Consider the following 57,671-nt stretch of genomic DNA (forward strand, 5'->3'; position numbering starts at 1 on the left):
TTTTAGTTACTTGATGTAAATTCGGTGTCTATCTTTTTGATGCAAGTCAGAAAACTCTACTTTATAGGCGCGGACCAGCTGACTTGATCGCATCCGTCGCACTCTCGAAACGAAGGAAATTGTTCTGGAATTTCTCAGCAAGCGAACGCGCTTGTGTGTCGTATTCGTCCGGATTCGACCAGACGCGTACCGGGTTGAGTAACTCACTTGGAACACCAGGAACTTCGAGCGGCATATGAAGTCCAAAGATCGGGTGTTCTTCTGTTGGAATCGTTGCAAGTGTGCCGTTAACGGCAGCGTTGACCATCGTCCGTGTATACGATAGCTTCATGCGGCTACCTGTTCCGTAAGCACCGCCTGTCCAGCCCGTGTTGACGAGATAAACGGTAACACCATGACGATCAATCAATTCGCCGAGCATCGTCGCATACTTTTCAGGCATCAGTGGAAGGAATGGTGAACCGAAGCACGTCGAGAAGGTCGCTTCTGGTTCCGTGACCCCACGTTCTGTTCCAGCGAGTTTTGATGTATATCCTGATAGGAAGTGATACATCGCTTGTTCTTTCGTCAATTTGCTGATCGGGGGCAAGACGCCGTACGCATCAGCTGTCAAGAAGACAATCGTCTTCGGATGACCAGCGCGTGACGGAACAGCGATGTTATCGATTGCCGTAATCGGATAAGCAGCACGCGTATTTTCCGTCAACGATGTATCATCGTAATCAGGATGACGGGCTTCGTCGAGTACGACGTTCTCAAGGACGGTTCCGAAACGGATCGCGTCAAAGATTTGCGGTTCTTTTTCACGCGATAGATTGACCGTCTTCGCGTAACATCCGCCTTCGATGTTGAAGACACCATCGTGCGACCAACCATGCTCATCGTCACCGATCAATTGACGGCTATCATCGGCTGAAAGGGTGGTCTTACCAGTACCAGATAGACCGAAGAACAAGGCGACGTCGCCTTCGTGTCCGACGTTTGCCGAGCAGTGCATCGAAAGGACGTTTTCTTGTGGCAAGAGGTAGTTCATGACGGAAAAGATCGACTTTTTGATTTCTCCAGCGTATTCCGTTCCACCGATCAAGACGATTCGGTGTTCGAACGACATCGCGATGAACGTCTCGGAGTTCGTTCCGTCAACGGCAGGATCTGCTTTGAAATGTGGCGCGTAGACGACCGTGAACGGTTCGAAGGCAGCCACTTCAGGATACTCGCGTAAAAAGAGTTGTTTGGCAAACAGGTTATGCCAAGCATATTGTGTGAGCACACGGACCGGAAGGGTGAAGTGCGTATCTGCTCCAGCAGCAGCTTCTGTGTAGTAGAGATGATCAGCTTCGTTCATGTAACGAAGAACCTTTTGCAACAATTGTTCAAATTTGTCTCCATCCATTGGTTGGTTGACATGACCCCAATCAATGTGAGACTCGCAGGAAGAATCACGGACGATGAACTTATCTTTTGGTGAACGACCTGTAAATTTCCCCGTTTCTACAGATAATGCGCCGTTCTCAGCAAGGACACCTTCTTCGTTTCGAATCGCATGTTCGACAAGTTCAGCAACAGATAGTTGTTTGAACACATGCTCTTTCTTGAGTAGTTCTTCGATATTCAGGACCGTCATCGGCATCCTGACCCCACCTTTCCCCTACGTTGGTTTTGGCTCACTGTATTTAGTATGACACATTTATTATATATGACATACTAAAGAGAGAGCAATCATTTTCTAGTGCTGATTTCTATTTATCTGGAAACGCTTTCAGCATTAACAGTTTAACATCTCTTTCAAAAAGTTTCGACTAGAATTTGAAACCTTGCTTGACAGAGTAGTTACAACTTTATATCATGTAATTCGTAACGGATACTCTTATTCTGAGCAGGTGGAGGGAACAAGGCCCGAAGAAACCCGGCAACCGTCCTACATTAATTCACATATTAATGAGGGAAAAGGTGCTCTCCTGAAGCGAAGTAAACACTTCGAACGATAAGAGGGTAAAGGAAGAACGCACAACCTTTCCCTGACCATTTTTTGGACTTGGAAAGGTTTTTTTCATTTTACCGTCCCACTCAACTAGGGGAAATGAGTACACCGTCAAATTCTTTTTTGGGAGGGTCATACATGACAAACCTTAATCGCCGACTATTCACGTCGGAGTCAGTCACTGAAGGTCATCCAGATAAAATCTGTGACCAAATTTCGGATTCAATTCTTGATGCAATCCTCGCAGCGGATCCAAACGCGCGTGTTGCGGCAGAAACTTCTGTTACAACAGGTCTCGTTCTCGTTGCAGGTGAGATCACGACATCCACTTACGTCGACATTCCAAAAGTCGTTCGTGAAACGATTCGTGAGATCGGTTATACACGCGCGAAATACGGTTTCGACGCGGACACATGTGCTGTATTGACATCAATCGATGAGCAATCAGCAGACATCGCTCTTGGTGTAGACCAAGCGCTTGAAGCACGTGAAGGTAGCATGTCTGATGCAGAAATCGATGCAATCGGTGCAGGAGACCAAGGTCTCATGTTCGGTTACGCAACGAAAGAAACACCAGAACTCATGCCACTTCCAATCTCGCTTTCACACCGTCTCGCACGCCGTTTGGCAGAAGTGCGTAAAAACGGTCAACTCGACTACCTTCGTCCGGACGGAAAAACACAAGTCACGGTCGAATACAACGAGAACAACGAGCCGGTTCGTGTCGATACGATCGTCATCTCGACACAACACGCGGAAGAAGTTACGCTTGAGCAAATTCAAGCTGACTTGAAAGAACACGTCATCACACCGGTCATCCCGGCTGAATACATCGACGCAGCAACGAAATTCTTCATCAATCCAACTGGTCGTTTCGTCATCGGCGGACCACAAGGAGATGCTGGATTGACGGGTCGTAAGATCATCGTTGATACGTATGGTGGATACGCACGCCACGGCGGTGGAGCATTCTCTGGTAAAGATCCAACAAAAGTCGACCGTTCAGCTGCATACGCAGCACGTTACGTCGCGAAGAACCTCGTTGCTGCAGGTCTTGCAGACAAAGCAGAAGTTCAACTCGCGTACGCAATCGGTGTCGCGCACCCGGTATCAATCGCGGTTGATACATTCGGTACAGGAAAACTTCCTGAAGCACAACTCGTCGAATTGGTTGCTGAAAACTTTGATCTTCGTCCGGCTGGAATCATCAACATGCTTGATCTCCGTCGTCCGATCTATCGTCAAACAGCTGCATACGGTCACTTCGGTCGTACAGATGTTGAGCTTCCATGGGAGCAAACAGATAAAGCAGCAGTTCTTGAAGAACAAGCAAAACGTTTCGCATAATCAAAAAGTCCGAGAACCCTATGCGGGTTTTCGGACTTTTTTGTTTACGGGGAACTTTGCAGGAAACGAATGTTTTTTCTAGAAGAGGGTAAAAGTACATGAGTCGATTCGTATGAATACAAAGGGGGGTTCCGATTATGGAAATACGCGAAGCTATTCCAGCCGATGCAGGACGTATTCATGACATTGCCGTCACATCCTGGTTGGATACGTATGCAGAAATCTATTCCGAGCGCTCGAAAGCGCATTTCGTGCAGGAAGCGTATCCGCAAGAGGAGGTTGTTCGTGCGATCCGGACGGCAGAAGAAGCACGGGGAGAGTATTTTTATGTCGGAATCATCGATGAGGAAATCGTCGGTTTCATTCATGCTATTGATGTTGAGGGAACGTGGGAAATCATTCGTCTGTACGTCTTACCGAAATATCAGCAAAACGGAATCGGACGACGATTGATCCGTGAACTCGAACGACAAGGAGCCGTCCCACTCGAAGTATACGTGGAGGCACGTAACTATAAAGCGCGTCAGTTCTTGATCTCATTCGGTTTTGAAGAACTCAGTGAGATGACGGAAGAAGTCTTTGGGCAAGTAGAATCTGTCATTCGCCTTCGCCATGTCGCCTCGTGAAATCCGTCTTGGGACGGTTTTGTGTGCGTTTGAAATAAGGTATCGTAAATAGGAAGTATGAAGTGAAGAGGTGAGTTTGTGGTTGAACAACCAACAGGAATCATCGTATTAGTCTATCCGTTACAACTGCGTGCCCGTCCGAGTGAAGCTTTGATTCGGGTACTCGAACGAGAGTATGAAGTATTGCTCGTCGACGCCCCACGTCGTATCTCGTTTGAAGAACATGGTCAACTGTTAAAAGAAGCATTACGTGAAGCCGGGAAACGCAAGCTACCGATTCATATCGTCGCCTGTAGCATGGGCGCACTCGTCGTCAATCGTCTGTTGCAAGAATATGAATTACCGGTAGCAAGCCTTGCATTCATTTCACCGTTGTTTGATTGGCACCCTTCGAAACAACTCGGAGGCGTCAAACAAGTCTTCGCAAGTGCGTTCGATCGTTTCCGGCCCGATGCGCCACTCGGTACGTTGCCGTTTGGTCAAAGTACGGAAGATACCGTTCGCATCGGTGAACTGACCTATGCACAGTACCGGGAAATCGAAGAAGAGATCGTCGTACATGACGAGGAACGAAAAAAACTGCCGCGTGTGAACTTGGCTTGTTTTTATGCACCGGACGATCAGTTCGCAGACGTCAAGCTGACACTTGAAGTATGCCGGAAAATGGGTGGCGATCAGATTTACTTACAACGTCTACACGGTTTTCCGCATTTTAGTTTCGAACGGTTGAACACACGGTTTGCAGAAAAATTAATGTTGTTCTTTAAGCTTGTTGAAGAATGAAATCACAAAAGTGATGCCTCTAAAAAAGGGGCATCACTTTTTTGTGCCCATCATCCGCGTACTTTTTTCTCGATCGCGATGATGAACGGGGGATGATTTTGTTGGTTCAAGAAGCGATACTGGAGAACGGCATAATCTTGCTGATCAAGGGCTGTGACGTAATCGAGGACAGCGTCACGTTCTCGTTTTCCTTCCAAGTGACCGTGATAGACGACGAGGACGACAAGACCGCCGGGAGCGAGGACCGGGAGGAGGGCATCGAGTGCTTCAAGCGTCTCTTCTCCGGTCGTCGTGATTGATTTGTCGCTTCCAGGCAGGTATCCGAGATTGAAGACTCCAGCGCGGACAGGACGTTGTTCGTCCGAAAGACGGGCACCGACATGGATGTGGCTTTCATGGTAAAGGTCGACGCGTGCTAACATTCCGGCTTCGTCGAGACGTCGCGTCGATTCCTCAATGGCTTGTGCCTGGACGTCGAACGCAAGAACCCTTCCTTCTGGACCGACACGTTCTGCTAAAAACTGTGTATCATGTCCATTTCCGGCAGTCATATCGACGACGCAGTCTCCGGGCTCGATAACGGACTCGAGTAATTGTTTCGTATAAGGTAATACACGGGCAAGTGACATGGCATAGACTCCTGTTCCTATAGTCTGTTTTTCTAGTAATGGTTCAGTATGTGCAAGATTCTTTCTGCATTATATCATTTTTTGATTCGTTGACGAAAAGCGAAGTAGCTTGACAGTTAGGGGACGGATTGCGTAAAGTGGCAAGGTTGAGAATGAAATAGGAGGACCACAGGTATGCCAAAATTACCAAAAGCGGTCTGGATCCTCGTCCTTGCGATGGCCATCAATACGACGGGATCCTCTTTTTTATGGCCGTTTAATACATTATATATTCATGAATATTTAGGAGAGTCGATGACAAAAGCAGGGATGGCATTGTTCGTCAACTCTGCCTTAGCAATCGTCGGAAACTACTTAGGTGGAAAAGCGTTTGACCGTCTCGGTGGCAAGAAGACGCTTGTCATCAGTGTCATCGGACTTGTCCTGTCTTCCGTTGGCTTGTTGCTATTTCATCAGACGTACCTCGGATACGTCGCGATGCTTGGATTGATTGGATTCGTCGGTGGGATGGTTTTTCCGACGATCTACGCGATGACGGGTGTCATCTGGCCGGAAGGCGGGCGTCGTGCCTTTAATGCGATTTATGTCGCACAAAACGTCGGTGTAGCGCTCGGGACAGCAGTCAGTGGTCAAATCGCTGCCTTTTCGATTCAGTACATCTTCATCGCCAATCTCGTCCTCTACATCGCCTTTGCCATCATTTTGTTCGTCGGTTTATCCTGGATTCAGGCACCAGCGCGGATGCATGCGGCACATGACGAGATCGAAACGACACGCACACCCCTTGCGCGCGGTGCGGCACGGACGATGTTGCTCGTCTCGATCGGGTATGCCTTACTTTGGTTCGTTTATGTGCAATGGCAAGGAACCTTTGCCGTACACACGAAATCGCTCGGTGTCACGATTTCCGAGTACTCTATTCTTTGGACGATCAACGGAGCACTCATCGTGTTCGCACAACCTTTATTAACACCAATTCTCCGGTGGTTTGGAGATGACTTGAAGCGACAATTGATGACCGGTACAGGAATCTTCCTCTTGTCTTATCTGATCGTTCCGTTCGCAGGCGGCTTCAAGATGTTCCTCGTCGCGATGATCATTTTGACGATTGGTGAGATGTTCATCTGGCCAGCGGTTCCTGCTATGGCGGCGAGACTCGCGCCAATCGGAAAAGAAGGAGAGTTCCAGGGATACGTCAATATTGCCGCTTCAGCGGGACGGATGATCAGTCCGACCGTCGGAGGGTTGATCTACGATTTATCCGGTATGTCAGCGGTCTTCTTGACATTGATTGGATTGATTCTGTTAGCAGGCGTCGTATTCCTTCGTGCCATTCCTAAAATCACATCATGAGCATCATCTGTAAGACAGCGGACATTAGATTCGCTGTCTTTTTTTTACATCATTAATGCGCTAATTATAAAACAAATCATTATTAATATGGAATATTTCGGCAAAGAAACGGGTACTTTCTAATCAAGAACTTGAAAAGAAAGTTCATGTGAACGTTGCTTCTTTTTGACTGGAGGTGCACGAATGGAAAGGTGTCAATTCATCACAGATGCCGCAACTTGGACGACACACGTACAGCAACAGCCTCTTGATATCTTCTACAGTCACCAATACGTCACGCTTAACGCTAGACCGTCTGAGCAAGCGGTGTTATTTCGTTATGAAGGTCATGCGGGAACACTGTTCTATCCCTTTTTAAAGCGTCGGATTTTTGATACGCCTTATTCAGATCTCATCACGCCGTATGGCTACGGCGGACCGGAAATCGTCGGTCGCTTAACCGCAACTGAAATGCAGCATGCACGTCTATCGTTTGAAAGGTGGGCGGAGCAAGAATCGGTCGTTTCGGAAATGATTCGCTTTAATCCGTTGACCGGTAATGAACGGTTCATGCAGGACTGGACGAAAGTTTCCTTCATCCGTCATACGACGAGTATCGATTTACGCCCTTCAATAGAGGACATCATGCAGACATTTCATAAGAAGACGAGAAGTATGATTCGCAAATCGCTTGCCTCTCCTTTAACCGTTAGAATAGGAACGCGAGACGACCTACCTGTTTTTGTAGCGTTGTATCATGAAACGATGGACCGGAAGAATGCTTCGGCTCATTATTATTTTACCGCGACGTATTTTGAGCAGTTGATGGAAACGAACCCGCTTTGTGAACCCATATTGCTGATGGCGGAAATCGAAGGAGAAGCGGTTGGAGGGTACCTCGTATTGCTCGGAAAAGAATATGCCCACGGTCATTTGATTGGTTGTAAGCGGGACGAAGCGAAGATGTTCCCAAATCAACGACTTGAGTACGAAGCGATTCTTCAGGCGAAAGCACGCGGTCTCGTCGAACAACATCTCGGAGGTGGATATCAAGAACGGGATAGTCTCTTTGAGAGTAAATGCCGTTACACCGGGTACCGTTTATTTGAGTATCATCAAGGAAAATCGATTCTTCAACCAGCCGTATACGATCAGTTGTGTATACGATACGGGTCAGATGCTAATTCGGATTATTTTCCGGCTTACCGACAAACCAGTGTCCAAATGGCGACAAGTTAAACAGTAACTAAATGAAGAAGGTGAAACGACTACATCGTGTAGTCGTTTTTTTGATATGCTGAAATCATGATAGATCAATTGAGGGGGATGTGTCTTGAAAAAACGAGGTCTTATTTTTGATATGGATGGGGTCATCTTAGATAGTGAAATCCGCTACTTTGAGGTCCACCAGCAGATGTTCAAAACGTTATCGATTCCGCTCGATCCGGTTCAGTATGCGACATTCATGGGGAAAACAGGAGATGAGATGTGGGAAGAACTTGTCGCGCAACACGAGCTCCCAGAAACAGCGAGTGCTTTACTTGAGGAAGAACATCGCTTGTTTCAAATTCATGCAAAACCAGAGGCGTGTGGTTTAAAAGAGGGAGTCAAACAAGTCATCGAACAAGCGACATCTCTTGGTTACGATATCGGGATCGCTTCTTCGAGTTCGCTTCAAAAAATCGAACGCGTCATCCGTCATTACGAGCTTCCAATCACGCATTACGTCAGTGGGGAAGAAGTCGTGCGTTCGAAGCCGGATCCCGCGATTTTTCGACTTGCGGCATCACGAATCGGGCACGCACCTGAGAATTGTCTCGTCATTGAAGACGCTGCAAACGGGATGATCGGCGCAAAAGCAGCTGGTATGGAAGTGATTGCGCTTCTTGATGACCGGATGCCAGCGCAACGTTTAGAACAAGCAGATCATATTGCGCGATCGCATGCGGAAATTGAGGAAATTTTACGGAAGCGTTGACGCTTGAGGAAGAAACAGATTACACTAGGAAAAGATAGTCAAATGCAGGGAACTGAAGTAGTAGGGGAAAGGTGCCGTCAAGAGAGCTGGTGGAGGGTGCGAACCAGTCGGTAACAACCGTGAACTCGTCAGGGAGCACGATTCGTGAAGTCGTAGTAGCGAATCCGGTCCTTCACACCGTTATCTGTGAATCAAGCGGTCTGTCATAGACAGACAACGTGGGTGGTACCGCGGAAGCCAAACCGGTCTTTCGTCCCTATTCCTAGGGGCGGAGGACCGGTTTTTTTTAGATTAGAGGAGGAAAAGACATGCCGTACAATCATCGCGAAATTGAACCAAAATGGCAGGCGCGTTGGGATCAAGACAACGCCTTCGTCACGACAGAAGATCCAGAAAAAGAAGGGTTTTATGCCCTTGATATGTTCCCGTATCCGTCAGGTGCCGGACTCCACGTTGGACACCCGGAAGGCTACACGGCAACGGACATCCTCGCGCGGATGAAACGGATGCAAGGATACAACGTCTTGCACCCAATGGGTTGGGATGCGTTCGGGTTACCAGCAGAACAATACGCTCTCGATACAGGGAATGACCCACGTGAATTCACAGCGAAAAACATCGAGACGTTCAAGCGTCAGCTGAAAGAACTTGGATTCTCCTATGACTGGGATCGTGAAATCAACACGACGGATCCGAAGTACTACAAATGGACACAGTGGATCTTTACGAAGTTGTATGAAAAAGGACTTGCGTTCGTGGACGAAGTCGCGGTCAACTGGTGCCCGGCACTTGGAACCGTTCTTGCGAATGAAGAAGTCATCGACGGATTATCTGAACGCGGAAATCATCCGGTCGTGCGTGTTCCGATGCGTCAGTGGGTCTTGAAAATCACGGAATATGCGGATCGTCTTCTTGAAGATCTCGATGACCTCGATTGGCCGGATTCTGTTAAAGAGATGCAACGGAACTGGATCGGGAAATCAGAAGGTGCTGAGATCGATTTCACGATTGATGGACATAAAAAACAAGTCACGGTCTTTACGACACGTCCGGACACAATCTTTGGTGCGACGTACCTCGTGCTTGCGCCGGAGCATCCATTCGTAGCTGACATCACGACAGCGGATCACAAGGAAGCCGTCGATACGTACATTTCGCAAGTCCAAACGAAGTCAGACCTCGAACGGACGGATTTAGCGAAGGAAAAAACAGGCGTCTTCACGGGTGCTTTCGCCGTCAATCCAATCTCAGGTGATCGTCTTCCGATCTGGATCGCTGATTATGTCCTTGCTTCTTATGGAACGGGTGCAATTATGGCAGTTCCAGGACACGATGAGCGCGACCATGAATTCGCGAAACAATTCGACTTGCCAATCGTTGAGGTCGTCGCGGGTGGAAACGTCGATGAAGCAGCCTATACAGGAGAGGGCGAACACGTCAACTCGCATATGCTTGATGGTCTTGGAAAACAAGAAGCAATCGAGACGATGATTGCTGAACTCGAAACGAATCAAGTCGGACGCAAGAAAATCACGTATCGTCTCCGCGACTGGTTGTTCAGTCGTCAACGGTATTGGGGTGAGCCAATCCCAGTCGTTCATATGGAAGATGGTTCGATGAAGACGCTTAGCCAAGAGGAATTACCGCTCGAACTTCCAATCATTCCGGAGATCAAGCCGTCTGGTACAGGCGAATCACCACTTGCGCTTGCGGAAGACTGGTTGGATTATACGGATCCTGAAACAGGAATGAAAGGGCGTCGCGAGACGAATACGATGCCACAATGGGGCGGAAGCTGCTGGTATTATCTTCGTTTCATCGATCCGCACAATGAAGAGGCGATCGCGGATCCAGAAAAATTAAAATACTGGCTTCCAGTCGATATTTACATCGGTGGTGCGGAACACGCCGTTCTCCACTTATTGTATGCACGCTTCTGGCATAAAGTCTTGTATGATGCAGGCGTCGTGCCAACAAAAGAACCATTCCAGAAGTTATACAACCAAGGGATGATTCTTGGAGAGAACAACGAGAAAATGTCGAAATCACGCGGTAACGTCATCAATCCGGATGAAATCGTTAAATCGCATGGTGCGGATACGTTACGCTTGTATGAAATGTTCATGGGTCCACTCGATGCATCAGTTGCCTGGTCTGAGAACGGACTTGACGGTGCGCGTCGTTTCCTCGATCGTGTCTGGCGCTTGTTCGAACGGACAGCAGACATTCAAGATGTCGCAGAAGTCGATGCTGACTTCGAACGGACATACCACCAGACGGTCAAGAAGGTTACGGAAGACTTCGCGAACATCCAGTTCAACACCGGAATTTCGCAACTCATGGTCTTCGTCAACGAAGCAAACAAACAGCCGGTGCTTCCGCGTCACTTCCTTCGTGGGTTCATCCAATTGTTAACACCAGTTGCACCGCACCTTGGTGAGGAACTCTGGGAACAACTTGGATTTGAAGAGACATTGACGTATGCGGCATGGCCAACATTCGATGAATCGAAACTCGTCAGCGATACAATGGAATTCGTCATTCAAGTGAACGGAAAAGTTCGCTCGAAAATCGAAATCAACATCGACGCGACAAAAGAAGAAATCGAGGCACTTGCCTTTGCCGACGAAAAGACACAAGAATGGATCGGCGACAAGACGGTTCGAAAAGTCATCGTCGTACCGAAAAAATTAATCAACATCGTAGCAAATTAAGCCATAGCCCCTTTCATTCGTTTGACGCGAATGGAGGGGGTTTCTTCATTTCCGTCGCAAGTCCGCTTTTTTTTTGAACGTCCTTCTGCTACACTGAATCAGAAACCGAGAAAGAAAGGCGATTACCATCAATGAAACGATCTTATATAGTCTATACAACGATTTTTGCCGTCGTTTCGGGTTTGATTCTTTGTGTACTGCTCGTCTTCTCAAAACCAGAGACGATGTCGCGTATTCAGGAAACGTTCGCGAAAATCGAGACGCAATCGAAGCATCAGGCAGCTGTCAAACAGGTGCCGACGAAAACGCCTTCAGCTATTCCGAATCCGGAAGAACCATTAATTAAGAATGTCCAGCAGATGTTATATGATGATTCCATCGGGTCGTACCTCGTCGTCACAGACGATTATCGTTTCTTTGAAATTAGTGGAACAGGTGAGAGGATCAATGCCTCCTTCCAATTAGAAGAAGGGAAATTACTTCTTTCTGGCCTCGATGGCATGACACTCGTTGACGGAGAGACCGTCGCTTTATTGACATCGAATCAGATTCTCGTGACAATCACGCGAAAAGATGGTGTCTGGAGCGAAGAAAAACGTGAAAAAGTACAGGGGACGACGATTCGAGACAGTTTCCATGGGCTTGGATATGATGCGAAGAAAAAGGAATTCTATACGATCAATCATATCCGTGCAATCGGACGTGTGGAATTGACTCGTTTCGCCATGAAAGAGGATAAAATTAAGATTGATCCAGATGCGTCGGAAAAGAAAAAACGGGCTTTAAAGAAAAAGCAAAAGCCGCCGTATTTATCGATCGTAGAACGAAGTAAAATTGAACCGGCGAATGGGATGCGAAGTGATGCGAAGAAAGTATTCGAATCCGACTTCCGACCAATTGGTCTTGCGGAACGACAAGGACGCATCTACACACTTGATTCAGAAGCACTCTATCTCTATTCGATTGATCAGAAAGATCAGACGATCACGGGAGAGACGGCAAGTCCGAAGGTCTATGGTTCAAAAGGGATTTTCGTACAGGATAATGAATTGTTTGCCTTAGTCGAGACAGATAAGTTTTCGAGCCGATCGTTCACACCGATTGACTGATGCATAAAAAGAAAAGACCCGATTCTTCTGATTAACACAGACGAATCGGGTCTTGTTCATATTAAGAGACAGTGTCACGTGCCATTTCTGCGGCGTGGCTACCGGCGCAATGACCCGTCACGAACGCGGCTGTAATGTTGTATCCACCCGTATAGCCGTGAATATCAAGAATTTCACCAGCGAAGAATAATCGTTCGGCTTTTTTTGACATCATTGTTTTTGGATCAATCTCTTTGATCGAGACGCCGCCACCCGTGACGAAGGCTTTATCGAAATCGAGCGTTCCCGTTGCTCTGAGTGGGAATCGTTTCAATTGTTGGAGGAAGTCCGTCCAGTCTTGTTTCTTCACTTGTGTACAGACTTCATCGCCAAAGCCGATTTGAGCAAATAGGAGTTCAAGCAACCGTTCTGGTACGAAACCACGAAGAGCATTGCGGACTGTTTTCTTCGGATTTGCGGCAAGCGCAGCTTGGAAACGTTCCGTTAAGGCACCGAGGGATTCGTCCGGGAAGAGATCAATCGATAGATGAACAATCGTTTCTTTCGAACGTTTGCGTTCTTTGATCGTATATTGGCTACACCGTAAAGCAATCGGACCACTTAAACCGAAGTGTGTGAACAGTAGATCACCTGTATGTGTTTTGATCGCCTTATCTTTTTTACCGTGGACCGTTAGAGCGACGTCACGCAGCGACAGCCCTTGTAATGTTTTTTCGTGAATGAACGTATCACCTAACAGAATCGGAACTTCCGTTGGGAAGAGTTCCGTGATCGTGTGACCCGCTTTTTCAGCCCACGGATAGCCGTCACCCGTTGAACCGGTATGCGGAACAGATTGACCACCGACCGCGACGATACAACTTTTCGCTTCAAGACGCATGCCATTCTCTAATATGACAGCTGCAAAAGCACCGTCTGGATGGAAATCGAGCGTAGCGACTTGCGCATCCGTTTGAATCTCGGCACCATGCGCGCGGATTTGATCAATCAATACACGAACGACATCCGCTGCCTTATCTGAGACAGGGAACATCCGACCGTTGTCCTCTTCTTTAAGTGCGACGCCAAATCCTTCGAAGAGTTCGATGATCGATTCATTGTTGAATTGAGAGAAGGCGCTATATAAGAAACGTCCGTTTCCCGGAATCGACTGGACGAGCTCGTCGAGTGGTTTTCGATTCGTGACGTTACAGCGTCCGCCGCCAGAGATTGCGAGCTTCCGTCCTAATTTATTCCCTTTATCGAGCAGGAGTGTTCGAGCTCCAGCTTGTAAGGAGGCGAGCGTTGCCATCAAGCCGCTCGGTCCGCCCCCGATTACGATTACATCGTACATATGGTCACCTCATTCATAGAATTCTGCTTGTTTCACTTTAGCAGAAGTTGCGACTGTAAACAAACCGTCTCTTTCAATTCCAGAAAGACAGCGGTATAATGATTTGCAATTGTGTACGAGAGAACTTGTATAATGAGACAGTCATGATTAGAGTGTCGAGTTTAAAAATTAGAAAGCGTGAGGGATGTTACCATGTCCACAGTCAACAATAAACAGTCCACTTCTCCCGGTAATGCGGGATTCGTTCGTGGGACGATGCTCCTATCCGGTGCGTCACTGATTTCCCGCGCACTAGGTTTGATCTACCTCTTTCCATTCCAGTTCATGGTCGGTGCTACAGGTATTATGTTTTATACGTATGCCTATAACTATTATGCGATCATGATCGGACTCGCGACAGCAGGGATTCCTGTCGCCGTCTCGAAATTCGTCGCCAAATACAATGCATTAGGAGAGTATGATACGAGTGAAAGATTATATCGGTCTGGTCTGAAAATCATGTCCTTGACCGGGATTGTTTCCTTCCTTGCTTTATTCTTTCTCGCACCGTATTTAGCACACCGGGCCATTCCAGGTGGTGACGTTGATTCAGCAGCATACGTTGATGCTGTCACGATGACGATTCGTGGCGTGAGTTTCGCTTTACTCTTGATTCCACCGATGAGTATGACCCGAGGTTATTTCCAAGGGTATCAATCGATGGGACCGACCGCGATTTCGCAAATCTTGGAACAAATCGTCCGGATCATCTTCTTGCTTGCAGGAGTCAGCATCGCGATTTATTTGTTTGATTCAGGTGCAGCATTTGCCGCAACGATTGCAACATTCAGCGCTTTCATTGGCGCAATTGGTAGTGTTGCGGTTCTGATCTATTATTTCCGCAAACGTGCGAGTGGCTTACAGGAACTTCGTGCTACTCAAACCGTCCGTTCGCCGGATCGCCCGTTAACGGATTTGTATAAGGAATTATTGACGTATGCGATTCCAATCGTCATGGTCGGTCTTTCGACACCCCTTTATCAAGTCATCGACCAGAATACGATGAATGCCGCCTTACAAAGTATCGGTTACACGCTCGAAGCGGCCGGAAACGCGACTGCCTATCTGATTGCGGATAGTCATAAGATCGTCTTGATTCCGGTGTCGGTCGCAACAGGATTGTCGTTATCTGCAACTCCACTGTTAACAGCGTCCTTCACGCAAGGAGATATGCGGAAAGTACGGGCTCAAATCTCACAGATTTATCAACTTGTTTTCTTTGTGACGATTCCGGCAGTCGTCGGGATGATTCTCCTCAGTGAAGAAACGTTCCATGTGTTATTCCCAAAAGATCAAGCGGCGTGGGTCTATCTGTTAAGTTATGCGCCGAGTGCGTTGTTCCTTGCCTTGTATTCGGTCACAGCGGCAGTCCTTCAAGGGATTAACCGTCAGTACTTCACGATCATTGCAACTCTTGCAGGATTACTTGCGAAGTATCTCTTGAATGCACCGTTGATTCATTTGACAGGTGATGGAACAGGTGCTGGATATGCGACGATCATCGGCTATCTCGTTGCGACGGGATTAATGTTCCTCCGGATCACACAAACGGTGAAGTTCCCATTCAGTACCGTCTTGCGCCGGACATCATTGATTTTAATCATTAGTGCATTGATGGGAGCAGGTGTTGCACTCGTGAAGTGGGGAATGGTGTCCTTCTTACCAGAGACGACATGGGCATCTCTGTTGATCCTGATCATTGGTGCGGCAGTTGGAATCGTGATTTTCGCTGGACTTTCGATTTGGAGTGGATTAGCAGAAGTCGTATTAGGACGTAAAATTTCATTGAAACGAGGACGAGGTCATGCGTCTAGATAAACTATTATCCAACATGGGGGCAGGCTCCCGAAAAGAAGTAAAACTTTTGCTCAAGGCAGGGGCAATTCAAGTCGATGGTGAGATCGTTCGTGATCCGAAACAACATGTCGATGTCGAGTCACAACAGGTTCTGATGTACGGCGAACCGGTCACGTATCAAAAATACATCTACTTGATGATGAATAAACCACCGGGTGTCATTAGTGCGACGGAGGATAAACGAGATGAGACCGTCATCGATCTGTTGTTTGAAGACGTGACGTATTTCAAACCGTTTCCGGTCGGACGACTTGATAAGGATACAGAAGGCTTATTGTTACTGACAAACGATGGAGCGTTCAATCATGCCTTGATGTCTCCGAAAAAACACGTTGAAAAAACGTATTACGCGGAAGTGACAGGTGTATTGACGCAAGAAGACGTCGAGGCAATTGCGGCAGGCGTCACCTTAGAAGACGGTTATCAGGCAAAGCCAGGAAAACTCGTCATCTTATCAACGACAGAAACAGATTCAACGCTTGAATTGACGATCACGGAAGGGAAGTTCCATCAAGTCAAACGGATGATGCTTGCCCTTGGTAAAGAGGTCACATTCTTGAAACGGCGCTCGATTGGTCGTTTAGAGCTTGATTCGGCACTTGCACTCGGGGACTACCGTGAACTAACACAAGAGGAATTGTCGTTATTTGATTGGCAACCTGAATAAGCAAAGCAAAAAGGCGGTGGAATGAATGTACATTCCATCGCCTTTTATTGTGGGATTTAATTATTGATTACGTAGTGCTTCTGCGATCGGATAAGGACCGCTGAGTACTTCGAATACACGAGATTGTGTCGGATGATCAATCAAGTGAACGAACAGCGCTGCCACATCGTCACGAGACACCTTACGATCTTCGTATGAATCAAAATGCTCTTTCGTTTCAACAGTACCTGTTGGGTCATCGTAGCTGAGCGGACCAGGACGGACGATTGTATAGTCGAGTCCACTTTCTTTGAGGTGAGCGTCTGCTGCTGCTTTCGATTCAAGATACACTTTTAGTTCGCCTTTCGGTTCTTCCGTACCGACTGAACTGAGCATTAGGAAACGATCGATCCCGTTGGCTTTTGCTGCATCGATGACTTTGATCGCACCTTCCTGATCGACGGCGCGTGTCAATTCGTCCGATGCGCCACCAGCACCCGCTGCAAAGATGACGACGTCCGCGTTACTGATGACGCCACTGACATCCTTCGTCAAATCCCCAAGTCTGACTTCAGATGCGCCGAGTGCAATCAAATCGTTGATTTGATTTTCTTCCCGTACGACCGCGATCGCTTGGTGATCTCCTTGTTTAGCGATCAATTCGACCATCTTGCGTCCTGTCGTTCCGTTTGCTCCAATGATTAAAATATTCATTCTCATCATCTCCTTCTCCCAATAGCTATACCCCACGTTTTAAAAAAGATAACAAAAAAAGACGCGAAGAATCGCGTCATCGAAAGATATACATAGTGAAACAGTGGATCAACCCGCTTGCTTTTGTTTCTTACTCGACGTCCATGTACCGCGTCGAGGGCTCACAATGAGATTGTTGTATTCAAGCACGTTCAAATCCCGCTGGACGGTCCTTGAAGTGATGCCAAACTCTTCAACCAACTCTGCTGTCGTAGTAGCTCCGTTCTCTTGGATGTAGAGATAGATCGATTTAATCCGGGTCAACATACGGTCTGTAGAATCTTTCATTGGTATAACCACTCCCCCAATGGATAGAATAGTGTTCTAAAGCTTCGGGTGACAAAAGACAATGCAATATCCAGTTGTTTCGCCTTTAGTATAACGTTTTGATATTAAAATGCAAGTAATTTAACCGAACGTTTTCATAAAAAATATATTCAAATGGTTTGTAAAGTCGATAATTTAGGTTTTATTTTATATTAATGTTCGTCATTTCAATAAATAAAAAAGAAAACAGAATTTGGATGTTCGTATCTGAACGAATATTCGCTATACTAGGAAGGTGTATAGGAAACGAATCCAAAACCCGTAATGAAGGAGCGAAATCAGATGGTGAATTGGAAAGAGGAAGTACTCGCACGTCGCGAGGACTTATTAGAAGATTTAAAAGAATTATTACGGATTCCGAGTGTACTCGACGAATCCACGATCGAAGAGGGCGCGCCGTTTGGTCATGAAGTCAAACGTGCCCTCGATTGGATGCTCGCGACAGGGGAACGCGATGGGTTCACGACAAAAAATGTCGATGGGTATGCAGGACATTTGGAATATGGTCAAGGGGAAGAGTTACTCGGTATTCTTTGTCACTTAGACGTCGTACCAGCTGGTGGCGATCACTGGACATACGGTCCATTCAACCCGACGCTTGTAGATGGAAAACTGTATGCACGTGGAGCAATCGATGATAAAGGACCGACGATGGCAGCTTATTACGCTTTGAAAATCGTCAAAGAACTTGGCTTACCACTCTCGAAGCGCATCCGTCTGATTGCAGGAGGGGATGAGGAGAGTGAATGGCGTTGTGTCAATCATTACTTCAAACATGAAGAGATGCCCACACTTGGTTTTGCACCAGATGCCGACTTCCCGATCATCAATGCGGAAAAAGGACTCTATGATGGGTTATTGATTCAAGGGAAACCAGCGCAAGCATCTGATACAGGCTACCATCTCGTTCGTTTTGAAGGTGGCGAACGTCCGAACATGGTTCCAGGTCATGCCCAAGCGCTTCTTCGTGTCGTCGAAGTAGGAACGCTTGAGACGGATTTCCATGCTTATCTTGAAGAACAAGGTTTGACGGGAACAGTCAAGCAAGAAACGGAAGGTCTCATACTTGATGTCAATGGTGTCGCAGCCCATGCGATGGAGCCGGACAATGGTAAAAATGCTGCTTTACATTTGGCACGTTTCCTCAATACGCTTCACTTGGATTATAACGGTCGTCGTTACATTCAACTCGTGACGCATATGTTCCGGGATTCTCGCGGTGTAGCGATGGGTGTCGCTGCTTCAGACGAGACAGGTGACTTAACGATCAATGGCGGTGTATTCCGTTACGCCGAAGAGCAAGGAACGGCATCAATCAATATCCGTTACCCGTATACAGCAGACTTCACGGAACGTTTGCAAATCATCAAGGAAGCCGCGGCAGGATATGGTTTTGAATTGCAGACGCGGACGCACATGACACCGCACCATGTTGATCCAAACCATGAATTGATCAAGACGCTAAGTGCCGTTTATGAGCGCCATACGAACCAATCAGCTGATCTGATAGCAATTGGTGGCGGCACATATGCGCGTTCATTGACGGCGGGAGTTGCTTTTGGTCCAGTCTTCCCGGGTGGTCCTGAAGTTGCCCACCAAGTCGATGAATATGTTGATTTTGATGAACTATTGCTTGCTGTCGCAATCTATGCAGAAGCGATTTATGAGCTCGCAAAATAATGATTGATGATCCCCGCATCGTAAAGATGGGGGGATTGCTTCTTGAAAGGAAGTTCCGTGTGAAAAATCGTCAAACCTATCATTTCCAAGCCTTATATTTCTTTATTTTCTTTGGACAAGGAGCACTCATTCCGTATCTCGCGCTTTATTTCTCAAACGACGCGTTCGGACTGTCGGCTTCAGAGATTGGAACAATCGTTGCGATTGGACCGATTCTCTCCATTTTCCTACAACCTGTTTGGGGAATCGCGGCGGACCGACTCGGAAAACCGAAACGACTCTTGCTCGTCGCGATGCTTGCTGCCGGTATTTTTACACTCAGTTACTTATTGACGTCTGCTTATCTACTTTTATTATTGATTTCTTGCGTTTGGGCGTTGTTCCAGTGCGCGCATATTCCGCTCGTGGATACATTAGCGATCGAGTACACGCGAAAGCGTAAAGTGGATTACGGCGCTTTACGTCTTTTCGGCTCAGCAGGGTTCGCTTTAGCTGTTTTCATTCTTGGGCAAATCACTGAGGGTGGCGGACTAAATCTGATTTTTTATGCAACCGGTGCAGCATGGGTTCTCGGTTTCCTTGTGCTGATCGGTATTGAAGAGACGGGCAGCGTGCATGTTTCACATCAGCAACCCGTACCGTTAAAACAGCTCTTTTCGAATCGACGCTTCCTGTTGTTCCTAGCAGGGGGGAGTTTGATCTTCGGACCCATCTTCGCCAACAATTATTACTTTGGCAGCTACGTCACGATTCGTGGTGAGACGACGGCACTCGTCGGAACATTATTCTTTGTCGCCGTTCTGTGCGAAATTCCGTTCATGCGCATCGCCTCGCGTCTGTTATTACGATTCGGAGCGATTCCGGTTCTTGTATTTGTTTCCTTGTTGTCGGCTGCGCGGACGGCGATGATTGCTTTAGAACTTCCAATCGTCATGCTGTGGGTATTATCTGCGATGCAAGGAATGATCGTTGGTCTGTTGATCCCTGTCGCCTTAGATTATGTGCGATCTCTCGTTCCAGAGACGATGGTCGCAACAGCCGTCAGTACATATATGGCGACGACGACGGGACTCGCGACAGCGTTGTTTAATCTGATGAGTGGTTTTGTACTCGAGGAGAGTACAATCTATACCGTCTTTTGGGTATATACAAGTAGTAGTATCCTAGGCGCGATTCTGTATGGTATCAGTGGTCGTATGAAGGAGTGAGCGCGACGATGAGACAAGAACGACACTTTTTCATTGCTTTGCCGATCCCTTCTAAAGATTTGGCAAATCTTGCTGAACGGTTATCGCTACCTGAGTACTTTCGTAACGTCTATACGTTAGAAGAGTATCATCTAACACTTCGTTTTTTCGGTCCATTGGAGGAAAAAGAACAGCAGTCGTGGAAACAGCAGTTACAGCAGATCGCGCGTACGATGGAACCGTTCGTGCTACGATTCGATCGTTTGATCACGTTCGGTCGGGATGAACGACCACGCGTCGTAGGATTTGGAACGGAATCGGAAGAATTGTTTCAATTAGTGGAACAGATTGATCCGAATTCGACCAGACCATTCGTTCCGCATGTCACGATCGCGAAAAAGTGGCGCGCTGAGGCAGCCGAATGGAAGACGAGTCCGATCCGATCAATAGAGTGGACTGTTCGTGAACTCGTTCTATTTGAAGTACGACCAGAGGTTTCACCGCGATATGAGCCGGTTTATCGGATTCATCTAGGTGAAGAGGAATGAGGTGATCCCCATCGCAATTTTGATGAAACTATATGACTTAGATAGTCGATTTGAAAAAAATCCGCTAGAGATGACGAAACGATTTGTTGAACACCAGGCACTTGATTATACGAACGTTTATCGCAAATGGGAGACAGGAGAATTGTTTCCAGGGGAGACGCTTATCCGTCCGAAGAAGTGGTGGCAAGTGATGAAAAAAAGTGAAGTCATTCAACTTCCGGGTAAACAATTATCTCGAAGAGCGTTTGATAAATGGTACAAAAAACGTCTCGAGTTACAAAAACTCTTGAACGTCGCTGGCGGAGCAGGGGAGGAGGACATTTGGCGGATTCCATTAAAACGTCATTTAGACTTCTATCAGATGTTGCATCTACTAAATGAACAATATGCGATGTTTTATCGGGCGGTCATTCACTATCAAGTCGGAGAAGTCGAGTTGAGTCCATTTGTCGTCGGTCCGTCCGCGATCTATATCATGGAATGGCTCGATGGTGAAGAGAGTATTTATCATATTCGACGAGATAAGTTGTGGCGGGAACAACCGTTCAAAGCATCTGTGAAACAGATTTTGAACCCGAATATCAGTTTAAAACGAACGGAAGACATTTTGCATACGATTCTTGGACGAGATTACGATTTACCGATCGAACGGGTCATCTTAGCTCCAAGTGGTTATTTTGATAAGATTCCAAAAGAAACGACGACGACGTATGTCAATAAAGTGGATTTTCCTAAATGGTTGAATCGTATGAATGGGAATGCGACTCATACAAAAGCTGCTCAAATGCGTGTGTGTGAAAAAATCCTAAAGGAAACCGTATCGATTCCGTTTCAAATGGCGATCCAAAGTGAGGAACAGTCACGCATTCAAGAGTAAGGGAGGGAGCGACGGCATTGTCGTTGCGAAAGAGATGACAAACCAAGAAGTAGCGATACCAGTGATCCGGGCGGAGTTCTCATCGTTCCAAAGCATCCGAGTCGAGGTCGAAGGCAATCCGTCAATCCACTGGTCGCTTGAATGTGATGGACAATCACTTGCGATCCAGCAAGTCGAAACACACCGTGAGGAACAACTGGTGATTTATGAATTGACGGTTCTGGAACCGGTCGAGCTCGAATGCCGATATGAGGTGTTCGGAGCAGGGAGGTCGATTCGCGTCGTTCCTGACCGGTTAGTCCGGACGGAAGCGTTCGAGCGCAAGTACCGTTACGAAGGGAAGCTCGGTGTCTGGGAAGAAAAGGGTACATTTCACTTTGCTGTTTGGTCACCGGTCGCAGAACGGATCATGTGTGTCGTGTACGATCAAGATGAACGGTTGCTCGGAAAGTACGAAATGGAGCGACACGAGCAAGGTGCTTATCATCTTCAACTGGAACAAGATATCGCAGAGTGCTGGTATCGGTATGAAGTGACGACATACCTTGGCACACAAGAGGTCGTTGATCCGTACGCTAGTGCGATATCGGAGAATGGTCGATACGGTGTCATCGTTGACGTCGAACGGACGATGACCAAGTGGTTCCCGAAGCGTGTCACGCGTCCTCTGTTCGTCAAACCGTCAGACGCTGTCATCTACGAAGCGAATATCCGTGATTTCACGATCGATCACTCAGCTGGTTCAAGTTATCCGGGTCAATACACAGGGATGACGGAACGAGGAACGCGCTCTCCTCGAGGTCATGCGACGGGACTTGATTATCTCCTGGATCTCGGGATCACCCATCTGCAATTGCTACCAGTCCACTTTTTTGAGACGACCGATGAACGGACGCGGTCTCCATATAACTGGGGATACGACCCAATGCTTTGGTTCGGGCTAGCTGGGAGTTATGCGAGTTCGGTTGAACCACTCGTTCGCGTCAGAGAATACGCGGAAATGGTAGAGCGACTCCATGAAGCAGGCATTCGTGTCACATTCGATGTCGTCATGAATCACGTCTTCATTCGAGAACGCTCCTCTCTCGAACAGCTTGTCCCTGGTTATTATTTCCGCTACGAAGTAGACGGAACACTATCGAACGGAACAGGTGTCGGAAATGATACCGCATCTGAGCGATTCATGATGCGCCGTCTGATCGTTGACTGTTTGACGTACTTTGCTCGAGTCTACCGGATTGATGCCTTTCGATTTGATTTGATGGGGATTCATGATATTGAGACGATGAATGATGTTCGTGCGGCGCTCGATGCGATTGATCCAACGATTCTAGTGTATGGAGAAGGGTGGGATCTCGCGACAGCGTTACCGGAACGATTAAAGGCGATGAGTGCCTCCGCTGCGCAAATGCCGCGGATCGCCCATTTTAATGATGTGTTCCGTGACGCGTTAAAAGGATCGACGTTCAGTGAATTCGACCGAGGATTCGTTGCGGGAGATGGCTGGAAGGAAGGGGAAGTCCGAAACGGGATTGCGGGAAGTATCCACATCGACAATCAAACGTACGGACGTTTTCCGGAACCTACCTATTCCATCAATTATGTCGAAGCGCACGACAATCATACGTTATACGATAAATTAAAGTTATCTTGTCCAGAGGCAGATGAACAGCAATTATTGCGGATGAGTCGCTTAGCTCAGACGATTGCCTTGTTTGCGCAAGGGATTCCGTTTCTTCACGCAGGTCAAGAGTTCTTACGCACGAAACAAGGTGTTGAAAACAGCTATAACGCACCAGACGAGATCAATCGAATGGACTGGGAACGGCGGGATGATCATCTGTCCCTTGTCACATACATCAAGACGATTTTGCAGATTCGTAGAATGCATGGCGGATTCCGGTTGCACCGAGCGAATCAGATTCGCGAGTTGCTTCATTTCATCGACTTACGTCCCGGTGTCATTGCTTATGAACTTGGAGCGGTCCACTCGTATGATGCATGGCAACGCACGCTCATCGTTTACAATACGACGCGCGAAATCGTTGAAATCTCACTTGATCATTCACGCTGGAATGTGCATGTACAAGGGGATGAAGCCTCGGTCGACCCACTTCTGAAAGGTGTCGACAGGATTCAGGTCCTTCCGTTGTCAACGACGATCGCAACGTGTTAAGATAAGCATTGTGCCTTAGGCAAATCTACTAAAAAAGTTGAGCGGATTATAATGGAATTAGATATTTTAGATGCGCTTGGCGAAGGCTGGACCCTTACGCCAGCAGGTGGAATCACAGGAGAAGCGTACATCGCTTCAACCGGACAATCGAAGTTGTTTTTAAAACGAAATTCATCGCCGTTTTTGGCGATTTTATCCGCAGACGGAATCGTTCCGAAGTTATTATGGACGAAACGGATTTATAGTGGGGACGTCATCAGCGCCCAACAGTTCATTGAAGGCGACGAGTTAGAGCCCGAAATGATGGAACGTCCTGAAGTAGCACGTTTGCTTGGGAAAATCCATGATTCGAAGGAATTACTGTTCATGCTACAACAGCTTGACCAGCGCCCGATCGAACCTGATGAGTTATTGCGACAATGTCGTTTGTACTTTCAACCGGATGATTTAGAGGATCCGGAGCTCGTGGAACATGCGATGGTTTACCTCGAACAAAATCTGGAGCAGGTAAGAACGGATGAGCAGGTCGTTTGTCATTCAGATTTGAACCACAATAACTGGTTGACGGGAGCAGACGGTCAACTCTATCTGAACGATTGGGATGATGCGATTATTGCTGACCGTGCGTACGATCTTGGAATGATGTTATATAGTTATGTCGACGAAGCGGCTTGGCCAGAATGGTTCGAACATTATGGACATCCTTTGACGAGTGATCTGAAACAACGGATGCACTGGTATGTCGTAGCGCAAGCAGTATTGTCACTCTACTGGTATGAAGATACGCGTCATCCGGATGTCGACGACAGTTATCATTTTCTTGAACAGCTACTTGAATACTCAAACGACTAAAAAGCGTGTCATTCCGAAAGGGAACGACACGCTTTTTTGCTTAACCTTCAGCGATTTTAATTTCTTTTTCAATATCATGACTTTCGAGATCTGCCGATCGATAAGCCGCTGTCGTCGGTAGACGTAAATCAAGTTGCGGCTTTTCTTCGAATGTGACGGTGACGTTCTTAACTGTGTAGTCAAAGACGTGACCACCACCTGCGCGAGCAGCATCGATGAAATGAAGGTGATATCCGGCGACGGCGATACCGTGACCAAATCGTGGTGTATAGTATCCGGCAAGCGTTCCTTCCGTGTGCTCGAACGTACGAGCGCTTTGAGAAGCGACAGCTTCCGTGATTGGAACGAACGGTTTTTCCTGGCGTGCGACGGTGCGTGTCTGAACCTCCGTGAATGTTCCGTCAATCCGGATAGCATAAAAGCTATTGATCGTTGGGAGTTGTTCGTTCAGCCAGTGCTCAAACGTCGCTTTTGACATCTCTTCCGTCACGGTCAGGGTTTGTTCCGGCTCGAAACGGGTTAATGTCGCGAAAGGTGTCGTCGTCTCAGGTTGGAGCGGTCGAGCACTACCATCTGAGCGGAGTTGATAGAATTGACCATCGAATCCAATCATCTCACCGTCTAAGTGGTCAAACGTTCCGATACCGAAATCACGTTGATCAAGGACGGAAGCATACGTGACTTCACTCTCAAATACGCCGTCAAGCAGTGCCATCATCGTTGAAATCTGGACGAGTGTTTTATCGTGTGCCATGTGAATCCTCCTTAGTTCAATTGATCGAGATGAACTTGTTCTCCGAGCGCGATGTTGTCACGGTAATCGATCGGTACATCGACGATGACGGGACCGTCTGTCGCGAGTGCTTCATCCATGATCGCGGCTAGTTCAGATGGATGATTGACGCGAAGTCCTTTTGCTCCAAAGCTCTCAGCATATTTGACGAGATCAACGTCACCAAATGACGTACCGGATTTCCGTTTGTATTTCATCTCTTGTTGGAACGCGACCATATCGAATCCGCTGTCGCGCCAGACGAAGTGGACGAGTGGTGAGTTCAAGCGGACAGCTGTCTCAAGTTCCATTGCAGAGAAGAGGAATCCGCCGTCACCTGAAATCGAGACCGCTTTTTTTCCTGGACGTACGAGTGTTGCCGCGATTGCCCAAGGAAGTGCGACGCCGAGTGTTTGCATCCCGTTACTAAAGAGAAGGTGGCGTGGTTCATATGAACGAAAATGACGTGCCATCCAAATATAGTGTGAGCCGACATCGACCGTGACGGTGACATCGTCCGCAATTTTTTCACGCAACGTCTTCATGAAATAAAGTGGATGCGTCAACGGAGAATCCGCGACAGGAGGAACATCACGATCGACAAGACGTTGATGCAATCCTTCAAGGAACTGAACAGAGCTTTCAGGTAATGTGAGTGGTCGTAGGCGTTCAGCGATCGCATCGACGGTTTTCGCCATATCACCGACAAGTTCACGGTCTGGACGATAGAAGTGGTCAATTTCAGCGCGCATTTGATCGATGTGGACAAGCGTGCGGTCGTGCGTCGGTTGGTTCCAGAATTTCGGATCATAGCCGATCGGGTCATAGCCGATCGAGAGCACGAGATCCGCCTCTGCGAGTAATGCGTCACCCGGTTGGTTGCGGAACAGTCCGACACGTCCATAGAAATTCGATTCAAGTTCACGTGATAATGTGCCGGCTGCTTGGAATGTCTGAACGACAGGAATCGAGACGTTTTTGAGTAACGAACGAATCGCGTGTACGACGTCTGGTTGACTCGCGCGCATACCGAGTAACAAGACAGGGAGTTTTGCCTCTTGAATCAGACGGGCTGTTTCATCGACCCATGCTTCTGGTGCAACGCCGAGCTTTGGAGCTTCAACCGCACGGAACGCTGTGACGTTCGCTTCGCTTAGCCCGACGTCTTGCGGGATACTGACGAAAGCAGCTCCAGCTGTCGTTTCAGCTGTTCGGAAAGCATTCGATAATACTTCTGGAATGTTGTCGGCATCTTGTACTTCCGCGCTGAAGTTCGTAATCGGTGTAAAGAGTGCCTGATTGTCCATCGACTGATGTGTTCGTTTTAAACGATCGGCCCGTGTGACAGCTCCGGCAATTGCGACAACAGGGTCACCTTCAGAGTTCGCCGTCACAAGACCAGTCGCTAAATTCGATGCCCCAGGACCAGATGTCACAAGGACGACACCCGGTTTGTCCGTCAAGCGTCCGATGGCTTGAGCCATGAAGGCAGCGTTTTGTTCGTGGCGTGCAACAATGAGTTCAGGTCCCCGGTCCTGTAACACATTGAAGACGGAATCGATTTTGGCGCCGGGAATACCGAAGATGTAATCGACACCCTGCTCGATGAGTGAATCGACGACGAGATCCGCACCTGTTTTCTTCTGTACTAATTCTTTTGAATCGCTGTTTTTATTTTCGTTCATTACAATTCTCCTTTTTACCAACGTTTTTGGTGTTCGATAGCTGTAATAAATTATCTGTTTCAAAAAAAGTATACATCTGTTTCATGGTAAAACCAACCTAAAATCATTTAGAAAATAAAAAAGTACCTTGTGTATGATTACACAAGGTACAGAGATTGCCCTTATTCGACGTCGACTTTTCCGAAAGTCGCCCAGACGAACAAAGCAGTGATTCCCAAGACGAGAACGATGGGAGATGCCCAACTAATCAAGAAATCATCCACAGTATAGCCCTCCTTTTCGGTTCTTACGTACCTTAAGTGTATTAGAATGCTCACTATTTCTCAAGTGACGAACTGCTGAACATTCTTCGATAGGAAACGAAGAAGTTCTTATATAATTACCCGAATCATGATAAACTTATCTGCGGATAATTTAAGTTTGGAAAGGATGAACGATAGTGCGTTTACGACATAAACCATGGGCGCAGGATTATATGAAGGAACAATCCTCGATCTATATAGCAGAACCAGCATCTCTTAAAGGAGCATGGGCTAGCGAGTTCAAGAATGATAACCCGATCTACATCGAAGTGGGATCAGGGAAAGGAGCATTCATTACCGGAATGGCGCACCAACACCCGGATATCAACTTCATCGCGATCGAACTATTCGAAAGCGTTGCCGTGACGATCGTTCAAAAATTGGTCGAAACACCACAATCGAACGTTCGCGTCTTGACGGTCGATGCAAAAGACTTACGTGATTACTTTGAAAAAGGTGAAGTGTCCCGCGTGTACTTGAACTTCTCTGATCCATGGCCAAAGACACGTCATGCGAAACGCCGCTTGACGTATAAAACATTCCTCTCGACATATGAAGATATTTTACCAGCGAAAGGTCAAATCCACTTCAAGACAGATAATCGGAAGTTGTTCGAATCGAGTTTGATGACGATGTCAGCATACGGCATGCGCTTCGACTGGATGTCACTTGATTTACATGCGAATGAACCGGAAGATAACGTCCGAACAGAGTACGAAGAGCGTTTTTCATCAATGGGTCAACCGATTTATCGGATGGAAGCAACGTACCAAAATTAATTTAGACAAAAAGTTTTCTTATTTTCCTGGTATTTCTTTCACACTTTTTTCTTATTAATTGGTACAATGTTGTTGACTGAAGAACTTGTACTTATAGGTAAAGGGGGAATTTGGGGATGTGGCAGAAAAGCTTAGCCTTCGTAACGGCGCTCTTTCTCGCATTAAGTATCGGTCAATCGGTACTTGCTGCGGTTGATACCTCAGAAATGACGAAAGCATTAGATGAGGAATTACCAACGACGCATTACGATTATAAAAAAGGTTCGGTCGAAATCGAGGATCCGAAGACGTTCACGAATGAAAAAGGAGAAGAAGTCATCGGCGGGATCGCTGTCATCGAGACAGTCCGTGACGGCATCTTCATCACAATCAAACGTGAAATCCACTTCTTCAATGCCGATAGCGGTAAATTGTTGACGAGTGCCGATGCTGCAAAAGTTGATGGCGTAAAAGAATACATCGACAGCAACTCGGATAATCTTCATCAAAAAGTTGTTTACTGGTTACCGGTACTCTTGATGTTGTTGATCATCGCTGTACCAGCGGTCATCTTATACATCGTTGTTCCACGTCTATACTCGACGACGGAATACATGAACCCGATCTACGAACGCAACGACAACCCGCGTTAATTAAGAAAAAAGCCTCTATCCAATCGGATAGGGGCTTTTCTCATGCAAGCAACACGAAGATGAAAGCGAGTATGGCAGGTAGGCCTTGTTTGAGTAAAATGGAGCGATTGGCAGTCACGGCGCCATAAAGCGCAGCGATGATGACGCACGCTAAAAAGAATAATTGGATGGCAACATCCTCCCGAATCAGACCAAATACTAGTCCGGCTGCTAAAAATCCGTTATATAAGCCTTGATTCGCAAAAAGTGTCCGAATTTGTTGTGATGCAACAGCTTCGTCCGTTAAACCGAACGTTCGACGAGCCGCTTTGGAAGAAAGAAAGAACATTTCAAGTGCTAAAATATAAAAGTGTTCCAAAGCAACGAGGATAACAAACAGCGTAGCAAGAATCGACATGAATCATACCTCCTTCAGATGAACGTGGAAAAAAGACCGTACTTCGTCGATCGAAGCACGGTCTTTTGATTAAGCGTATTCGAGTAAAGCGCCAGTTTCGGCATCAACTGTGAATTGATACGTTTTTTCGTCATCACCTTCAAGGACCGAGATGCCACCTTTGTAGCTTTGGTAGTCACGTGACTCATATGCGTAAGCCTCTGGTGTTGCAGAGATCCATGCACCTTGGACACGTCCTTTTGCTGAAAATGTGCGTTTCGTGATTTCGAGCGCTTCCTCGGCAGAAAGTTGTTTGTTATCAACGGCTTTCTTCACTGCGAAAGCGGCGACGACAGCTGCTGCCAATCCGATAATCCAATAGCGTTTTTTCATTAAAATTCCCCTCCTTACAGGTTCTATTCCTACTGTACCAAATAATTCGTTCAGAGAGAAACAAAAGGTTAAGTGATAGAAGCAATTTTTTGTATAATGAGAAGCAGGAGGCGATACATATGAATGAAAAAACGAGAGAGTTATTTCGAACACTGACGGAATTAAATGGGGCACCAGGGTTTGAGCACGACGTTCGTCAGTTCGTTCGCGAGCGCATCACACCTGTCACGGATGAGATTGTTACGGATGGACTTGGTTCGATTTTCGGAAAACGAACAGGCGATGCGACAGGACCGAAAGTCATGGTTGCCGGGCACATGGACGAAGTGGCATTCATGGTGACGCAAATCACGAAGAACGGAATGTTGCGGATTCAACCGCTCGGTGGCTGGTGGAGCCAAGTGTTGCTTGCGCAACGCTTCTCGATCTGTACGGACAACGGTGTCATCCCTGGTGTCATCGCATCGATTCCACCACACTTATTGACAGAAGAAGTGCGCAATAAGCCAATGGCGATCAAAGACATGTTCATCGATATCGGTGCAGACTCAAAAGAAGAGGCAGAATCGTTTGGAGTACGTCCAGGTATTCCTGCCGTACCATTCTTCCCGTTCACACCGATGGCGAATCCGAAGAAGATCATGGCGAAAGCATGGGATAACCGCTATGGTGTTGGAATGGCGATTGAATTGTTGGAAGAGACGACAGCGGCGGATCATCCGAACATTTTGTTCTCGGGTGCAACGGTTCAAGAAGAAGTTGGATTGCGCGGTGCGCAAACAGCGACGGCACTCATCGATCCCGACGTCGCGTTCGTCGTCGACGCTTCTCCTGCCAATGATGCATCAGGAGACAAAACGGAATTTGGTCAACTCGGACAAGGACCATTGCTTCGAATTAAAGACAGTGTCATGATCCTCTCAAAAGAGATGACGGATTACGTCCTCGATACGGCAGAATCGAACAAGATTCCGTACCAATATTATGTCGGTGCAGGTGGAACCGATGGTGGTGTCATCCATCGTTCAAATAATGGGATTCCAACGACAGTCGTTGGTTTACCAGCACGCTACATCCATACGCATGCATCGATCATGCATACAGATGATTATGATGCGGCGAAGGAATTGCTTCGGAAACTCGTCACGAACCTCGATACGACGACACTCGCGACGCTACAAGTCAAATGAATGACATGACAGACAGTGGATGTGAATCCGCTGTCTGTTTTTGTTTAATAAGAACGACGTAAGCATGAACTGTCTTGTCAGTTGGAAAAACAATGTAGTCGGATAGAAAGGAGATTTGATATAATGATACGCGATGTTAAGAAAAGGACGTGACAAGATGTTCAAACAAAAAGGGATCTCACTTAGCCCTAAAGTATATTTCATCACCGTATTAAGTTATATGGCACTTGGTTTGTTTAGTTCGTTGATCATGGGTCTCATCATCCGAACGATTGGTGAGGGACTGGTCGATCGTGGTTTAGAGGCGAAGTTCCTCATTCAGTTAGGAGAGCAGGCGATCGCACTGACTGGGCCAGCAATCGGTGTTGCTGTAGCGTTTGCGCTTGAGGCACCACCGCTGATCTTGTTCGCAGCAGTTGCCGTTGGTGCGTTCGGATATGAAGCAGGAGGACCAGCAGGTAGTTACATTGCAACGCTTCTTGCGACAGAGATCGGAAAACTCGTTTCAAAGACGACGCGACTCGATATTTTATTGACGCCGTTCATTACGTTACTAGCCGGATTCGTTGCCGGACGTTACGCAGGAAAGTGGATTGGGAAAGGGATGACGGATCTGGGTGAGTTGATTCGTTGGGGAACGGAACGCGAACCATTATTCATGGGAATTTTCGTTGCTACCGTCATGGGTCTTGCATTGACGGCGCCGATTTCGAGTGCCGCGCTTGGAATCATGCTTGGTTTGGATGGACTTGCTGCAGGGGCGGCGACGATCGGTTGTGCGGCACAGATGATTGGGTTTGGCGTCATCAGTTACCGTGATAACGGAATCGGTGGCGTGGTTGCCCAAGGGATTGGTACGTCGATGTTACAAGTAGGGAATATCATTCGAAATCCTTGGATTCTTCTACCGCCGACTGTAGCCGGCGCAATCCTAGCGCCATTTGCGACTGTTCTGTTGATGCTTGAGAGCAATCCGGAAGGTTCTGGTATGGGCACGAGCGGATTCGTTGGTCCGTTGATGTTATTAAAAACGATGGGGTTCGAAATGGAGTATTATCTAGCAGTCGCTGTCCTCTGTTTCCTTGCGCCTGGCATCATCAGTTATTTCATTTATCGCCTATTACGACGTCTCGGTCGGATTCAAGATGGCGATTTAAAAATCGAATATTAAATACAAAAAGCTGATTCTAAAGGATACGCCTGTTTGACCGGATGGTGGACGAACAAGCATATGACTTTTTGAATCAGCTTTTTTCATAAAGAGAATCCGAATGAACTTGAATAAAAACTCGTAAAGAAAACATAGAGGTAAATGAGGTAAAGTGGAGTCAAATACCGCATGCGTACGACGGGCAATTTTCGAGCGAGTCGTTTTCCGAGTGCTTCGAGTAAAATGATGATCGCAAAACCGACGACCAAATACAAAAAGATTTCGGGTAAGCTTCGTTCGGAATCAATGAAGGAATAGCCGTAACGTAAACAACTCGTCATGCCAACGAAGCCGACGAAGCGTTCGAACGGATGTTTGATTGGTTGATCTGCCATAGTGAAGTCCTTTCCAGGTGTTTTCTAGTTGCAGTATAGCAAACCAAGCACGAAAACGCACAGTCACAATTGAATATGCTATGATGAGGGCAATGACTTCTAGGGAAATCAAAGGAGGAAATCATCATGAAAACATTACAATCCAAACAAGAATTCGATACAGCAAAACAAGGAAATGCCGTCTTTTTATTCTCAGCAAACTGGTGTCCGGATTGCCGCTTCTTAGATCCGTTCATGCCGGAAATCGAGCAAACATTTAACGGCTTCGAGTTTTACTATGTCGATCGAGATGATCATATTGAAATTGCCCAGGAAATGGACATCTTCGGAATTCCGAGTTTTGTTGCATTCCGCGATGGTGAAGAGACAGGGCGTTATGTCGGGAAAGAGCGGAAGACACCAGAACAGGTGACAGCATTTTTAGAGACGGTTTAAGAAAAAAGCGAGCGCTGACTCGCTTTTTTTAATGATAGAAAGGATGAATTCGAATGGAACTACAACAAATCCGAAGAATGATGACACAAACATTTGAAGAAGAAGGGTACACGACATATTTCGATCGTGAAAAGTCTGTATTACGAATTGAGCGAAAGAACGATAAATCAGGCGTTGATGTCGGATTGAATCCGCTTGTCGCAAAAGCAAAACGAAGAGGTGTCATCGCAGTCGAAGAGACGATCGAATATATCCGTGCTGTACTCGGACAAACGGATCAAATCTCACTCGTTGGACAAGAGCAAAAAATCTTTCCTGTCATTCGCGCTAAATCGTTTGCCGATACGACAAAAGAAGGAAAGACGCTCGTCAGTACACCACATACAGGTGAGACGAAAATCATGTACGCGCTTGATCTAGGAGCGACGTATCGTTTGATTGATGAGGAGTTACTAGCGTCTGCTGAATGGACAGCTGAACAGCTATCAGAAGCAGCGCGTTTTAATGTGAAATCGCTTGATGCGCCATTTAAACAAGATGAAGTCGCGGGGAATATCTTTTATTTCTTGAGTCTCGGCGACGGATATGAGGCGAGTCGTGTTTTGAACAAGACGTTATTAGCAGATTATGCGGCGCAAATCGAAGGAGAATTCGCTGTCGGGATTCCGCATCAGGATGTGCTGATTTTCGCGGATATTCGTAATGACGCCGGATATGATGTCTTACAGCAACTGATGTTTGACTTCTTCTCGAACGGGCGTGTACCGGTCACAGCATTACCATTCTTATATGAAGATGGCAATCTGGAACCGGTCTTCGTCCTTGCGAAAAACAAGCAGCCGAAAGAGTGAAGAATCTGATACAATAGGCATTGTGAGAAAGACGGAAGGGAGTCATGGATTGAATGAATGTGTTTTATAATAAAGAGGGCGTCGGTGACGTCTTAATGATCATTTTGGAAGACGCACCACGTGCGGAAGTGACAGCGACTCGTGAAGGAGACGTAGCAACTATCAAGCATGGTGATCGTGTCGTCGGTTACAACCTGTTTGATGCTTCGACTACGTTTACGATCGAGACACAAGGGCCGGTTGAATTGACGGAAGAATTGGCAACAGTCATCCAAAAGGAACTGGCGAATCGAGATATCGAATTGTCACTCGAACAATTGGATTATTCTCCGAAATTCGTTGTTGGGTTCGTTGCTTCTTGCGAGAAGCATCCGGATGCTGATAAATTATCGGTCTGTCAGGTAGAAGTAGATAACGGAACTTTACAAATCGTTTGTGGAGCACCGAATGTAGCGGCGGGTCAAAAAGTAGTCGTTGCTAAACCGGGAGCGGTCATGCCGTCTGGGTTAATCATCCGTCCTTCGGCGTTACGCGGCGTACCATCAAGTGGTATGCTCTGCTCAGCGCGTGAGCTCGGACTTGTCGATGCACCACAAGAAAAAGGGATTCTTGTACTCGATGATACAAAAGCAGTAGGGGAAGCATTCTCAATCGGTCGATGATTCGACCGATTTTTTAACAAGATGGAGGGGTGAACGTATGAGTAATCGTTATGAACAGTCACTAAAAGAGCAGGCTGCCCGGATTCGTCGAGAGCTTGCAGGGGAACGTGAGACAAAGCCGGTGGAACGTCCGAAAAAAGAGGAGCGTGAAGATCGCTTCGTTTTAACGGATGTGCCTTCACCGATTTATGGATTCCAACGTCCGAAGCAATCTGCATCGGAAACCGTAAAAGCTACGGAAGAAACGGAAACGAGTGAACAGGTTTCGGAAACAGTCGAAGAGGGAAATACTGATGAGGTTGCTTTGACGAATCAAGAACTAATCGCGCCAGAAGTCGTATTAGACGAAGCGGAAGCAGATGCTGGTCTTGTACCGGTGACGGACGTCGAATTACTTATACCGGAACCTCACACAAGTGAAGAGTTCGTGAGAGAAGAAGAGCCGACCGTAACAGAAGTAGAAGAAACGGACGAAACTGAAACATCTTCGAACAGTGAGACGGTGGAACCATCAGTTGTTCCGACAGAGACATCAAGTGAAGAGTCTGCTGATGAAAAAGAAGCTGAGCAACAAGTGGAGAGCTTCGCACCGACTTTTGATACATCTGTTACTGAGGTCGATAAACCTGTTCAGTCGGAAGTGAAAAAACCGGTCGGACCGCCTGTCAACGTCGTCATGACGACGAAAGACTTGATGGCGATGTATCGCGCACGTCGAGAACAAAATAATTTACATGGTAAAAAATAAATCGGTTTGCTATAATGGTACAGGTTTTGTACCCGAGCCCGATGGTACGGACCGGAACGTGAATTGGAGGGCTTTTATATGACAAAGTATCATTTTGTTGGAATCAAAGGAACAGGGATGAGTGCGCTCGCCCAAGTACTACATGAGATGAATCATGAGGTGCAAGGTTCAGACATCGAAAAGCACATTTTTACTGAAGACGCGTTACGGGCTAAGGGAATTCCATTTTTCCCGTTCAATGCGGATAACATCAAAGAAGATTATGTCATCATCCAAGGGAATGCTTTTGGAGATGATCATCCAGAAATCGCACGGGCAAATGAACTTGGTTTAACCATCCATCATTATTACGATTTCTTAGGACATCTAGCAAATGAATATCGTTCGGTCGCCATTACAGGCTCACACGGAAAAACGTCGACGACAGGTTTGCTTTCACACGTCTTGAGCGGTATCACGCCGACAGCTTTCTTGATCGGAGACGGGACAGGGGCAGGAGTAGAGGATGCGAAAGCATTCGTCTTCGAGGCATGTGAATACAAACGTCACTTCTTATATTACAAGCCGGACTACGCTATCATGACGAATATCGACTTCGATCATTCGGATTATTTCACAGGAATCGATGACGTCGTTTCGGCATTCCAAGAAATGGCGATGCAGGTTAAGCAAGCGATCGTTGCTTGTGGAGATGATGAGCATCTTCAAAACATTCAAGCGAATGTACCTGTTCTCTATTATGGATTTGGAGAAAACAATGATTTCCGCGCGGAAAACGCGACGTCAACGCCAGATGGTACATCATTTGATGTTTATTTACGTGATGATTTCTACGGCACGTTCCTCATTCCAGGATTCGGTCGTCATCATGTCTTGAATGCACTCTCTGTCATTGCGATCTGTCAGTACGAAGGATTGAGCAAAGACGACGTTGCTGAACGTTTAGCCACATTTGGTGGTGTAAAACGTCGCTTCAGTGAGTCGGAATTCGGCACACAAATCTTAGTAGATGACTACGCGCACCATCCAAAGGAAATCAGCGCGACGATTGAGTCGGCACGGAAAAAATATCCGGACCGTGAAGTCATTGCGATTTTCCAACCGCATACGTACACACGCTTGAAATCATTCATGGATGATTTCGCGACTTCTTTACGTGAAGCAGATGCGACATATCTATGCGAAATCTTTGGATCGGCACGTGAGCAGGAAGGGCAAGTTCGCGTCGAAGATCTGCAGGAGAAAATCCCGCAAGCTTCTATTCTGACGCGCGACAACGTTTCTGTTCTACGTCAGCATGAAAATGCTGTGCTTCTGTTCATGGGAGCGGGCGACATCCAAACGTATCAGCATCAGTATCAAAGTGTGAAATAAGCAACAGATCAAAAAGCGTCACTCGACCGGAGTGGCGCTTTTTTTGTCGTAATTTTGAATTATGATAGTAATTTCAAAAAACCGATGAGGAAAATCTAAAATAGGATTGCATCTTGAAATAAAGTTTGAAATAGTGTGTATGTGTTGAAGTTATTAACAGAAAGGAAAGACACCATGGGACAGATTTTACTCATCTTATTGCTCCAGTTGATTTACGTTCCTGTTTTGACATTACGGACGATCATGCTCGTCAAAGGGCGGACTGTCATTGCCGGATTATTTGGCACAGTCGAAACATTGATTTACATTTTTGCACTAGGAATCGTATTCCAAGACTTAACGACACTCGGCATGGTCGTTTACGCGCTTGGATTTGGTTTAGGAATACTCGTCGGTGGATATGTCGAGCGAAAACTCGCCATCGGTTACAATATGATTCAAGTGCATACGCAAGAATTTCCAGCGGAACTGATTCAAGTCATTCGCGATAATGGTTTTGGCGTGACACATTACCAAGGTCAAGGACGAGACGGTGTCCGTTACCGGTTAGATGTGCTCGCGGCTCGAACACGTATGAAAGTGCTTCGTAATCTCGTCGAAGAATACGAACCGAAAGCATTTCTCGTAGCATTTGATTCCGTCGACTTCAAAGGTGGGTATATGTTGAAAGGATTAAAGCGTCCTCGATAGAGCACTTTTCCTGAGAATGATGTTTATTCTTTGTTATTTAAGGATAAAGATGAAATAGAACGTCATTTGAAATCAGGAAAGGGGAATATCAGATGATTAGTAATCATGCAAAATCAGCCTTGAATCAACAGGTAGCAAACTATGGGGTACTGTTCGTCAAACTCCACAATTATCATTGGTACATTAAAGGACCAGACTTCTTAACGCTTCACGAGAAGCTTGAAGAACTTTATACATGGGTGTCTGAACAATATGATGTTGTTGCAGAACGTCTACTGATGAATAACGGAACACCTTCTGCGACACTGAAAGAGTATTTAGAGCAAACGACGCTTGAAGAAGCGAAATCAGGATTATCGGCAGATGAGATGATTGATTCCGTCATCAAAGACTTCCAACAAGTCCGAAAAGAGATGCTCGATGCGATTGAACATCTTGAGGCACAAGACGTGACGGTTGAAGATGATTTACTTGGTCAAGCGAAGGAAATCGAAAAACAAATTTGGATGCTTCGTGCGACATTGAAAAAATAAGATAAAGAAAACGGATGACCCCGTCCTATGTAGGACGAGCCATCCGCTTTTTCTTATTTCAGGTTTTCAGGATTGAGGACTTCGAGTTCTGGAAGGACGAAACGACCGTCTTTACGGATCAATACGTCGTCGAACCAGATTTCTCCACCACCGTAATCGGGACGTTGGATGTTGACGAGATCCCAGTGAACGGATGAGTCATTACCGTTGTAGGCTTCTTCGTAAGCTTGACCTGGTGTGAAGTGGAAGCTACCATCGATTTTTTCATCGAATAGAATATCCTTCATCGGATGCTGAATGAAAGGATTGACGCCGATCGCGAATTCGCCGACGAAACGGGAACCAGCATCTGTATCGAAGACTTGATTGATCCGATCTGTATCGTTCGCTGTTGCTTCGACGATTTTACCGTCTTTGAACGTTAGTTTGACGTTTTCAAACGTGAACCCTTGATATGGAGACGGTGTATTGTACGAGATGACACCGTTGACCGAATCCTTGACCGGTGCCGTAAAGACTTCACCGTCTGGAATGTTGGCATTTCCAGCGCATTTGATGGCTGGGATATCTTTGATCGAAAACGTTAGATCCGTTCCTTGTCCGACGAGACGAACACGATCCGTCCGGTTCATCAAGTCAACGAGTGGTTCCATCGCTTGACCCATTTTTTCATAATCAAGCGTACAGACATCGAAGTAGAAGTCTTCGAATGCTTCTGTTGATTGGTTCGCAAGTTGCGCCATCGATGCGGTTGGGAAACGAAGGACGACCCATTTCGTTCCTTTGACACGATCTTGTGTGTGCATCTTACCGATCGTTTGACCGTACAGTTTCATCTGTTCAGCCGGCACATCTGATAATTCATTGATGTTATTACCAGCACGTAGTCCGATGTATGCGTCCATCGCTTGCATTTGCTTGCGTTCGATGTCTGCCATCAATTGGAGTTGCTCTTCTGAAGCATTTCGGTATAATTTTCGTAGGATACGATTATCCTTAAGTAAAACGAACGGATGACCGCCAGCCGCGTAGGCAGCTTCAACGAGTGCCTCGACCAGTTCGCGTTCGATGCCGAAGTTTTCAATCAATACTTTTTCACCAGGTTCAAGGGCAACCGAATAGTTAATGAGATTCGTTGCCAGTTGAGTAAGACGTGGGTCACGCATGAAATTTCCCCCTCGAAATGGATGATATAGGTTTCAATTATCATTGTAACGGAAATAAACCATTTGGAGTAGCAGGAACGACTTGCTACATGTCGAACTAACAACAAAAGACTATGCAAAAAATTGGAGGCAAGAACCATGGAAATCACATTAGGCGGAATCGCCGGATTAGTCGCTGCGATCGCATTCGTAGTGCTCGTCATTTTCCTTGCCCGTGTATTAGGTGCTGCGAGTAAGACGCTCAGCAATGTAGCCAACACGACAGCAGGACTTGAACGTCAATTAGACGGTATCATGATGGAGACGACAGCGTTGTTACATAAGACGAATCGTCTGGTTGATACGATTGAAGAAAAAACAGAATTGCTTGCACCTGTCGCAAACTCGATCGAAGAACTCGGTACGTCTCTAAACAAAGTGACAGATTCTGTCCGGACAGTATCCGATACGGTTGCTGGTGCGGCAGATACGAATAAAGAACAGATTGCGCAAGCAGTCCGTTGGGGCTCAGTCGCTGTAGAACTATTTAAGAAAAATAAGCCGACAGAGACTACGGTTCAAAATCATTCGACGGCAACGACGACGGTTGAGAAAAAGCCACGTCGTCGATTCCGGAAAAAGGCAGAGGCGCCGGTCACACCGGAAGTCGTGTCAGTACCGGACGTTGAAAGCATTCCAGATGAGTTGAAGGGAGATCGTAAATCATGACGAAACAACACCCATATCAAGCACAAGATTCTTCTAAAGGAGGAGGCTTCCTTGCCGGAATCATCGTTGGTGGATTGATTGGTGCTGCGGCAGCTCTCCTTTCTAGCCCAAAATCAGGTCGTGAAGTACGCAATCTGATTGACGAGCGTACGGCTCCTGCCCGTCAACGTTTGACGGAACAGACACAAGTCGTCCGCGAAAAAGCGGAGCCACTCGTAGGTGAGTGGATTCAACTAGCGAAAGATAAGGCAGCACCTGTCATTGAAAAAGCGAAAAACAATTCAACGGTTCAAGAAGCGGCTCAATATGCGGGCTTTGAGAAGGATCAGGCAAGCATCGATGCTGCTCTCGCGGAAGCGGAGCAACTCGTACGGGACATCGAACGTGAAATCGGCGACGAAGTCGATGGGGCGTCTGTTGCAGAAGAAATCGACACGGAGACGGTCGTTGAACTTTCGGAGTTACGTGAACAGTTAGCAGACGAACAAGAGGAAGACAATGATCCACAGTCTGATGTGAATCATAAGAAATAATCAATACATGAGGAGCTCTCATCATGAGGGCTCTTTTTCTATGTTTCCTTATAGAGGAAACATAAAAAAATTATATGAAAAAACGTAATTTATTTTCATATTTTAAGAAATCATGCAGCTTCTTTATGTACAACAGGGAAAGAGTTCGCTATAATTAGTTGCTATTACGAGCTATATGCTGATTAGGGAGTGGTAGGACATGGATCAACATGCAGAATTAAAAAGATTACGTGATGAACTCGATTTAGTGAATGCAGAATTATTGGAATTGATGAACAGACGAGGTCAAATTGCCGTTGAAATCGGAAAAGTTAAACGAGCACAAGGGCTTGATCGATACGACCCTGTTCGAGAACGTCAAATGCTCGAATCAATTGCCGCTAATAACCATGGACCTTTTGAAACAGGACGCCTTCAGCATGTATTTAAAGAAATTTTCAAAGCTTCTCTCGAATTACAAGGAGAAGATCGGACTCGGAAATTACTCGTATCACGGAAACAAAAACCGACGAATACGATCATCCGGATCGGAGATGCCGTCATCGGAGACGGTTCACAACAATTGATCGCTGGACCGTGTGCGGTCGAGAGCGAAGAACAAGTATTTGAGGTCGCGGAACAGCTCGCGAAACATGGCGTGAAGTTCATGCGAGGCGGAGCGTACAAACCACGTACATCGCCTTACGACTTCCAAGGTCTAGGACTCGAAGGTCTAAAGATGTTGAAAAAAGCAGCGGACGCGCACGGTTTGCATGTCATCACTGAAATCATGACACCGAGCGCCGTTGAATCTGCTTTACCATATGTCGACATCATCCAGGTCGGCGCACGCAACATGCAAAACTTCGATTTACTCAAAGAAGTCGGTCGGACGAATAAGCCGGTTCTTTTAAAACGAGGTCTTTCTGCAACGCTCGAGGAATTCATGTACGCGGCTGAGTACATCATGGCGAGTGGTAACGATCAAGTCATCTTATGTGAGCGTGGTATTCGGACGTATGAACGTGCAACACGGAACACGCTTGATATCTCAGCAGTTCCGATTCTGAAGCAAGAGACGCATCTTCCTGTCATGGTCGATGTCACGCACTCGACAGGACGTAAGGATTTACTCTTGCCAACAGCAAAAGCGGCATACGCGATTGGGGCAGACGCTGTCATGGTCGAAGTCCATCCGTTCCCAGCACTTGCGTTGTCTGATGCGAATCAACAACTCGATTTCCAAGAATTCGATACGTTCATCGAAAACTTGACGACTACCTTTCCGGCACTAAACGTTCAATGATTTCCGAAAAAGGGTAACCTAAAGCGAATGAAAACGTTTTACAATGAAGGAAGAATGGGAAAAGAAAACTATCTTTTCCTGTCTTCCTTTCGTGTTGCCTAAAAATGAAAACGAAATGAAAACACTTGAGATGGATCATACTAAAGGAGGAATTTGTTTTGAATAGTAATATTACGATTTACGATGTCGCGCGAGAGGCTGCTGTTTCGATGGCGACCGTATCGCGTGTCGTCAACGGAAACCCGAATGTCAAACCATCTACACGAAAGAAGGTCCAAGACGCAATCGAACAGCTTGGTTATCGTCCAAACGCTGTTGCCCGTGGACTGGCAAGTAAAAAAACAACGACGGTCGGTGTCATCGTGCCCGATATCTCGAACATCTTCTTTGCGGATTTAGCACGCGGGATTGAGGATGTCGCGACAATGTATAAATATAACATCATTTTATGTAACTCCGACCAAAACCGGGAAAAAGAGATTCATTTGCTCAATACATTGCTCGGAAAACAGGTTGATGGAATCATCTTCATGGGCGGACGTTTGCATGAGGATCTCGTTCGGGAGTTTAAAACATCACCGGTTCCGATCGTGCTTGCTGCAACGTTGAATCAAGATTATGATCTTCCTGCCGTCAACATCGATTATGAGAGTGCTGCGCACGATGCTGTTAAGTCTTTGATCGACCGTGGACATGAACGGATTGGATTCATCACTGGACCACTCGAACAGCAAATCAATGGTGAAAAGAAATTTGCTGGTTATCGCCGAGCACTCGAAGAAGCAAATCTTCCGTTTAACGAGCAAAATGTCGTCCTTGGAAACTATACGTATGATTCAGGAATGAAGGCGATGAATCAATTGCTTGAACTTGGAGAAGATTGCCCACGCGCGATTTTTGCTGGAACGGATGAGATGGCTCTTGGTGTCATCCATGCCTTACAGGATGCCGGACATCGTGTACCGGAAGACTTCGAAGTTATCGGACACGATAACACACGTCTTGCGACGATGATTCGTCCGAAACTGACGACTGTCGTTCAACCGATGTATGATATCGGAGCAGTCTCGATGCGTCTATTGACGAAAATCTTGAACAAAGAAGAAATTGAAACGAACGATGTCACGTTACCACACCGGATCGAACAACGGGATTCGACACGTCCTTAATCGAAAAAACGTCTCTTCTCTCAAGCAAGCTGCTTGAAAAAAGAGACGTTTTTTTATTTCGCGACGGTGATAAGTTCATCTTGATGATGATGGAGTTGGTCATTTTCGACATGGAGTCGAACCGTCGTCTGACCAGGTGCAGTCAATGTCACTTTCCCGCTGTAGGCATCACCCTTTTTTTCTAGAGGAACGTAGTTATGCTTTTCAATGCCCGTTTCAATGACTTCCACTTGTACGTTCGCTTTTAGAGGTTTTCCATCAAGGAAAACATGAAAGGAGACGGGGAGTTCAGCACCGGCTTTCACTTTTGTTGCGCCCATGTAATGAACAGACAGACCGTCGATGGCTTCGTGATCATGTCCATGCTCGTGCGATGCTTCCTCTTGTTCATGTGAATGATCCATGACAACGAATGAGATCTTATCCATATGATGGAGTCCTTTTTTATCATTGATATGATATAGTCCTTCATATTCACCTTCAGCGAGTTCAGCTTCTGCTTGATAAGAACCCGTCTTTTTCAAGGTTGCCTTGAACTTTTGATGGGCACCGTCTTGTTTTCCGGCTTCCCAAACTTCAAATGTCACGTCCTCAAGGTTAACTGGTTTCTTTTGTTCGACAGCTGACGCTTTAAAAACAACGGCTTCATCTTCCATTGTCTTCGCTGGAACATTGACGTTGACCTCGACCGTAGGTTTTCCTGACCCTTGCATGTTATCGTGATCCATTGCCTGCTTTTCATTGCCACACCCTGCGAGTACGATCCCCGTCGACAGAATAAGACCGGAATAAAGCCATGCCTTTTTCATGATGATTCCCCCAACTATTATTCATTTACTAAGTAAAAATTCCATATTTAGTATAGCAACAAGTTGTGAACTCCGAACGAAATAAATGTGAAGATATAAAGTCGATTAATCAACGGAGTAGGGGGAAGTCGCAGTCAATTGCTTCTTACGCTCATCGCTCACAAACGGCCAAATCAGTCGTTTGACGGTTTCCCAATTTTTTTCTTCGATTTCAGGTCGTCGCGGAATGGCGGGATAGAGTGGGGATGGATCATGCCAGTGTGTAGGTGGGGTTGTTTCTTGTCCACTCCAACGTTCTTGCCATGAAACAGGAATCTCTCCGTGAAACGGAGCTTGTCCGGTCATGGCAGCGAAAACTTGACTCCACGCGCGGGGAACGACACGATACCAGTCATAGCCACCGCCTCCTAAAGCAACGATTTTTCCATTCGTATATTTATTTGCTGCAGCGACGGCGATTTGAGGTATCTGTTCATAACTTTTCATCGTCAAAGATAGATGAGTCAATGGATCAAGCGCGTGTGCATCGGCACCATTTTGCGTAATGATGAGATCTGGTTGGAACAATTCGCAGGCTTCAAAGAGTGCCGTCTCATACGCGAGTAAAAACGAATCATCTTCCGTAAAGGCGTCCAGTGGCACGTTCCAGCTGAATCCATACCCTTCTTCAGACCCCCGTTCCGTCACCATTCCCGTTCCTGGAAATAAGTAGCGACCCGTCTCATGGAGAGACAATGTCATGACGTCCTTTCGATTATAAAAGGCCCATTGTACACCATCACCGTGATGGGCGTCTGTATCGACATAAAGAATTTTACAGTGATATTTTTCAATCATGGCTGCCATGGCGACAGCGGTATCGTTATAGACACAAAAACCAGAGGCACGTCCACGGAATCCGTGATGCAATCCACCGCCGATATGAAAGGTCCGTTTATATTGACCAGATAAGACGAGATCACACGCTTCGATCGTGCCGCCGACAAGGAGAGAAGCGCCCGAATGCATCCCTTGAAACAAAGGTGTATCTTCTGTCCCAAGACCATACATCTGTGCCTTGAGGGGGGTTAATGCTCCGGTTCCAGCTGCTTTGACGGCGGCAATATAATCCTGATCATGAACGAGTGACAATTCTTCATCAGTCGCATGACGTGGCGCGATACAAGGAATGTCATCTAATTGATTCATCGCTTCAAGCAAGGAAACAGTTAATTCGAGGCGAATCGGATTGAATGGATGTGTCTCCGAAAACCGATAAGTCGCTTCTTCAGGACTGTACAGATAAGCAAAATCCTTCATCTGCTCACATCCGGTCCAAGTACATCGAATCCTTCTTTGCGCAACTTTTCGATGATCCGAATCGGATTCATCGTCTGGACACGAAACGCAACGATCCGGACATACGGATCGTCTGTTGGATACACGAGTACATTTAAGATATTGATATTCGTTTTGGCAAGCAGTGCGGCAATCTTTGCTAATGTTCCAGCAGTGTTCTCAACACGGATTTCGATTTGAGAACTTGGTTCGAGTGCGCCCGTCAGTTGAACGAATGTCCGCAACAAATCCGTTTCCGTGACGACACCGACAAGGCGTCGACCGCGAACGATTGGCAGACACGTCAATCGATATTCATAAAACAGCACAGCCGCATCTTCGAGAAAATCGAGCGGGTGGGCCGTGACAGGACTTTCAATCATGATGCTTGAGACCGGATACTGTAGGTCTTGCTTTGCCGTATCCGGATGAAAGATGCTACTTGCGCTTTGAATTTCCTTTAGTCCGACAAGACCGACGAGTTCATGACGGGCATTGACGACGAGAATATGACGAATCTGATGACGTTGCATGAGTTCGACCGCATGCGCGATGGAATTCGTCGGTTGCATCGTGATGCACGTCGTATTCATGATTTGTTCGATTAACATGACGATTCCTCCTCAAGCTCAGTCATACATGAAGCGTCTTCTCAAGCGTAGCGCATCAAAATGAGCGACGACTTCAGGTGAGACGTGTTTTCCGATACGCGCCATTAGGCAGTTAGCAGGATGGGAGGCGATTTCGGGATCGTCGGTCGGGAAGAAGACAAGACCACCATGGTTCATCATCTTCTCCATGATTTTTCGGTAATCCCAGACCGATAGTCCGCTCCCTTTTAAGTCCCAATGCCAATAATATTCAGTCGTTAAAATCAAATAGTGTTCCATGGCGGGATCCAGCATAGAGATTTCAAGCAATTTTTTACCGATCTGTTGTCCGCGGAACCGAGAGGAGACTTCAATCGCTCCGAGTTCCAGGATGTACGGATTGTTTCCTTCGCTCCATGTTTCATAGGGATCAGGATATAAGTAGGTCACATAACCGATGATTTCCATTCCTTGACGAGCGACGATGATCCGTCCTTCCTCAAGGTCTGCAATCTCAACGAGCGCTTGATGTTGTTCAGCAGGTGGACGAAAAGCCGTCAACCCTGAATCGAGTGTATACGTTGCTAGTGTTTGACTCGGTACGGGACCTTCGATGTCAACGGGACCGAGTGATGTTTCATGCGTCCGATGATTGAATTGTTTTTCAAACATGTAAGCGTCACCACCTTCCTATTCATTATAGACGAAAGCGCTTGAGCAAAGAGAGGGATTTTTTAACAAATTGACGGCAAATGGATTGAACTGACGGATAACTAGCTTATAATAAAGAGGAAAACATAGAAGGGGAGGAACGAGACATGAAAGTTTTGAAAGCGCTTCCGGGGAAGCATTGGTTAGCAGAGTATGATGAAACGAACACGTACGACTGGAAAGATGCTGAGCAGTACTTTTCATGGGCGACAACGGGGAAAGTCAACATGGCTCATGAAGCAATCGACCGCCACGCAGAAGGCGAGCGGGCGAACAAGGATGCGCTGATCTATTTCGATGGAACGACGGAACAACGATTCACATATGCAGATATGAAACGATTGACGAATAAAGCGGCAAACGTATTAGTCGATGCAGGGGTCAAAACGGGTGACCGTATTTTCATCTTCATGCCACGTTCACCGGAATTGTATTTTGCCTTGCTTGGCGCACTGAAGGTAGGCGCAATCGTCGGTCCGTTATTTGAAGCATTCATGGAACAAGCGGTCCGTGATCGCTTGCTTGATTCTGAAGCGAAGTTACTCGTGACGACGAAGGCATTGCTCCCACGTGTTCCAGTTGGGGAACTGGAATCACTTGAAAAGGTAGTACTTGTCGATGAAGATGTCGAAGAATCGGACACATTACTCGATTTCCGCAAAGCGTTCGAGCAAGCATCCGATGTATTCGAACCGGTCTGGTTAGATCGTGAAGACGGATTGATCCTGCACTACACTTCAGGATCGACAGGGAAGCCGAAAGGTGTGCTCCACGTTCAAAATGCGATGATTCAGCACTTAATGACAGGTCGCTGGGTACTTGATCTCCAAGAAGATGATGTCTACTGGTGTACGGCTGACCCGGGGTGGGTCACAGGAACAAGTTACGGTATCTTCGCACCATTCTTGAATGGCGCGACGAACATCGTCGTCGGTGGACGCTTCAATCCGGATTTCTGGTACAGTGTCATCGAGAAGTACAAGGTAACGGTCTGGTATAGCGCACCAACGGCTTTCCGGATGTTGATGGGAGCAGGAGCGGATGTTGCAAATCATCATGATCTCTCAAGTCTCCGTCATGTATTGTCTGTCGGCGAACCGTTGAACCCAGAAGTCATTCGTTGGGGGAAAGAAGCCTTTGATCAACGGATTCATGATACATGGTGGATGACGGAGACAGGCGCGATGATGATTTGTAACTACAAGTCGATGGACATCAAACCGGGATCGATGGGGAAACCGATTCCAGGAACTCAGGCTGCGATCATTGATGATCAAGGAAATGAGTTACCGCCATTCCGAATGGGGAACCTTGCTTTAAAAACACCATGGCCATCGATGATGCGTCAAATTTGGAACAATCCGCAGAAATATGAATCGTACTTCTTTAAAGGATGGTATGTCTCAGGGGATTCTGCCTATATGGATGACGAAGGTTACTTCTGGTTCCAAGGACGTGTCGATGACGTCATCATGACGGCTGGAGAACGGGTTGGTCCGTTTGAAGTCGAAAGTCGTCTCGTCGAGCATCCAGCTGTCGCGGAAGCTGGGGTCATCGGGAAACCAGATCCAGTCCGCGGTGAAATCATCAAGGCATTCATTGCCTTGCGTGATGGTTACGAGCCAACGGATGAGCTAAAACAAGAAATCCAAGCATTCGTCAAAGAGGGGCTTGCTGCTCACGCGGCACCGAGAGAAATCGATTTCCGGGATAAATTGCCGAAGACACGAAGTGGTAAAATCATGCGCCGTGTTCTAAAAGCATGGGAGTTGAATCTTGAAACAGGTGATCTGTCGACGATGGAAGATTGAACGTAAAAAAGGATGAATCACCGCAACAGGTGATTCATCCTTTTTGTTAGTTTTCAGAAGCAGCATCGTTTTTCTTTTCATCTTGTTTCTTCTGTTGTTCTTGCTGTTTCTTCGCCTCTGCTTCTTTTTTCTTAGCGTCCGCTTCCGCTTTCTTTTTTGCCTCTGCTTCGGCTTTTGCTTTTGCATCGGCAGCACGTTTTGCGTCTTCCTCTGCTTTTTTCTTCGCATCAGCTTCCGCTTGTTGTTCGTTTTGTTGAGCTTCTTGTTTCTGTTCTTCCGCTCTGCTTGCTTCTTCTTCTCGTTCCGCTTCTTCTTCTTTCTTTTTCTCAGCTTCCGCTTTTTTCTTCGCCTCTTCGGCTTTTTTCTTTTTATCTTCTTCTTTGAAACGACCACTGTTCTTAAAGTCATTTGCTGTTACAGAAGATGGTTGTGTGAAGCGAGCACCTGATTTGAAGTAGCTATTATTAGCGCCATATGCTGCGTTCGCCATTTGTGACCACAGCGTCTGTGTGCGTTGATAATATGTCGTCGGACCGATGAGTGAGTTGTTTTGGTCATGTCCTGTCCAGACGGCAAGGGTCACACCAGGTGTCGAACCAACGAGGTAAGAGTCTTTGACATCATTGGTCGTACCGGTTTTACCTGCCCAGTCTCCCGGAACATTCAATCGGTCTTTTGCAAATGTTGCTGTACCTTTTGTGAAGACACCGCGCATCATATCAAGCGTCAAGTAAGCCGTTCGTGGTTCGTAAATTCGCTTTTTCTTTGGTTTTGCTTTATAAATGTTTTTTCCATCTTTCGTGATTTTCGAAATGACGTATGGTTGCACGAATTCACCATAGTTCGCGAGTGTTGCGTAAGCACCAGCAAGTTCGACTGGTGTGATCTCCATCGTTCCGAGTGCAGCCGAAGGAGCATAACGAATCGCATCCGGTACTTCTACGCCCATATCGACGAGTTTTTGAATCGAGTTCGACATGTTCATCTTCTCGTAAATCTTAACAGCAGGTACATTTAATGAAAGTTCAAGTGCGGTGCGAACCGTCACGTTCCCACGATAACGACCGCCTTCGTTCTTGATTGGGCGATCACCTGGTTGACGTGGTACGGTCTGGTAGTAATACTCTTCGTCATTGACGGTCGATCCCGGAGTAATTAAACCGTTCTCGATACCATTTGAATATACGAGAATTGGTTTTGCTGTCGATCCGATTTGACGTTTGGCTTGGAATGCCCGGTTGAAGTCATCCGCTTTCCCATCCATATAGCGCCCGCCGACGAATCCAAGGATACGACCTGTTTCGTTTTGAACCATGACCGCTGCTGTCTCTTCGGGATCTTGTTTCGAAACGGTTTTTTTCGTTTTTGGATCCACGACTTGTTTGTACTGCATGCTGCCAGGGAAGTTTCCATTGTTCTTCGCAGGTTGTTGCATGGATTCATGAATTTTCTTATCCAGCGTCAAGTGAACTTTGTACCCACCTTGACGGAGAGCAACCAGTGCTTGATCCTGGTAGTTTGCTCGAACTTCTGCTAGTTCAGACGGTTTGACTTCATCTTCTTTAATTCCATCTTGTTTCATCAAGTACTTCGTCATGATTTTTGTTGCTTCACGCTCTGCTAAGTCGTAGACATACGGATATGTGTCACGTGAACGTTTCGATTGTTTCGCAAAGTCTTTCGTGATATCGTACTTGATCGCTTTTTCGTATTGTTCTTTTGTGATGTTTTTTGCGACATACATCCGCTTCAAGACGGTTTTCATCCGATTGATACTTGGTGTCAAATCTTTCTTGACGACGCCACCTTGAAGATACGGTGTGTAATAATAAGGGTTTTTCGGAATGCCGGCGAGGAAGGCTGCTTGTGGTAATGTCAGCTTTTTCGCTGATTTATTAAAGACACCTTGAGAAGCTGCTTCAATTCCAGCAATGTTACGTCCGAGTGAGTTTCGACCAAATGAGACGACATTCAAATAAGCTTGAAGAATTTCGTCTTTTGACATCGCATTCTCGAGGCGTAGCGCTAAGATGATTTCCTTTGCTTTGCGTTCGAACGAGACTTCATTCGTCAAAATTTGGTTTTTAATTAATTGTTGAGTCAACGTACTTCCGCCAGTCCGTGACGCGGAGTTTGTCAGCTCTTGCAAGACTGCACGCAATGTTGCTTTTGGGACAACACCATCATGCTGATAAAAATCAGTATCTTCAGTTGATAAGACGGCATCTAATAAATACGGAGAGATATTTTTAATGTCGACAGGCTGACGTTCTTCATCAGTAGAGACGTTCGTCAATTTCTCGCCGCTTCCCCAATAAATCTGACTCGTTACTGCATAGCTATTGACTTGTTGTTTCATTTCCGTCAATGGAGGGGCTTTCGTACCTTTGACAAGGGAAGCGAAGTATCCGCCGGCAGCTCCGACAGAAAAGCTTCCAATGAGCAACACTGCTATGATGAGGAATAAAATGATGTTCCATGAAACATCGTATGTGATATTCGACCAGTGCCGAACGGCTTTCGTCCGGGGGTGATTCCAAAACTTGGACCAGTTCTCGCGCATAAATGATCTCCTTTGCATCTTAAACTTAGGTGTAAATTAATATTAAATCACAGATAGACGTATTATACCATAAATCCATTGCTTAATTTTGGCTTGACAGCGGATTCGCCTTCGACGTATCATGAAACCATCTTATTTTCATATGATACGTTAAACAGTGATCGGAATACAGTAGTAAGTCACTCCCTGTGACAGAGACCTAGTGGTGCTGCGAACTAGGACACAGTGAACTTATGAATTACGCTTCCAGGAGTTTCTTGAGAAATCAAGCGGTCCGTCCCGTTATCGACGAACCAAGTGGTCCTTTTTAAAAGGGCAATCAGGGTGGTACCACGGAATCTTCCGTCCCTTCGTCTTAGACGAAGGGACGGTTTTTTATTGTTAAAAGTGAACTTTAGGAGGAGACACAATGACGTTATTAGAGGATTTAGAATTTCGCGGTTTAATTAACCAGATGACGGATGAAGAAGGATTGAAGACATTACTCGAGACACCAACGACACTTTACACAGGATTTGATCCAACAGCGGATTCACTTCACATCGGACACCTGTTGCCGATCTTAGTCTTAAAACGATTCCAACAAGCAGGACACCATGTCGTAGGTCTCGTTGGTGGAGCAACGGGAATGATCGGAGACCCGAGTGGTCGCGCAACAGAACGTTCGTTGAATACATCGGATATCGTCGAAGAGTTCGCGAATCGGATTAAGGACCAGTTGTCACGTTTCTTACCACTTGAAGGAGAAAACCCGGTCACGATCGCCAATAACCTGGACTGGACGAAAGATTTGACGATCATCGATTTCTTACGCGATATCGGAAAACACTTCCCGGTCAGCTACATGCTTGCGAAAGATTCTGTTGACTCACGCCTTCAAAACGGGATCTCATTCACTGAGTTCTCATACATGTTACTTCAATCGTTTGACTTCTTGAAACTCTACGAAGACAAAGGATGCCGCCTTCAAGTCGGAGGTAGTGACCAGTGGGGTAACATCACAGCAGGGATGGAATTGATTCGTCGTGCGGGTCATGAAGAAAAAGCATTCGGATTGACGGTACCGCTTGTTACAAAAGCAGACGGTCAAAAATTCGGTAAGACAGCAGGTGGTGCGGTTTGGTTAGACGCTGACAAAACGTCACCGTACGAGTTCTACCAATTCTGGTTCAACGTTGACGATCTTGACGTCATCAAGTTCTTGAAATACTTCACGTTCTTAACGCACGAAGAACTCGACGCGCTCGCAGAAGAAGTCAAGGCAGCACCAGAGAAGCGTGTCGCGCAACGTCGTCTTGCAGAAGAGATGACCGTTCTCGTCCATGGTGAAGAAGGTCTGACACAAGCACAACGTATTACGACGGCACTCTTTAGTGGAGATATTAAATCGTTGCAAGTAGAAGATATCGAAGATGCGTTCAAAGGAATGCCGCGCTTTACACTCGGCGAAGCGACAAACCTCGTCGACGTTCTCGTTGAGGCGAAGATCAGTCCGTCAAAACGTCAAGCACGTGAAGACGTTACGAACGGTGCGATCTACCTAAACGGAGAACGCGAGCAAGACTTAACGAAAGAAATCACGGAAGCTGATGCAATCGGTCGCTTTACGATCGTACGTCGCGGAAAGAAAAAATACTTCGTCATCGAGCATGCTTGATGATATACGAAACGCTCCCTGCACTTAGATGCAGAGAGCGTTTTTTTAAGCTGTTCGGAATAAACGGAGTGGCAACAAGCGAACGGCAATCGTCGTGGCAATGACAGCTTTGATCGTATCCCATAAGACGAAAGGATAGTTAATCGCAAAAGCATCTATGAACGATAGATCGAGTACAGCCATTAGACCAAATGTTCCAAGCAAGTAGACTAAACCAAGACCAAAGACGATCATCCCGATGAAGAGGGGAACGAAGCGACGCGTTTTTTCAGCAACAAGACCGATGAAGAATCCAGCAATCGGAAAGGCAATCAAATAACCAACGGTTGGTCCGACGAATGGGGCTAGTCCGCCTTTTCCGCCAAGCACCGGTAGACCAGCTGCTGCGAGTAATAAGAAGATTAAGACAGCGAGTCCACCACGTTTTCCGCCGAGAATCGCGCTGACCGTCATGATCGCGAGCATCTGGAGCGTGATCGGAACAGCGCCGACAAGTTGAATTTGTGGCAAAGAACTGACGGCTGCGATGATGGCAGCACCAAGGGCGATGAATGTTAAATCTCTTGTTTTCATGAATGAAGTCCTCTTTTCTGTTTGTGTTAACTATGTATATTTAAAGGTTAACACAAACGAATGAATGACGTCACTCTTTTTTTAAGACCAGGTATACATTTTAGTCATAGTCATAAAAAAAGCACCCACCGAAGTGAGTGCTGGAACAATCGATTAACGTGAGTAGTACTCGACGACGAGTTGTTCTTGGATTTGATCGTTCAATTCAGAACGCTCAGGAAGACGGACGAACGTTCCTTCGAGCTTCTCAGCATCGAAAGTAACGAAGTCTTTAGTTGCTGGAGCAACTTCGAGTGCTTCTTTGATAACGACAAAGTTCTTCGATTTTTCGCGAACTGAGATCGTTTGACCTGGTTTCACGCGGAATGATGGGATATCAACGCGTTGTCCATCAACTTGGATGTGACCGTGGTTGACGAGCTGACGAGCAGCACGACGTGTACGAGCCATACCCATACGGTAAACGACGTTATCAAGACGTGCTTCGAGTAAGAACATGAAGTTCTCACCGTGGATACCAGGCATTTTGCCAGCATCGTTGAAGATACGGTTGAATTGGCGTTCGTTTACTCCGTACATGTGACGAAGTGTTTGCTTCGCTTGAAGTTGAAGACCGTACTCAGATACTTTACGACGGCTGTTACCGTGTTGACCTGGTGCGTAAGGGCGTTTTGCGATTTCTTTTCCTGTTTCAGTAAGTGAGATACCGAGACGACGTGAGAGTTTCCAAGCTGGACCTGTATAGCGAGCCATAATAAGACTCCTCCTTATTGTTCGTTATTATTTGCATAAAAATAATAACGCCATCAAACCCACATTACGCCCATTTCATGATGTGGCACCCTCGCTTGATAGCAAAGTTACACGATGCCCCTCCGGTTATTCACCGAGTCATGAAATGTGATACGTAAGCGATTTGACCGCTATCGTTATCATTTCTGCACTTTTACAAGTATACGGTGTGGACGATTGACTGTCAATCAGAATTACAGATGGCGAAGCAGTGTCGTACAGAATGCTTCTAGACCAGCTTGATCGACTTCGTCGAAACGGTTGAATTCTGGGCTGTCGATATCGAGGACACCGATCGTTTGTCCGTCTTTGACGAGTGGAATGACGATTTCTGAATTCGAAGCCGCGTCACATGCGATGTGACCTGGGAACTGATGCACATCTTCGATTCGTTGTGTCGTCTGTTCTGCTGCGGACGTTCCGCAGACACCACGACCAAATGGAATACGGACGCATGCTGGAAGTCCTTGGAACGGTCCGAGGACGAGTTGGTTTTGCTCCGTATCCGTCAAATAGAAGCCGACCCAGTTGATACGGTCGAGGAACTGGTTGAGCAACGCGCTCGCATTCGATAAGTTCGCAACTTGATTGTCTTCTCCCATTAATAGCGCATCGAGTTGTTTTGATAGCATGTCGTATTGTTTCGTCCGGTCACCTTCATATGTCTTTGTTTCGAACATAATAAAAATTCCTCCCGTGAAAAGTGTATTTTTCTTAGTTTAACGAGTTTTCGCGTAGCTGACAAACAATTGATTTTTGGAAAAAGGATTCAAAACAGCGGAAGAAATCAGGAAAAGCCTTTGTAAATCTATGCAAAACGGTTGCGCTATACTATTATAAGGATAAGATTATTGCGATTTAGAGAAAATCTAAAGTCGTAGGACAGAGTGGAGGTCGTGACAAATGTGGGCATGGGTGATCGGAGTCATCGTCATCGTATTACTCGTCATGCTGTTTAGCATGATCAGTCGAAAAAAATACTACACGAAAATCGATGAACTTGATATGCGCAAACAAGGCATCGTCAGTGCATCGATTCCAAAGGAGTTGCAGGACTTAAAGCAACTACCGATGGCGGGTGAGACGGAGACGAAGTTCAGCTCCTGGCATCAAGCGTGGGAAGAGTTATTAACGGTCCACGTCGCCCAAATCGATGAGACCCTTTACCGGGCGGAGGAAGCGCTCGATAAATATCGGTTCATCGCCGTCAAGAATGACCTCGAAGTAACGGAACAATTGATTGCAGAACTCGAAGGGTTGATCGATGAGATGCTCGTCGAGATGTCGACGTTCAAAACGAATCAATCGGTTCTAGCCGAACTGAAAGCGCAAGGGGAAGCCGATTCAGGGCAAGTTCGGAAATCATTATTGATTCAAGCGAACTCATTCGGTCCGGCGCTTGCGCGTCTCGAAGAACGAAGTGAACAAATCGACGCGCACTGGAATGAGATGTGTCAGTACGAAGCTTCAGGTGAAGTGACGAAGGCGTATGAAACAAGTTTGTTACTCGAGCAAGAAGTAGCAACGACGCGTCAACTCGTTGAACTCGTACCGAAACAATGGAAGATTCTCGCTCATGAATTGCGTCAACGGATTGATCAGCTCGGAGCGGGCTATAAGGAAATGTCATTAGATGGGTATCCACTTGAACCACTCGGTCTCCAATCCGAGATCAAACGGTTCGAGGAACAACGTCTGAGCCTTTCTGAAAAAATCGAAATGCTAGAAGTCGACGGTTTGGAAGAGGCGATTCAACAGTTATCGGCCGATGTGGATCAAATGTATGATACGTTCCGTCGTGAGGTCGATGCGCGTCATCAAGTGAAAAAAGAAAACCAATTCTTGAAACAAAAAGCGCTACGGATGCGTGAACGGATTCATCAATTGGCACAAGAGTTCAGCATCCTACGTGAAAAATATGAAATCTCAGCAGATTTAGGGATTCACTATGAGACAATCCAGCGTGACGAAGAGCTACTGTTTGAAGCAGCAAAAGATCTTGATGAGTCGATTGCCGGAAAAATCATCCCGTTCAGTATGCTCGAAGATCAGATGCGCGATGCGATTCGCCTCGAAGAACAGTTGATGATTCAGTACGAACGCTTTACGATCGAACTCCAAGCACTTCGAAAAGAAGAGACGGAAGTTCGCGAACGAATCGTCGAATGGCGTCATCAGCTGTCGCAGACACGTCTCCGTCTGAAACGACTCGGATTACCGAATTTACCAGCTGAGGTGGAAGAAGCGCTCCGAAATGCGAATCGTTCACTGCAGACGCTTGAGACACGGTTAGAGGAGTTACCGTTTAACGTTCGATCGATCGTCGCACAAAGTCAAGACGTCCAAGAAACGTTTAAACATGTGCAAGAACGGTTAGATACATTAGTGTTCGAAGTCACGTATGCCGAACGGCTCGTCCAGTATGCGAACCGGTACCGTCGCCACGACAACGAGATACATATGTCGCTGACGATCGCGGAAACGAAGTTCTTAGCGGGAGACTATGAACGAACGATTGTCTTAGCGGAACGTGTCCTAAATGAATACGATCCGGCCGCGATCGAACGTATTAAACGGTCGTGTGCACCAGAAGAAACATTGCACGTTTAAATCAGGATCGACAATTCAGGGTGACCGTCATGGTCACCCTATTTTTGTAAAAAGAGGAGTGAGTGGAATGGGAACACTATACGTAAACGGATTGATTCGAACGATGGCACACGAAGAGGATGTCCATTCAGCGATGTTCGTCGAGAAGACGCGGATCATCGCGATGGGAGAGGAAGGAAAGCTACGCCGCCGTTTCGGTAGACGTATTGATCAAATTCACGACTTGAACGGAAAAGCTGTATATCCAGCCTTTACGGATGCGCATATTCATCTGATCGGTTACGGGGAAGCGATCAATCGTGTCGATGCCTCGCGCTATACGACGCTTGAAGCGTTAGGGCAAGCTTTTCTCAAGGCGGAACCAGTCAATGGAATCCATGTGGCAGAAGGCTATGACGAAACGAAGCTTGATCGTGCACCGACGAAAGCATGGCTCAATCAGTTGTTCCCTGATGCACCTGCATTGTTGAAACGAACAGACCGGCATACAGCACTTGTCAACGATGTCTTGTTCCAACAGCTCGGATATAAAGCGTCGACCGTCATCGAAGGTGGAAAGGTCGGTTTATCGGATAATGGAGAAGCAGACGGATTCTTGTACGATGCGGCGCTTGAACCTTTATATGCGTTACAAGCTGGAAACTTGGAGCGGAATAAAGCGTCCCTTCGGTCAGCGATTAAGAACTTATACCAATATGGCATCATTGCGGCACACACAGAAGACTTGTCGTATCACGGGGATGTCGCGGACATCTTGCAAGCCTATAAGGAAGTGACGCAAGAGACAGGCTTCCATACGCATCTGCTCGTGCATCATCTTGTCATCGATGAGTTCGTGCAACAACAACCTACTTTACCGTCAACGATGTCAATCGGTGCGATGAAACTGTTCGTCGACGGCGCGCTCGGAGGACGAACCGCTCTTCTCGGTCGTGGTTATTCCGATGATCCGACGACACGTGGTATCGAAGTGCATACGCCAGAACAACTCGAACAACTCGTCAAACGCGCACGTAGTTATGGATTCACAGTCGCGGCACATGTCATTGGTGATTTAGCGATCGAGCGGTTCGTACAGGTGCTCGAGAAGTATCCGGCACCAAAAGGGAAACGCGATCGCATCATTCATGCGACGGTCGTCCGACCAGAAACGCTTGCGCGAATTCGGAAGTTACCGGTCTTGATTGACGTTCAACCAGTCTTTTTACTGGATGACGCCGACTTTATCGTCGATCGACTCGGATTGAACCGCTTAGACTGGAGTTACCGTTTACGTTCGTTAGCTGAGACCGGCGCATTATTGTGCGGCGGAGCAGATGCGCCGATCTCTGACCCCGATGTCCGACGGTCGCTTTATGCAGCAACCGAAGGAACGGCAGGGCGTGTCAATAAAACGAACGAGACGTTATCGATGTTTGATGCCTTGTTGCTCTTTACGAAGAATCCACATCTCGCGACGGAAACACACGGTCGAAAAGGATTGCTCTTACCAGGCTATGATGCCGACTTCGTCATCTTTGAAGAAGACTTCTATCGCTTGCGTGGGGAAGCCATCTTGAATAACCGTTTGGTCGAGACGGTCCAAGCTGGAAAAACCGTTTATCAGGCGGAAGCCGCGTTAGTGTGATGTTCGCGT

The 57,671-nt window shown here is 46.7% G+C and carries 55 protein-coding genes, 1 riboswitch and 2 other annotated features (1 of these 58 running past the window's edge); of the genes, 35 read left to right on the forward strand and 20 right to left on the reverse strand.

Annotated features, from left to right (window positions below; genetic code table 11):
- Positions 1-61: 61 nt before the first annotated feature.
- Entirely contained in the window at positions 62-1,630 is a 1,569-nt protein-coding gene (pckA, locus tag EXG77_RS03935; RefSeq protein ID WP_023469109.1) for a phosphoenolpyruvate carboxykinase (ATP), read from the reverse strand.
- A gap of 234 nt (positions 1,631-1,864) precedes the next feature.
- Positions 1,865-1,991: riboswitch (SAM riboswitch) on the forward strand.
- 128 nt (positions 1,992-2,119) lie between these two features.
- Between pckA and metK the strand changes: the two genes are divergently transcribed.
- From metK to EXG77_RS03950, 3 genes are all read left to right on the forward strand, one after another.
- Complete coding sequence (gene metK / locus EXG77_RS03940; RefSeq protein WP_023469108.1) at positions 2,120-3,328, forward strand: methionine adenosyltransferase; 1,209 nt, start codon at positions 2,120-2,122, stop codon at positions 3,326-3,328.
- Positions 3,329-3,465: 137 nt separating this feature from the next.
- Entirely contained in the window at positions 3,466-3,954 is a 489-nt protein-coding gene (locus EXG77_RS03945) for a GNAT family N-acetyltransferase (RefSeq protein ID WP_035396456.1), read from the forward strand.
- Positions 3,955-4,032: 78 nt separating this feature from the next.
- The gene (locus EXG77_RS03950) at positions 4,033-4,737 is read left to right on the forward strand and encodes a serine aminopeptidase domain-containing protein (protein ID WP_035396459.1); all 705 of its coding nucleotides are present in this window, start codon (positions 4,033-4,035) and stop codon (positions 4,735-4,737) included.
- Between the two features lie 50 nt (positions 4,738-4,787).
- On the opposite strand, the gene EXG77_RS03955 is transcribed toward EXG77_RS03950, so the two are convergent.
- On the reverse strand, positions 4,788-5,387 hold the full coding sequence (locus EXG77_RS03955; protein WP_255343803.1) for a class I SAM-dependent methyltransferase: 600 nt from the start codon (positions 5,385-5,387) through the stop codon (positions 4,788-4,790).
- A 153-nt stretch (positions 5,388-5,540) separates the two neighbouring features.
- Here EXG77_RS03955 and EXG77_RS03960 point away from each other — a divergent pair, with 153 nt between their 5' ends.
- From EXG77_RS03960 to EXG77_RS03980, 5 genes are all read left to right on the forward strand, one after another.
- Entirely contained in the window at positions 5,541-6,719 is a 1,179-nt protein-coding gene (locus tag EXG77_RS03960) for an MFS transporter (protein WP_023469104.1), read from the forward strand.
- Positions 6,720-6,902: 183 nt separating this feature from the next.
- Positions 6,903-7,937: a peptidoglycan bridge formation glycyltransferase FemA/FemB family protein gene (locus EXG77_RS03965; protein WP_035396462.1), complete on the forward strand. Its 1,035-nt coding sequence runs from the start codon at positions 6,903-6,905 to the stop codon at positions 7,935-7,937.
- Positions 7,938-8,031: 94 nt separating this feature from the next.
- The gene (locus EXG77_RS03970) at positions 8,032-8,676 is read left to right on the forward strand and encodes an HAD family phosphatase (RefSeq protein ID WP_035396464.1); all 645 of its coding nucleotides are present in this window, start codon (positions 8,032-8,034) and stop codon (positions 8,674-8,676) included.
- 38 nt (positions 8,677-8,714) lie between these two features.
- Positions 8,715-8,937, forward strand: a binding site (T-box leader).
- Between the two features lie 47 nt (positions 8,938-8,984).
- Entirely contained in the window at positions 8,985-11,390 is a 2,406-nt protein-coding gene (leuS, locus tag EXG77_RS03975; protein WP_035396465.1) for a leucine--tRNA ligase, read from the forward strand.
- A gap of 131 nt (positions 11,391-11,521) precedes the next feature.
- The gene (locus EXG77_RS03980) at positions 11,522-12,499 is read left to right on the forward strand and encodes a hypothetical protein (protein ID WP_023469100.1); all 978 of its coding nucleotides are present in this window, start codon (positions 11,522-11,524) and stop codon (positions 12,497-12,499) included.
- A gap of 61 nt (positions 12,500-12,560) precedes the next feature.
- Here EXG77_RS03980 and EXG77_RS03985 read toward each other — a convergent pair whose 3' ends face one another.
- Positions 12,561-13,832 carry an NAD(P)/FAD-dependent oxidoreductase gene (locus tag EXG77_RS03985; RefSeq protein WP_035396467.1) on the reverse strand — a complete coding sequence of 424 codons (1,272 nt, stop codon included), beginning with the start codon at positions 13,830-13,832 and terminating at the stop codon, positions 12,561-12,563.
- Between the two features lie 192 nt (positions 13,833-14,024).
- Here EXG77_RS03985 and EXG77_RS03990 point away from each other — a divergent pair, with 192 nt between their 5' ends.
- Both EXG77_RS03990 and EXG77_RS03995 read left to right on the forward strand, forming a co-directional pair.
- Positions 14,025-15,689, forward strand: a complete 1,665-nt coding sequence (locus tag EXG77_RS03990; protein ID WP_035396471.1) for a polysaccharide biosynthesis protein — start codon at positions 14,025-14,027, stop codon at positions 15,687-15,689.
- Complete coding sequence (locus tag EXG77_RS03995) at positions 15,676-16,395, forward strand: pseudouridine synthase (RefSeq protein WP_023469097.1); 720 nt, start codon at positions 15,676-15,678, stop codon at positions 16,393-16,395. The genes EXG77_RS03990 and EXG77_RS03995 overlap by 14 nt, the downstream gene beginning before the upstream one ends.
- 60 nt (positions 16,396-16,455) lie before the next feature.
- Here the strand turns inward: EXG77_RS03995 and EXG77_RS04000 are convergent, their stop codons facing one another.
- Positions 16,456-17,088 (reverse strand): SDR family oxidoreductase, encoded by a 633-nt coding sequence (locus EXG77_RS04000; protein ID WP_023469096.1) that lies wholly within the window; start codon positions 17,086-17,088, stop codon positions 16,456-16,458.
- 108 nt (positions 17,089-17,196) lie between these two features.
- Positions 17,197-17,415 carry a DeoR family transcriptional regulator gene (locus EXG77_RS04005; protein WP_023469095.1) on the reverse strand — a complete coding sequence of 73 codons (219 nt, stop codon included), beginning with the start codon at positions 17,413-17,415 and terminating at the stop codon, positions 17,197-17,199.
- A gap of 321 nt (positions 17,416-17,736) precedes the next feature.
- Here EXG77_RS04005 and pepV point away from each other — a divergent pair, with 321 nt between their 5' ends.
- The 6 genes from pepV to EXG77_RS04035 all read left to right on the forward strand — a co-directional run bounded on the left by pepV (position 17,737) and on the right by EXG77_RS04035 (position 24,774).
- Positions 17,737-19,134: a dipeptidase PepV gene (gene pepV / locus EXG77_RS04010; RefSeq protein WP_023469094.1), complete on the forward strand. Its 1,398-nt coding sequence runs from the start codon at positions 17,737-17,739 to the stop codon at positions 19,132-19,134.
- 59 nt (positions 19,135-19,193) lie between these two features.
- Positions 19,194-20,342, forward strand: coding sequence for an MFS transporter (locus tag EXG77_RS04015; RefSeq protein ID WP_023469093.1), 1,149 nt, complete (start codon positions 19,194-19,196; stop codon positions 20,340-20,342).
- 8 nt (positions 20,343-20,350) lie between these two features.
- Complete coding sequence (thpR, locus tag EXG77_RS04020; protein ID WP_035396473.1) at positions 20,351-20,869, forward strand: RNA 2',3'-cyclic phosphodiesterase; 519 nt, start codon at positions 20,351-20,353, stop codon at positions 20,867-20,869.
- Positions 20,870-20,939: 70 nt separating this feature from the next.
- Positions 20,940-21,746 (forward strand): hypothetical protein, encoded by an 807-nt coding sequence (locus EXG77_RS04025; protein WP_238987917.1) that lies wholly within the window; start codon positions 20,940-20,942, stop codon positions 21,744-21,746.
- A 34-nt stretch (positions 21,747-21,780) separates the two neighbouring features.
- Positions 21,781-23,922, forward strand: a complete 2,142-nt coding sequence (gene pulA, locus EXG77_RS04030; RefSeq protein WP_035396475.1) for a type I pullulanase — start codon at positions 21,781-21,783, stop codon at positions 23,920-23,922.
- A 51-nt stretch (positions 23,923-23,973) separates the two neighbouring features.
- Positions 23,974-24,774 (forward strand): phosphotransferase family protein, encoded by an 801-nt coding sequence (locus EXG77_RS04035; protein ID WP_023469090.1) that lies wholly within the window; start codon positions 23,974-23,976, stop codon positions 24,772-24,774.
- Positions 24,775-24,814: 40 nt separating this feature from the next.
- Here the strand turns inward: EXG77_RS04035 and budA are convergent, their stop codons facing one another.
- Both budA and alsS read right to left on the reverse strand, forming a co-directional pair.
- Positions 24,815-25,528: an acetolactate decarboxylase gene (gene budA, locus EXG77_RS04040; RefSeq protein ID WP_023469089.1), complete on the reverse strand. Its 714-nt coding sequence runs from the start codon at positions 25,526-25,528 to the stop codon at positions 24,815-24,817.
- Between the two features lie 11 nt (positions 25,529-25,539).
- Entirely contained in the window at positions 25,540-27,231 is a 1,692-nt protein-coding gene (alsS, locus tag EXG77_RS04045; protein ID WP_035396478.1) for an acetolactate synthase AlsS, read from the reverse strand.
- A gap of 439 nt (positions 27,232-27,670) precedes the next feature.
- Between alsS and trmB the strand changes: the two genes are divergently transcribed.
- Both trmB and EXG77_RS04055 read left to right on the forward strand, forming a co-directional pair.
- Positions 27,671-28,312 (forward strand): tRNA (guanosine(46)-N7)-methyltransferase TrmB, encoded by a 642-nt coding sequence (gene trmB / locus EXG77_RS04050; protein ID WP_023469086.1) that lies wholly within the window; start codon positions 27,671-27,673, stop codon positions 28,310-28,312.
- A 116-nt stretch (positions 28,313-28,428) separates the two neighbouring features.
- Positions 28,429-28,944, forward strand: coding sequence for a hypothetical protein (locus EXG77_RS04055; RefSeq protein ID WP_035396480.1), 516 nt, complete (start codon positions 28,429-28,431; stop codon positions 28,942-28,944).
- A 40-nt stretch (positions 28,945-28,984) separates the two neighbouring features.
- Here EXG77_RS04055 and EXG77_RS04060 read toward each other — a convergent pair whose 3' ends face one another.
- On the reverse strand, positions 28,985-29,341 hold the full coding sequence (locus tag EXG77_RS04060; protein WP_035396482.1) for a DUF1304 domain-containing protein: 357 nt from the start codon (positions 29,339-29,341) through the stop codon (positions 28,985-28,987).
- Positions 29,342-29,410: 69 nt separating this feature from the next.
- A complete protein-coding gene (locus tag EXG77_RS04065; protein WP_012371126.1) occupies positions 29,411-29,713 on the reverse strand; it encodes a PepSY domain-containing protein in 303 nt (100 codons plus the stop codon).
- Between the two features lie 119 nt (positions 29,714-29,832).
- Here EXG77_RS04065 and EXG77_RS04070 point away from each other — a divergent pair, with 119 nt between their 5' ends.
- Together EXG77_RS04070 and EXG77_RS04075 are read left to right on the forward strand one after the other, a co-directional pair.
- Positions 29,833-30,903, forward strand: a complete 1,071-nt coding sequence (locus EXG77_RS04070) for a M42 family metallopeptidase (RefSeq protein ID WP_035396484.1) — start codon at positions 29,833-29,835, stop codon at positions 30,901-30,903.
- 157 nt (positions 30,904-31,060) lie between these two features.
- A complete protein-coding gene (locus EXG77_RS04075) occupies positions 31,061-32,074 on the forward strand; it encodes a PTS transporter subunit IIC (protein ID WP_035396486.1) in 1,014 nt (337 codons plus the stop codon).
- 83 nt (positions 32,075-32,157) lie between these two features.
- Here EXG77_RS04075 and EXG77_RS04080 read toward each other — a convergent pair whose 3' ends face one another.
- Positions 32,158-32,448: a hypothetical protein gene (locus EXG77_RS04080; RefSeq protein ID WP_023469080.1), complete on the reverse strand. Its 291-nt coding sequence runs from the start codon at positions 32,446-32,448 to the stop codon at positions 32,158-32,160.
- Positions 32,449-32,574: 126 nt separating this feature from the next.
- Between EXG77_RS04080 and EXG77_RS04085 the strand changes: the two genes are divergently transcribed.
- The 7 genes from EXG77_RS04085 (at position 32,575) to EXG77_RS04115 (ending at position 37,741) form a co-directional block, all read left to right on the forward strand.
- Complete coding sequence (locus EXG77_RS04085; protein ID WP_023469079.1) at positions 32,575-32,883, forward strand: thioredoxin family protein; 309 nt, start codon at positions 32,575-32,577, stop codon at positions 32,881-32,883.
- Positions 32,884-32,936: 53 nt separating this feature from the next.
- A complete protein-coding gene (locus tag EXG77_RS04090) occupies positions 32,937-33,734 on the forward strand; it encodes a DUF1444 domain-containing protein (protein WP_052017091.1) in 798 nt (265 codons plus the stop codon).
- 53 nt (positions 33,735-33,787) lie between these two features.
- The gene (ytpR, locus tag EXG77_RS04095) at positions 33,788-34,396 is read left to right on the forward strand and encodes a YtpR family tRNA-binding protein (protein WP_035396490.1); all 609 of its coding nucleotides are present in this window, start codon (positions 33,788-33,790) and stop codon (positions 34,394-34,396) included.
- A 37-nt stretch (positions 34,397-34,433) separates the two neighbouring features.
- Positions 34,434-35,144 carry a hypothetical protein gene (locus EXG77_RS04100; protein WP_035396493.1) on the forward strand — a complete coding sequence of 237 codons (711 nt, stop codon included), beginning with the start codon at positions 34,434-34,436 and terminating at the stop codon, positions 35,142-35,144.
- A gap of 78 nt (positions 35,145-35,222) precedes the next feature.
- On the forward strand, positions 35,223-36,518 hold the full coding sequence (murC, locus tag EXG77_RS04105; protein WP_023469075.1) for a UDP-N-acetylmuramate--L-alanine ligase: 1,296 nt from the start codon (positions 35,223-35,225) through the stop codon (positions 36,516-36,518).
- A 174-nt stretch (positions 36,519-36,692) separates the two neighbouring features.
- On the forward strand, positions 36,693-37,208 hold the full coding sequence (locus EXG77_RS04110; protein WP_023469074.1) for a DUF2179 domain-containing protein: 516 nt from the start codon (positions 36,693-36,695) through the stop codon (positions 37,206-37,208).
- Between the two features lie 92 nt (positions 37,209-37,300).
- Positions 37,301-37,741 carry a DNA starvation/stationary phase protection protein gene (locus EXG77_RS04115; RefSeq protein WP_023469073.1) on the forward strand — a complete coding sequence of 147 codons (441 nt, stop codon included), beginning with the start codon at positions 37,301-37,303 and terminating at the stop codon, positions 37,739-37,741.
- Positions 37,742-37,794: 53 nt separating this feature from the next.
- Here the strand turns inward: EXG77_RS04115 and EXG77_RS04120 are convergent, their stop codons facing one another.
- On the reverse strand, positions 37,795-38,907 hold the full coding sequence (locus EXG77_RS04120; RefSeq protein WP_035396496.1) for an aminopeptidase: 1,113 nt from the start codon (positions 38,905-38,907) through the stop codon (positions 37,795-37,797).
- A 138-nt stretch (positions 38,908-39,045) separates the two neighbouring features.
- Here EXG77_RS04120 and EXG77_RS04125 point away from each other — a divergent pair, with 138 nt between their 5' ends.
- The 4 genes from EXG77_RS04125 (at position 39,046) to ccpA (ending at position 42,602) form a co-directional block, all read left to right on the forward strand.
- A complete protein-coding gene (locus tag EXG77_RS04125) occupies positions 39,046-39,615 on the forward strand; it encodes a DUF948 domain-containing protein (RefSeq protein WP_035396498.1) in 570 nt (189 codons plus the stop codon).
- Positions 39,612-40,148: a YtxH domain-containing protein gene (locus tag EXG77_RS04130; protein ID WP_035396501.1), complete on the forward strand. Its 537-nt coding sequence runs from the start codon at positions 39,612-39,614 to the stop codon at positions 40,146-40,148. The genes EXG77_RS04125 and EXG77_RS04130 overlap by 4 nt, the downstream gene beginning before the upstream one ends.
- Before the next feature lie 199 nt (positions 40,149-40,347).
- Entirely contained in the window at positions 40,348-41,433 is a 1,086-nt protein-coding gene (locus EXG77_RS04135; RefSeq protein WP_023469069.1) for a bifunctional 3-deoxy-7-phosphoheptulonate synthase/chorismate mutase, read from the forward strand.
- Between the two features lie 158 nt (positions 41,434-41,591).
- Positions 41,592-42,602: a catabolite control protein A gene (gene ccpA, locus EXG77_RS04140; RefSeq protein ID WP_023469068.1), complete on the forward strand. Its 1,011-nt coding sequence runs from the start codon at positions 41,592-41,594 to the stop codon at positions 42,600-42,602.
- A 53-nt stretch (positions 42,603-42,655) separates the two neighbouring features.
- Here the strand turns inward: ccpA and EXG77_RS04145 are convergent, their stop codons facing one another.
- From EXG77_RS04145 to EXG77_RS04160, 4 genes are all read right to left on the reverse strand, one after another.
- Positions 42,656-43,411 (reverse strand): FixH family protein, encoded by a 756-nt coding sequence (locus EXG77_RS04145; RefSeq protein ID WP_119182605.1) that lies wholly within the window; start codon positions 43,409-43,411, stop codon positions 42,656-42,658.
- 105 nt (positions 43,412-43,516) lie between these two features.
- Positions 43,517-44,710: an acetoin utilization protein AcuC gene (locus EXG77_RS04150; RefSeq protein WP_035396504.1), complete on the reverse strand. Its 1,194-nt coding sequence runs from the start codon at positions 44,708-44,710 to the stop codon at positions 43,517-43,519.
- A complete protein-coding gene (locus EXG77_RS04155; RefSeq protein ID WP_035396507.1) occupies positions 44,707-45,339 on the reverse strand; it encodes an acetoin utilization AcuB family protein in 633 nt (210 codons plus the stop codon). Before EXG77_RS04155 ends, EXG77_RS04150 begins: the two co-directional genes overlap by 4 nt.
- An 18-nt stretch (positions 45,340-45,357) precedes the next feature.
- The gene (locus EXG77_RS04160) at positions 45,358-45,990 is read right to left on the reverse strand and encodes a GNAT family N-acetyltransferase (protein ID WP_035396509.1); all 633 of its coding nucleotides are present in this window, start codon (positions 45,988-45,990) and stop codon (positions 45,358-45,360) included.
- Between the two features lie 146 nt (positions 45,991-46,136).
- Between EXG77_RS04160 and acsA the strand changes: the two genes are divergently transcribed.
- A complete protein-coding gene (gene acsA / locus EXG77_RS04165; protein ID WP_035396511.1) occupies positions 46,137-47,840 on the forward strand; it encodes an acetate--CoA ligase in 1,704 nt (567 codons plus the stop codon).
- A gap of 46 nt (positions 47,841-47,886) precedes the next feature.
- Here acsA and EXG77_RS04170 read toward each other — a convergent pair whose 3' ends face one another.
- Positions 47,887-50,403: a transglycosylase domain-containing protein gene (locus EXG77_RS04170; protein WP_052017092.1), complete on the reverse strand. Its 2,517-nt coding sequence runs from the start codon at positions 50,401-50,403 to the stop codon at positions 47,887-47,889.
- A gap of 148 nt (positions 50,404-50,551) precedes the next feature.
- Positions 50,552-50,756: a binding site (T-box leader), on the forward strand.
- 56 nt (positions 50,757-50,812) lie between these two features.
- On the opposite strand from EXG77_RS04170, the gene tyrS reads away from it, so the two are divergent.
- Positions 50,813-52,060 (forward strand): tyrosine--tRNA ligase, encoded by a 1,248-nt coding sequence (gene tyrS, locus EXG77_RS04175; RefSeq protein WP_035396513.1) that lies wholly within the window; start codon positions 50,813-50,815, stop codon positions 52,058-52,060.
- Positions 52,061-52,105: 45 nt separating this feature from the next.
- On the opposite strand, the gene EXG77_RS04180 is transcribed toward tyrS, so the two are convergent.
- From EXG77_RS04180 to EXG77_RS04190, 3 genes are all read right to left on the reverse strand, one after another.
- Positions 52,106-52,633 carry a biotin transporter BioY gene (locus EXG77_RS04180; protein ID WP_035396516.1) on the reverse strand — a complete coding sequence of 176 codons (528 nt, stop codon included), beginning with the start codon at positions 52,631-52,633 and terminating at the stop codon, positions 52,106-52,108.
- Positions 52,634-52,786: 153 nt separating this feature from the next.
- On the reverse strand, positions 52,787-53,386 hold the full coding sequence (gene rpsD / locus EXG77_RS04185; RefSeq protein ID WP_023469059.1) for a 30S ribosomal protein S4: 600 nt from the start codon (positions 53,384-53,386) through the stop codon (positions 52,787-52,789).
- Between the two features lie 233 nt (positions 53,387-53,619).
- On the reverse strand, positions 53,620-54,105 hold the full coding sequence (locus tag EXG77_RS04190; protein ID WP_023469058.1) for a GAF domain-containing protein: 486 nt from the start codon (positions 54,103-54,105) through the stop codon (positions 53,620-53,622).
- Positions 54,106-54,328: 223 nt separating this feature from the next.
- Here EXG77_RS04190 and ezrA point away from each other — a divergent pair, with 223 nt between their 5' ends.
- Both ezrA and EXG77_RS04200 read left to right on the forward strand, forming a co-directional pair.
- Positions 54,329-56,035 carry a septation ring formation regulator EzrA gene (ezrA, locus tag EXG77_RS04195; protein WP_023469057.1) on the forward strand — a complete coding sequence of 569 codons (1,707 nt, stop codon included), beginning with the start codon at positions 54,329-54,331 and terminating at the stop codon, positions 56,033-56,035.
- Between the two features lie 67 nt (positions 56,036-56,102).
- The gene (locus tag EXG77_RS04200) at positions 56,103-57,662 is read left to right on the forward strand and encodes an amidohydrolase (protein WP_023469056.1); all 1,560 of its coding nucleotides are present in this window, start codon (positions 56,103-56,105) and stop codon (positions 57,660-57,662) included.
- Here the strand turns inward: EXG77_RS04200 and EXG77_RS04205 are convergent.
- A protein-coding gene (locus EXG77_RS04205) for a MerR family transcriptional regulator (protein ID WP_052017093.1) crosses the window boundary here: on the reverse strand, positions 57,654-57,671 show its 3' portion. It continues 750 nt past the right edge of the window; 18 of the gene's 768 nt are visible here — the last part of the coding sequence; its start codon lies off the right edge, out of view; its stop codon occupies positions 57,654-57,656. The genes EXG77_RS04200 and EXG77_RS04205 overlap by 9 nt on opposite strands.

Source organism: Exiguobacterium sp. OS-77 (assembly GCF_000414195.2).
Lineage (GTDB): Bacteria > Bacillota > Bacilli > Exiguobacteriales > Exiguobacteriaceae > Exiguobacterium_A > Exiguobacterium_A indicum.

What these genes read in the sequence shown, in the direction of transcription:
- pckA (WP_023469109.1), bottom strand. Translation starts at nt 1,630, where the DNA reads ATGCCGATGACGGTCCTGAATATCGAAGAACTACTCAAGAAAGAGCAT.
- metK (WP_023469108.1), top strand. Translation starts at nt 2,120, where the DNA reads ATGACAAACCTTAATCGCCGACTATTCACGTCGGAGTCAGTCACTGAA.
- EXG77_RS03945 (WP_035396456.1), top strand. Translation starts at nt 3,466, where the DNA reads ATGGAAATACGCGAAGCTATTCCAGCCGATGCAGGACGTATTCATGAC.
- EXG77_RS03960 (WP_023469104.1), top strand. Translation starts at nt 5,541, where the DNA reads ATGCCAAAATTACCAAAAGCGGTCTGGATCCTCGTCCTTGCGATGGCC.
- EXG77_RS03965 (WP_035396462.1), top strand. Translation starts at nt 6,903, where the DNA reads ATGGAAAGGTGTCAATTCATCACAGATGCCGCAACTTGGACGACACAC.
- leuS (WP_035396465.1), top strand. Translation starts at nt 8,985, where the DNA reads ATGCCGTACAATCATCGCGAAATTGAACCAAAATGGCAGGCGCGTTGG.
- EXG77_RS03980 (WP_023469100.1), top strand. Translation starts at nt 11,522, where the DNA reads ATGAAACGATCTTATATAGTCTATACAACGATTTTTGCCGTCGTTTCG.
- EXG77_RS03985 (WP_035396467.1), bottom strand. Translation starts at nt 13,832, where the DNA reads ATGTACGATGTAATCGTAATCGGGGGCGGACCGAGCGGCTTGATGGCA.
- EXG77_RS03990 (WP_035396471.1), top strand. Translation starts at nt 14,025, where the DNA reads ATGTCCACAGTCAACAATAAACAGTCCACTTCTCCCGGTAATGCGGGA.
- EXG77_RS03995 (WP_023469097.1), top strand. Translation starts at nt 15,676, where the DNA reads ATGCGTCTAGATAAACTATTATCCAACATGGGGGCAGGCTCCCGAAAA.
- EXG77_RS04000 (WP_023469096.1), bottom strand. Translation starts at nt 17,088, where the DNA reads ATGAATATTTTAATCATTGGAGCAAACGGAACGACAGGACGCAAGATG.
- EXG77_RS04005 (WP_023469095.1), bottom strand. Translation starts at nt 17,415, where the DNA reads ATGAAAGATTCTACAGACCGTATGTTGACCCGGATTAAATCGATCTAT.
- pepV (WP_023469094.1), top strand. Translation starts at nt 17,737, where the DNA reads ATGGTGAATTGGAAAGAGGAAGTACTCGCACGTCGCGAGGACTTATTA.
- thpR (WP_035396473.1), top strand. Translation starts at nt 20,351, where the DNA reads ATGAGACAAGAACGACACTTTTTCATTGCTTTGCCGATCCCTTCTAAA.
- EXG77_RS04025 (WP_238987917.1), top strand. Translation starts at nt 20,940, where the DNA reads ATGACGAAACGATTTGTTGAACACCAGGCACTTGATTATACGAACGTT.
- pulA (WP_035396475.1), top strand. Translation starts at nt 21,781, where the DNA reads ATGACAAACCAAGAAGTAGCGATACCAGTGATCCGGGCGGAGTTCTCA.
- EXG77_RS04035 (WP_023469090.1), top strand. Translation starts at nt 23,974, where the DNA reads ATGGAATTAGATATTTTAGATGCGCTTGGCGAAGGCTGGACCCTTACG.
- budA (WP_023469089.1), bottom strand. Translation starts at nt 25,528, where the DNA reads ATGGCACACGATAAAACACTCGTCCAGATTTCAACGATGATGGCACTG.
- alsS (WP_035396478.1), bottom strand. Translation starts at nt 27,231, where the DNA reads ATGAACGAAAATAAAAACAGCGATTCAAAAGAATTAGTACAGAAGAAA.
- EXG77_RS04055 (WP_035396480.1), top strand. Translation starts at nt 28,429, where the DNA reads ATGTGGCAGAAAAGCTTAGCCTTCGTAACGGCGCTCTTTCTCGCATTA.
- EXG77_RS04060 (WP_035396482.1), bottom strand. Translation starts at nt 29,341, where the DNA reads ATGTCGATTCTTGCTACGCTGTTTGTTATCCTCGTTGCTTTGGAACAC.
- EXG77_RS04065 (WP_012371126.1), bottom strand. Translation starts at nt 29,713, where the DNA reads ATGAAAAAACGCTATTGGATTATCGGATTGGCAGCAGCTGTCGTCGCC.
- EXG77_RS04070 (WP_035396484.1), top strand. Translation starts at nt 29,833, where the DNA reads ATGAATGAAAAAACGAGAGAGTTATTTCGAACACTGACGGAATTAAAT.
- EXG77_RS04075 (WP_035396486.1), top strand. Translation starts at nt 31,061, where the DNA reads ATGTTCAAACAAAAAGGGATCTCACTTAGCCCTAAAGTATATTTCATC.
- EXG77_RS04080 (WP_023469080.1), bottom strand. Translation starts at nt 32,448, where the DNA reads ATGGCAGATCAACCAATCAAACATCCGTTCGAACGCTTCGTCGGCTTC.
- EXG77_RS04085 (WP_023469079.1), top strand. Translation starts at nt 32,575, where the DNA reads ATGAAAACATTACAATCCAAACAAGAATTCGATACAGCAAAACAAGGA.
- EXG77_RS04090 (WP_052017091.1), top strand. Translation starts at nt 32,937, where the DNA reads ATGGAACTACAACAAATCCGAAGAATGATGACACAAACATTTGAAGAA.
- ytpR (WP_035396490.1), top strand. Translation starts at nt 33,788, where the DNA reads ATGAATGTGTTTTATAATAAAGAGGGCGTCGGTGACGTCTTAATGATC.
- EXG77_RS04100 (WP_035396493.1), top strand. Translation starts at nt 34,434, where the DNA reads ATGAGTAATCGTTATGAACAGTCACTAAAAGAGCAGGCTGCCCGGATT.
- murC (WP_023469075.1), top strand. Translation starts at nt 35,223, where the DNA reads ATGACAAAGTATCATTTTGTTGGAATCAAAGGAACAGGGATGAGTGCG.
- EXG77_RS04110 (WP_023469074.1), top strand. Translation starts at nt 36,693, where the DNA reads ATGGGACAGATTTTACTCATCTTATTGCTCCAGTTGATTTACGTTCCT.
- EXG77_RS04115 (WP_023469073.1), top strand. Translation starts at nt 37,301, where the DNA reads ATGATTAGTAATCATGCAAAATCAGCCTTGAATCAACAGGTAGCAAAC.
- EXG77_RS04120 (WP_035396496.1), bottom strand. Translation starts at nt 38,907, where the DNA reads ATGCGTGACCCACGTCTTACTCAACTGGCAACGAATCTCATTAACTAT.
- EXG77_RS04125 (WP_035396498.1), top strand. Translation starts at nt 39,046, where the DNA reads ATGGAAATCACATTAGGCGGAATCGCCGGATTAGTCGCTGCGATCGCA.
- EXG77_RS04130 (WP_035396501.1), top strand. Translation starts at nt 39,612, where the DNA reads ATGACGAAACAACACCCATATCAAGCACAAGATTCTTCTAAAGGAGGA.
- EXG77_RS04135 (WP_023469069.1), top strand. Translation starts at nt 40,348, where the DNA reads ATGGATCAACATGCAGAATTAAAAAGATTACGTGATGAACTCGATTTA.
- EXG77_RS04145 (WP_119182605.1), bottom strand. Translation starts at nt 43,411, where the DNA reads ATGAAAAAGGCATGGCTTTATTCCGGTCTTATTCTGTCGACGGGGATC.
- EXG77_RS04150 (WP_035396504.1), bottom strand. Translation starts at nt 44,710, where the DNA reads ATGAAGGATTTTGCTTATCTGTACAGTCCTGAAGAAGCGACTTATCGG.
- EXG77_RS04155 (WP_035396507.1), bottom strand. Translation starts at nt 45,339, where the DNA reads ATGTTAATCGAACAAATCATGAATACGACGTGCATCACGATGCAACCG.
- EXG77_RS04160 (WP_035396509.1), bottom strand. Translation starts at nt 45,990, where the DNA reads ATGTTTGAAAAACAATTCAATCATCGGACGCATGAAACATCACTCGGT.
- acsA (WP_035396511.1), top strand. Translation starts at nt 46,137, where the DNA reads ATGAAAGTTTTGAAAGCGCTTCCGGGGAAGCATTGGTTAGCAGAGTAT.
- EXG77_RS04170 (WP_052017092.1), bottom strand. Translation starts at nt 50,403, where the DNA reads ATGCGCGAGAACTGGTCCAAGTTTTGGAATCACCCCCGGACGAAAGCC.
- tyrS (WP_035396513.1), top strand. Translation starts at nt 50,813, where the DNA reads ATGACGTTATTAGAGGATTTAGAATTTCGCGGTTTAATTAACCAGATG.
- EXG77_RS04180 (WP_035396516.1), bottom strand. Translation starts at nt 52,633, where the DNA reads ATGAAAACAAGAGATTTAACATTCATCGCCCTTGGTGCTGCCATCATC.
- rpsD (WP_023469059.1), bottom strand. Translation starts at nt 53,386, where the DNA reads ATGGCTCGCTATACAGGTCCAGCTTGGAAACTCTCACGTCGTCTCGGT.
- EXG77_RS04190 (WP_023469058.1), bottom strand. Translation starts at nt 54,105, where the DNA reads ATGTTCGAAACAAAGACATATGAAGGTGACCGGACGAAACAATACGAC.
- ezrA (WP_023469057.1), top strand. Translation starts at nt 54,329, where the DNA reads ATGTGGGCATGGGTGATCGGAGTCATCGTCATCGTATTACTCGTCATG.
- EXG77_RS04200 (WP_023469056.1), top strand. Translation starts at nt 56,103, where the DNA reads ATGGGAACACTATACGTAAACGGATTGATTCGAACGATGGCACACGAA.